Origin of the sequence: Mycobacterium sp. Root135, from assembly GCF_001426545.1 — a bacterium.
Classification (GTDB): Bacteria; Actinomycetota; Actinomycetes; order Mycobacteriales; family Mycobacteriaceae; genus Mycobacterium.
In genome coordinates, this window is record NZ_LMEZ01000005.1 from 342,189 (window position 1) to 399,859 (window position 57,671).

At 64.2% G+C, this 57,671-nt stretch carries 47 protein-coding genes and 2 pseudogenes (1 of these 49 only partly in view); 15 read left to right on the plus strand and 34 right to left on the minus strand.

Translation table 11 applies throughout. From position 1 onward, the window contains the following. Positions 1-49: 49 nt before the first annotated feature. The 3 genes and pseudogenes from ASD37_RS12805 to ASD37_RS12815 form a co-directional block, all read right to left on the minus strand. Positions 50-601 (minus strand): annotated as a pseudogene (locus tag ASD37_RS12805) (NAD(P)H-dependent flavin oxidoreductase); the annotation flags it as partial. 113 nt (positions 602-714) lie between these two features. Beyond that, positions 715-1,167: pseudogene (locus tag ASD37_RS12810) on the minus strand (NAD(P)H-dependent flavin oxidoreductase); the annotation flags it as partial. Positions 1,168-1,227: 60 nt separating this feature from the next. Then, on the minus strand, positions 1,228-1,980 hold the full coding sequence (locus ASD37_RS12815) for a 3-hydroxyacyl-CoA dehydrogenase (protein ID WP_056551337.1): 753 nt from the start codon (positions 1,978-1,980) through the stop codon (positions 1,228-1,230). 138 nt (positions 1,981-2,118) lie between these two features. Here ASD37_RS12815 and ASD37_RS12820 point away from each other — a divergent pair, with 138 nt between their 5' ends. Together ASD37_RS12820 and ASD37_RS12825 are read left to right on the plus strand one after the other, a co-directional pair. Continuing rightward, positions 2,119-2,628 (plus strand): DoxX family protein, encoded by a 510-nt coding sequence (locus ASD37_RS12820; protein ID WP_056553201.1) that lies wholly within the window; start codon positions 2,119-2,121, stop codon positions 2,626-2,628. 44 nt (positions 2,629-2,672) lie between these two features. Beyond that, on the plus strand, positions 2,673-4,793 hold the full coding sequence (locus tag ASD37_RS12825; protein WP_056551338.1) for a molybdopterin-dependent oxidoreductase: 2,121 nt from the start codon (positions 2,673-2,675) through the stop codon (positions 4,791-4,793). A 60-nt stretch (positions 4,794-4,853) separates the two neighbouring features. Here the strand turns inward: ASD37_RS12825 and ASD37_RS12830 are convergent, their stop codons facing one another. Genes ASD37_RS12830 through ASD37_RS12840 form a run of 3 tightly spaced genes read right to left on the minus strand, consistent with a single transcriptional unit; the run spans position 4,854 to position 8,040 of the window. Then, positions 4,854-5,999 carry an acyl-CoA dehydrogenase family protein gene (locus ASD37_RS12830; RefSeq protein ID WP_056551339.1) on the minus strand — a complete coding sequence of 382 codons (1,146 nt, stop codon included), beginning with the start codon at positions 5,997-5,999 and terminating at the stop codon, positions 4,854-4,856. After that, positions 5,996-6,694, minus strand: a complete 699-nt coding sequence (locus ASD37_RS12835; protein ID WP_056551340.1) for a hypothetical protein — start codon at positions 6,692-6,694, stop codon at positions 5,996-5,998. The genes ASD37_RS12830 and ASD37_RS12835 overlap by 4 nt, the downstream gene beginning before the upstream one ends. Continuing rightward, positions 6,691-8,040 carry a phenylacetate--CoA ligase family protein gene (locus ASD37_RS12840; RefSeq protein ID WP_235568165.1) on the minus strand — a complete coding sequence of 450 codons (1,350 nt, stop codon included), beginning with the start codon at positions 8,038-8,040 and terminating at the stop codon, positions 6,691-6,693. Before ASD37_RS12840 ends, ASD37_RS12835 begins: the two co-directional genes overlap by 4 nt. Positions 8,041-8,286: 246 nt before the next feature. On the opposite strand from ASD37_RS12840, the gene ASD37_RS12845 reads away from it, so the two are divergent. Next, positions 8,287-9,819 (plus strand): AMP-binding protein, encoded by a 1,533-nt coding sequence (locus ASD37_RS12845; RefSeq protein WP_056551341.1) that lies wholly within the window; start codon positions 8,287-8,289, stop codon positions 9,817-9,819. A 12-nt stretch (positions 9,820-9,831) separates the two neighbouring features. Here ASD37_RS12845 and ASD37_RS12850 read toward each other — a convergent pair whose 3' ends face one another. The 12 genes from ASD37_RS12850 to ASD37_RS12905 all read right to left on the minus strand — a co-directional run bounded on the left by ASD37_RS12850 (position 9,832) and on the right by ASD37_RS12905 (position 21,815). Next, positions 9,832-10,392 (minus strand): PaaI family thioesterase, encoded by a 561-nt coding sequence (locus ASD37_RS12850; RefSeq protein ID WP_082570120.1) that lies wholly within the window; start codon positions 10,390-10,392, stop codon positions 9,832-9,834. Next, positions 10,392-11,207: a mycofactocin-coupled SDR family oxidoreductase gene (locus tag ASD37_RS12855; protein ID WP_156720868.1), complete on the minus strand. Its 816-nt coding sequence runs from the start codon at positions 11,205-11,207 to the stop codon at positions 10,392-10,394. Before ASD37_RS12855 ends, ASD37_RS12850 begins: the two co-directional genes overlap by 1 nt. 18 nt (positions 11,208-11,225) lie before the next feature. Then, a complete protein-coding gene (locus ASD37_RS12860) occupies positions 11,226-12,437 on the minus strand; it encodes an acyl-CoA dehydrogenase family protein (RefSeq protein WP_056551343.1) in 1,212 nt (403 codons plus the stop codon). 85 nt (positions 12,438-12,522) lie between these two features. Continuing rightward, positions 12,523-14,130 carry a class I adenylate-forming enzyme family protein gene (locus ASD37_RS12865; protein ID WP_056551344.1) on the minus strand — a complete coding sequence of 536 codons (1,608 nt, stop codon included), beginning with the start codon at positions 14,128-14,130 and terminating at the stop codon, positions 12,523-12,525. Between the two features lie 48 nt (positions 14,131-14,178). After that, complete coding sequence (locus tag ASD37_RS12870) at positions 14,179-15,318, minus strand: thiolase family protein (RefSeq protein WP_235568179.1); 1,140 nt, start codon at positions 15,316-15,318, stop codon at positions 14,179-14,181. Between the two features lie 29 nt (positions 15,319-15,347). Beyond that, positions 15,348-15,800, minus strand: a complete 453-nt coding sequence (locus tag ASD37_RS12875) for a Zn-ribbon domain-containing OB-fold protein (RefSeq protein WP_056551346.1) — start codon at positions 15,798-15,800, stop codon at positions 15,348-15,350. A 14-nt stretch (positions 15,801-15,814) separates the two neighbouring features. Then, on the minus strand, positions 15,815-17,023 hold the full coding sequence (locus tag ASD37_RS12880) for an amidohydrolase family protein (protein ID WP_056551347.1): 1,209 nt from the start codon (positions 17,021-17,023) through the stop codon (positions 15,815-15,817). Between the two features lie 288 nt (positions 17,024-17,311). Further along, positions 17,312-18,121: an enoyl-CoA hydratase/isomerase family protein gene (locus tag ASD37_RS12885; protein WP_056551348.1), complete on the minus strand. Its 810-nt coding sequence runs from the start codon at positions 18,119-18,121 to the stop codon at positions 17,312-17,314. Then, on the minus strand, positions 18,118-19,050 hold the full coding sequence (locus ASD37_RS12890; RefSeq protein WP_056551349.1) for an acyl-CoA dehydrogenase family protein: 933 nt from the start codon (positions 19,048-19,050) through the stop codon (positions 18,118-18,120). The genes ASD37_RS12885 and ASD37_RS12890 overlap by 4 nt, the downstream gene beginning before the upstream one ends. Continuing rightward, entirely contained in the window at positions 19,040-20,209 is a 1,170-nt protein-coding gene (locus ASD37_RS12895; protein ID WP_056551350.1) for an acyl-CoA dehydrogenase family protein, read from the minus strand. Before ASD37_RS12895 ends, ASD37_RS12890 begins: the two co-directional genes overlap by 11 nt. Beyond that, positions 20,206-21,363, minus strand: coding sequence for a thiolase family protein (locus tag ASD37_RS12900; RefSeq protein WP_056551351.1), 1,158 nt, complete (start codon positions 21,361-21,363; stop codon positions 20,206-20,208). The genes ASD37_RS12895 and ASD37_RS12900 overlap by 4 nt, the downstream gene beginning before the upstream one ends. Further along, positions 21,360-21,815, minus strand: coding sequence for a Zn-ribbon domain-containing OB-fold protein (locus ASD37_RS12905; protein WP_235568195.1), 456 nt, complete (start codon positions 21,813-21,815; stop codon positions 21,360-21,362). The genes ASD37_RS12900 and ASD37_RS12905 overlap by 4 nt, the downstream gene beginning before the upstream one ends. Positions 21,816-21,990: 175 nt before the next feature. Here ASD37_RS12905 and ASD37_RS12910 point away from each other — a divergent pair, with 175 nt between their 5' ends. Genes ASD37_RS12910 through ASD37_RS12920 form a run of 3 tightly spaced genes read left to right on the plus strand, consistent with a single transcriptional unit; the run spans position 21,991 to position 25,921 of the window. Beyond that, on the plus strand, positions 21,991-23,469 hold the full coding sequence (locus ASD37_RS12910) for an aldehyde dehydrogenase family protein (protein WP_056551353.1): 1,479 nt from the start codon (positions 21,991-21,993) through the stop codon (positions 23,467-23,469). 11 nt (positions 23,470-23,480) lie between these two features. Beyond that, on the plus strand, positions 23,481-25,082 hold the full coding sequence (locus tag ASD37_RS12915; RefSeq protein ID WP_056551354.1) for a GMC family oxidoreductase: 1,602 nt from the start codon (positions 23,481-23,483) through the stop codon (positions 25,080-25,082). Beyond that, entirely contained in the window at positions 25,079-25,921 is an 843-nt protein-coding gene (locus ASD37_RS12920) for an alpha/beta fold hydrolase (RefSeq protein WP_056551356.1), read from the plus strand. The genes ASD37_RS12915 and ASD37_RS12920 overlap by 4 nt, the downstream gene beginning before the upstream one ends. A 125-nt stretch (positions 25,922-26,046) precedes the next feature. On the opposite strand, the gene ASD37_RS12925 is transcribed toward ASD37_RS12920, so the two are convergent. Continuing rightward, positions 26,047-27,126: an amidohydrolase family protein gene (locus tag ASD37_RS12925; RefSeq protein WP_056551358.1), complete on the minus strand. Its 1,080-nt coding sequence runs from the start codon at positions 27,124-27,126 to the stop codon at positions 26,047-26,049. A 213-nt stretch (positions 27,127-27,339) separates the two neighbouring features. Between ASD37_RS12925 and ASD37_RS12930 the strand changes: the two genes are divergently transcribed. Further along, entirely contained in the window at positions 27,340-28,641 is a 1,302-nt protein-coding gene (locus tag ASD37_RS12930; protein WP_056551360.1) for an acyl-CoA dehydrogenase family protein, read from the plus strand. Further along, complete coding sequence (locus tag ASD37_RS12935) at positions 28,638-29,747, plus strand: acyl-CoA dehydrogenase family protein (protein ID WP_056551362.1); 1,110 nt, start codon at positions 28,638-28,640, stop codon at positions 29,745-29,747. The genes ASD37_RS12930 and ASD37_RS12935 overlap by 4 nt, the downstream gene beginning before the upstream one ends. Positions 29,748-29,756: 9 nt before the next feature. Here ASD37_RS12935 and ASD37_RS12940 read toward each other — a convergent pair whose 3' ends face one another. Continuing rightward, entirely contained in the window at positions 29,757-30,899 is a 1,143-nt protein-coding gene (locus ASD37_RS12940) for a serine hydrolase (RefSeq protein WP_235568197.1), read from the minus strand. Positions 30,900-30,972: 73 nt separating this feature from the next. Here ASD37_RS12940 and ASD37_RS12945 point away from each other — a divergent pair, with 73 nt between their 5' ends. The 3 genes from ASD37_RS12945 (at position 30,973) to ASD37_RS12955 (ending at position 33,188) form a co-directional block, all read left to right on the plus strand. Continuing rightward, the gene (locus ASD37_RS12945) at positions 30,973-31,647 is read left to right on the plus strand and encodes a TetR/AcrR family transcriptional regulator (protein WP_056551366.1); all 675 of its coding nucleotides are present in this window, start codon (positions 30,973-30,975) and stop codon (positions 31,645-31,647) included. Positions 31,648-31,687: 40 nt separating this feature from the next. Beyond that, positions 31,688-31,882, plus strand: a complete 195-nt coding sequence (locus tag ASD37_RS12950; RefSeq protein WP_056551369.1) for a ferredoxin — start codon at positions 31,688-31,690, stop codon at positions 31,880-31,882. A gap of 118 nt (positions 31,883-32,000) precedes the next feature. Then, complete coding sequence (locus ASD37_RS12955; protein WP_162253261.1) at positions 32,001-33,188, plus strand: cytochrome P450; 1,188 nt, start codon at positions 32,001-32,003, stop codon at positions 33,186-33,188. A 29-nt stretch (positions 33,189-33,217) separates the two neighbouring features. On the opposite strand, the gene ASD37_RS12960 is transcribed toward ASD37_RS12955, so the two are convergent. After that, positions 33,218-34,831 carry an AMP-binding protein gene (locus ASD37_RS12960; RefSeq protein WP_056551372.1) on the minus strand — a complete coding sequence of 538 codons (1,614 nt, stop codon included), beginning with the start codon at positions 34,829-34,831 and terminating at the stop codon, positions 33,218-33,220. A gap of 79 nt (positions 34,832-34,910) precedes the next feature. Between ASD37_RS12960 and ASD37_RS12965 the strand changes: the two genes are divergently transcribed. Next, on the plus strand, positions 34,911-35,714 hold the full coding sequence (locus ASD37_RS12965) for an enoyl-CoA hydratase/isomerase family protein (RefSeq protein WP_056551374.1): 804 nt from the start codon (positions 34,911-34,913) through the stop codon (positions 35,712-35,714). An 8-nt stretch (positions 35,715-35,722) separates the two neighbouring features. Here the strand turns inward: ASD37_RS12965 and ASD37_RS12970 are convergent, their stop codons facing one another. The 4 genes from ASD37_RS12970 to ASD37_RS12985 all read right to left on the minus strand — a co-directional run bounded on the left by ASD37_RS12970 (position 35,723) and on the right by ASD37_RS12985 (position 40,462). Continuing rightward, complete coding sequence (locus ASD37_RS12970) at positions 35,723-36,745, minus strand: phosphotransferase family protein (RefSeq protein ID WP_056551376.1); 1,023 nt, start codon at positions 36,743-36,745, stop codon at positions 35,723-35,725. Next, positions 36,742-38,280, minus strand: a complete 1,539-nt coding sequence (locus ASD37_RS12975) for an AMP-binding protein (protein WP_082570122.1) — start codon at positions 38,278-38,280, stop codon at positions 36,742-36,744. The genes ASD37_RS12970 and ASD37_RS12975 overlap by 4 nt, the downstream gene beginning before the upstream one ends. Before the next feature lie 190 nt (positions 38,281-38,470). Further along, positions 38,471-39,244, minus strand: a complete 774-nt coding sequence (locus ASD37_RS12980; protein ID WP_056551378.1) for an SDR family oxidoreductase — start codon at positions 39,242-39,244, stop codon at positions 38,471-38,473. Between the two features lie 45 nt (positions 39,245-39,289). After that, on the minus strand, positions 39,290-40,462 hold the full coding sequence (locus ASD37_RS12985) for a thiolase family protein (protein ID WP_056551380.1): 1,173 nt from the start codon (positions 40,460-40,462) through the stop codon (positions 39,290-39,292). 133 nt (positions 40,463-40,595) lie between these two features. On the opposite strand from ASD37_RS12985, the gene ASD37_RS12990 reads away from it, so the two are divergent. Together ASD37_RS12990 and ASD37_RS13000 are read left to right on the plus strand one after the other, a co-directional pair. After that, the gene (locus ASD37_RS12990) at positions 40,596-41,744 is read left to right on the plus strand and encodes an acyl-CoA dehydrogenase family protein (RefSeq protein ID WP_056551383.1); all 1,149 of its coding nucleotides are present in this window, start codon (positions 40,596-40,598) and stop codon (positions 41,742-41,744) included. Positions 41,745-42,261: 517 nt separating this feature from the next. Further along, the gene (locus ASD37_RS13000) at positions 42,262-43,050 is read left to right on the plus strand and encodes a crotonase/enoyl-CoA hydratase family protein (RefSeq protein ID WP_056551387.1); all 789 of its coding nucleotides are present in this window, start codon (positions 42,262-42,264) and stop codon (positions 43,048-43,050) included. 523 nt (positions 43,051-43,573) lie between these two features. Here the strand turns inward: ASD37_RS13000 and ASD37_RS13005 are convergent. The 6 genes from ASD37_RS13005 to rpsF all read right to left on the minus strand — a co-directional run bounded on the left by ASD37_RS13005 (position 43,574) and on the right by rpsF (position 52,644). After that, entirely contained in the window at positions 43,574-47,254 is a 3,681-nt protein-coding gene (locus ASD37_RS13005) for a P-loop NTPase fold protein (protein WP_056551389.1), read from the minus strand. A 585-nt stretch (positions 47,255-47,839) separates the two neighbouring features. Next, complete coding sequence (gene dnaB, locus ASD37_RS13010; RefSeq protein ID WP_056551390.1) at positions 47,840-50,500, minus strand: replicative DNA helicase; 2,661 nt, start codon at positions 50,498-50,500, stop codon at positions 47,840-47,842. Between the two features lie 458 nt (positions 50,501-50,958). After that, positions 50,959-51,411: a 50S ribosomal protein L9 gene (rplI, locus tag ASD37_RS13015; RefSeq protein WP_056551393.1), complete on the minus strand. Its 453-nt coding sequence runs from the start codon at positions 51,409-51,411 to the stop codon at positions 50,959-50,961. Between the two features lie 20 nt (positions 51,412-51,431). Beyond that, positions 51,432-51,698, minus strand: coding sequence for a 30S ribosomal protein S18 (gene rpsR / locus ASD37_RS13020; RefSeq protein ID WP_056551394.1), 267 nt, complete (start codon positions 51,696-51,698; stop codon positions 51,432-51,434). Between the two features lie 35 nt (positions 51,699-51,733). Next, positions 51,734-52,264: a single-stranded DNA-binding protein gene (locus ASD37_RS13025; RefSeq protein ID WP_056551396.1), complete on the minus strand. Its 531-nt coding sequence runs from the start codon at positions 52,262-52,264 to the stop codon at positions 51,734-51,736. Between the two features lie 89 nt (positions 52,265-52,353). Continuing rightward, positions 52,354-52,644: a 30S ribosomal protein S6 gene (rpsF, locus tag ASD37_RS13030; protein WP_056551398.1), complete on the minus strand. Its 291-nt coding sequence runs from the start codon at positions 52,642-52,644 to the stop codon at positions 52,354-52,356. Between the two features lie 192 nt (positions 52,645-52,836). Here rpsF and ASD37_RS13035 point away from each other — a divergent pair, with 192 nt between their 5' ends. After that, on the plus strand, positions 52,837-53,517 hold the full coding sequence (locus tag ASD37_RS13035) for an MPT63 family protein (RefSeq protein ID WP_235568210.1): 681 nt from the start codon (positions 52,837-52,839) through the stop codon (positions 53,515-53,517). Between the two features lies 1 nt (position 53,518). Here the strand turns inward: ASD37_RS13035 and ASD37_RS13040 are convergent, their stop codons facing one another. The 3 genes in view from ASD37_RS13040 to ASD37_RS13050 are tightly spaced (at most 26 nt apart) and all read right to left on the minus strand, a layout consistent with a single transcriptional unit that may run on beyond the window. Next, a complete protein-coding gene (locus ASD37_RS13040; RefSeq protein WP_056551400.1) occupies positions 53,519-53,983 on the minus strand; it encodes an SRPBCC family protein in 465 nt (154 codons plus the stop codon). After that, positions 53,980-55,575 (minus strand): glycosyltransferase family 87 protein, encoded by a 1,596-nt coding sequence (locus tag ASD37_RS13045; RefSeq protein WP_056553212.1) that lies wholly within the window; start codon positions 55,573-55,575, stop codon positions 53,980-53,982. Before ASD37_RS13045 ends, ASD37_RS13040 begins: the two co-directional genes overlap by 4 nt. Positions 55,576-55,601: 26 nt before the next feature. Further along, positions 55,602-57,671: the 3' portion of a transglycosylase domain-containing protein gene (locus ASD37_RS13050; protein WP_156720919.1), read on the minus strand. Its footprint extends 213 nt past the window's final position; 2,070 of the gene's 2,283 nt are visible here — the last part of the coding sequence; the start codon falls outside the window, past its right edge — the gene reads right to left on this strand; its stop codon occupies positions 55,602-55,604.

Below are 57,671 nucleotides of genomic sequence, written 5' to 3' on the forward strand. Positions count from 1 at the left end.
CGACGTCCACGCGGCACAATTCAGTGGGTCGGCAGTTACAGACCCCTGGCTAACGCACGGCGCTCATCGACACCATGCCGCCCAGTCGTGCGGTGATGATGTCCTCGGCTTCTGAGACGATGCGGGAGATCAACTCCGCGCACGTCGGGATGTCGTCGATCAACCCCATCACGGTGCCCGCAGTCCAAATGCCCGCGTCGACGTCGCCGTCCTCGAACACCTTGCGACCGCGCACCCCGGCCACCAGATCCTTGACGTCCTCGAACTGACCACCGCCCTTGAGGATCTCCACCACTTCCCGCGAGACCACGTTGCTCGCCACCCGGGCGGTGTTGTGCAGGCTGCGGAAGATCAATTCGGTGCCACGCTCGTCACCGGCGACGATCGCGTCCTTCACGTTCTGGTGAATGCACGACTCGACGGTGCACATGAACCGCGTGCCCATGTTGACCCCGTCAGCACCCAACGCCAACGCCGCCACCAGACCGCGAGCGTCACCGAAACCACCCGAGGCGATCATCGGAATCTCGATTTGCTTGGCCGCCGCCGGAATCAGCACCAGCCCGGGCACGTCGTCCTCACCGGGGTGACCGGCGCACTCGAACCCGTCGATGCTGATGCCGTCGACGCCGAGGCCTTGGGCCTTGACCGCGTGCCGCACCGAGGTGCACTTGTGCAGCACCTTGATCCCGTTGTCGTGGAACATCGGCAGGNATGACCGGCGCACTCGAACCCGTCGATGCTGATGCCGTCGACGCCGAGGCCTTGGGCCTTGACCGCGTGCCGCACCGAGGTGCACTTGTGCAGCACCTTGATCCCGTTGTCGTGGAACATCGGCAGGTGCGGCGCCGGGTTGGACCCGGCGGTCTCGACGATCTTGACGCCCTCGTCGACGATGACCTGGCGGTACTCGTCATACGGCGGTGGGGTGATCGACGGGAGAATCGTCAGGTTCACCCCGAACGGCTTGTCGGTCAACTCCCGGGTCTTGGCGATCTCACGCGCCAAGTCCGCCGGGGTGGGTTGCGTCAGCGCGGTGATGAACCCCAACCCGCCCGCATTGGCCACCGCGGCAACCAGTTCCGCGCGACCGACCCACTGCATACCACCCTGGGCGATCGGGTGCTCGACACCGAAGACCCCGGTGAACTTCGTCCGAATGCTCATCGGTGCCCTCTGCTCTTCGCGCGAGCGCTCATCGGTGCCCTCTGCTCTTCGCGCGAGCGCTCATCGCGGTGCCATCCGGATGGCACCGTCCAACCGGATCACCTCTCCGTTGAGCATCGGGTTCTCCACGATGTGCTGCGCGAGCGCGCCGTACTCGTCGGGATCACCGAGCCGCGCGGGATGCGGAACCTGCTGACCGAGCGAACGCTGAGCCTCCTCGGGCAGCGAACCCAACAGCGGGGTCTTGAACAGACCGGGGGCGATGGTGCAGACCCGAATCAGTTCGCGGGACAGGTCGCGGGCGATCGGCAGGGTCATCCCGACCACACCACCCTTGGACGCCGAGTACGCCGCCTGACCGATCTGACCGTCGAATGCCGCCACCGACGCGGTGTTGACGATGACACCGCGCTCCTCACCAAGCGGTTCGGTCTTGGCGATCCGCTCGGCGGCCAACCGGATCACGTTGAACGTGCCGATCAGGTTGACCTCGACGACCTTGCGGAATCCGTCGAGCGGGAACGGACCGTTCTTGCTCACCGTCTTGACCGCATTGCCGATGCCGGCGCAGTTGACGTTGATGCGCAGCGGACCCATCGACTCGGCGACGTCGAGCGCCTTGGCCACCGCATCCTCGTCGGTGACGTTCGCCGCGACGAACTTGGCGCGCTCCCCCAACTCGGCGACCACTTCCTCACCCTTGAGGTCGATGACCACGACACTGCCGCCGGCGTCCAACAGCCTCTTCACGGTCGCCAGGCCCAAGCCCGACGCACCACCGGTGACGACCGCCACCGAATCCCTGATCTGCATGGACCCCGCTCCCTCGTGTCGCCGTGGGGCAGCCGCAATTCACCCCGATGGAGACGAACTATACATGTACAGTTCGTGGTTCCGTCTGTGCTCGCTCGCACACCACGTGGGCACGTATTCCGAGAGGTGGCCGTCATGATGCAGACCTACGCAACTGATGCTGCACTGCTGATGCTCCGCCTGTGCCTGGGCGGGACGATGCTGGCGCACGGCTTGAACAAGTTCTTCGCCGGGGGCCGGATTGCGGGTACAGCCCGTTGGTTCGACGGGATGGGTATGCGACCCGGCCTGTTGCACGCTCGCGTGGCGGCAGGATCCGAAGTGGCCGCGGGTATTGGCTTGGCGCTGGGGGTCCTCACGCCGGTCGCGGCGGCCGGATTCGTTGCGTTGATGCTCGTGGCGGGGTGGACAGTGCACCGGGGCAACGGCTTCTTCATCGTCAAGGACGGCTGGGAGTACAACCTGGTGTTGGCCGTAGCGGCCGTTGCGGTGGCAACGCTTGGCGCTGGCCGCTTCAGTGTCGACGCACTCCTGCCTCAAGCGGAGTGGCTGTCTGGGGGGATTGGCTTCGTCGTGGCCGTCGGGCTGGGCGTCTTGGGTGGTGTGGGTCAGCTCGCGCTCTTCTACCGGCCAGCCAAGGCTAGCTAGCCCCGCGTTGGTCGGCTGCGTCTCCCATTTCGAAGGAACAACAGATGTCCACCGTGTACACCAGTTGTCGAATCTGCCAGCAACGGTGCGGGATTGCGGTGACCGTCGAGGAGGGACGGGTCACGCGAATCGGTCCTGACAAGGCCAATCCGTACAGTTGGCGGGACTTCTGCGTGAAGGGTCGAACTGCGGCCGCCCTAGTGGAACATCCCCACCGCATCACCTCGCCGCTGCGCCGCGTCGGTGACAGATACGTTCCAGCCAGTTACGACGACGCCGTCGACGACATAGCCCGCTCGATACGGTCGATCATCGAACGTGTGGGTCCTGATGGCGTCGCCGTGTACTTCGGGAACCCGGCTGGCTTCAACGCCGCGGCGATTCCGTCTCTGCACCGGTTCATGAACGCGCTCGGCAGCAGGAGTGTCTTCAATTACGGGTCAGTTGACACCAATGGCTGGGCAATCGCGTGCGGCGAAATGTACGGGACGACCTTTTTCCCGATGATTCCCGATGTTGACGACTGTGACTTCTTCTTATTGGTGGGCGCCAATCCCGCTGAGAGCAAGATGAACTGGGTCGAATCGGTCCCCAACGGCTGGGCCCGGATCATGGCTCGCGTCGGAGACGGCGCCGACCTCGTCGTCGTCGACCCGTATCGCACTAAGACGGCGGACTCGGCGACGCTGCACATAGCCCCGCGGCCGGGCCAGGATTGGGCGCTTCTGCTGGCGATTCTCAAGGTGCTGTTCGCCAACGGCCTGGTTGACGAGTCGGAGTGCGCCAGAATCGGCGATGGGTTGGACGACATTCGTGCTCTGGCGTCCGCGGCCTCGGTCGACGAGTTGGCCGACCGGGCGGGCCTAGATGTGGGCACCATCGAATCCGTCGCGCTGCAGTTCGGAAGAGCGCGAACCGCGTTGGCCGTGGGGCGGACCGGGGTGTCGCAAACGAGCCGCGGCACCATCGCGCTGTGGTTGATTGAAATCCTCAACATCGTCACCGGCCGCTGGGATACGCCAGGGGGGAGGTACTTTCAGCCTCCGACAACCCGTTTGCGATTGCCCCTCTACGACGCAGCGCCGCATGTGTCTCGGGTTGCCCGACGACCGGCAATCGAGGGCACCCACGCTGTCGCAGAGCTGCCGGACGAGATCACCACACCCGGTCCGGGACAAGTCCGAGCGTTGTTCGTCGACCACGGGAACCCCGTGATCAGTGGCCCGGAGGGAGGCGCACTGGACGCTGCACTGCAGGACCTGGAGCTACTCGTCGCCGTCGACCTGGTGCAACGAGAAAGCCATCGATCAGCTCACTGGTTGATTCCCGGCACACATTGGCTCGAGCGCGCCGAGATCGCGCCCCTGCAGTCGGTTACGCAAGAGCTGCCCTTCGTACAGTTCGCCCAACGGGCCGTGTCTCCGCCGCCGGGCGTCGTGCCCGAGTGGAAGTTCTACGAAATGCTGGGAAGCAGACTTGGCCTCCCCGGATACAGGCCTGACGACCCGCGTTCCACGCCTGAGGATGATTGGCAGCGCGTCATGACACGCGGTGGCCGCATTGATTGGGCCGAGCTGCTACAGAACCCTCATGGTGTCATGCTCGGTCCGCGCGAATACGGCCATGCCGCAGCATTTTTGCGAACCGCGGACCAAAGAGTCAGGTTGGCCCCACCCCGGTTCATAGCCGAGTGCCGGCGACAATTGAGCACGACACCGCCGTCGGCGCCCCCAGGCTTGCCGTTGCAGTTGGGCAATCGACGCCGAATGAGCTCGATGAACTCCTACCTCAACGATCTTCCCGGAAGCCAACGCCTCGTGACGACCAACCGCGTGGAAATGCACGTCGACGACGCGAGGCGAGCGGGTGTCAGCGCAGGCTCGCGCGCACGTGTTCGGTCCAGCGTCGGCCAGATCGAACTGGAAGTGGCGATATCTGACGCGCCCCGCCCTGGTGTCGTCGTCGTCGAGCACGGCTGGGGTTCCAGAGTTTTCGACCCGTCTGGTTCGAGCGACCCCAGAGCACACGGAGCAAATCGCAACGAACTGTCCGCCCGCAGCGAAGAAGATCCGTTGTCTCTGATGTCGGCCTTCAACGAGACCTGGGTGGCAGTAGAACCGATACTCGATACCACCGCCAAATCTCACGAGCCGACCGCCGAATGACATGCGCAAACGTGTGGCGAAAAGACTTAGATGCCCGGGGTGCGACTGTGGTCTAGTGAGTCACAGCTGCCGCGCCAATGAGCGACTGATCACCAAACGTTGAATCTGGTTGGTGCCCTCGAAGATCTGGGTGATCTTGGCTTCGCGCATGTACCGCTCCACGGGGTAGTCGCGGGTATAACCGGCTCCGCCGAAGACCTGAACGGCGTCGGTCGTCACCTTCATGGCGGCATCGGTGGCCACGAGTTTGGCGATCGACGCCGCCCGGGTGTAGGCCATGCCAAGATCGCGGCGCCGTGCGGCCTCGATATAGGTGGCCCGGGCGGAACCGACGGCGGCGGCCATGTCGGCGAGGACGAATCCCAAGCCCTGATGGTCGATGATCCTGCGGCCGAATGTGCTTCGCTGATGCGCGTACTCGGTGGCAGCGTCGAGAGCTGCCTGAGCGATACCCACAGCGACGGCTGCGATGCCGAGTCGCCCTGAATCGAGCGCAGAGAATGCGATCTGCAGACCTTGGCCCTCGCGGCCGATTCGCCGCCCAGACGGTATGAAGGCGTCGTCATAGAACGCTGCGGTGGTCGGCACGGCATGCAGGCCCATCTTGTCCTCGGGCTTGCCGAAACTCAGGCCCTGCTGCTCGCCTGGCACCAAAAGGCAGCTGATGCCGTTGGAACCCTCACCCGTGCGCACGAACAACGCGTAGAAATCGGCGATACCACCATGGGTTATCCAGGCCTTCTCACCGCGCACCACATACCCTTGGCCGGTGGGGATGGCCGCACATCGCAGCGCCGCGGCGTCAGATCCTGCTTGTGACTCCGAAAGGCTGTAGGCGCCAATCGTGTTGCCGTCCAGCATTTTAGGCAACCATTCTTGCTGCTGTTCGACGGTACCGAACACTGCCAGTGGATGGCATGCCAGGCTGTGCACGCTGACCGCAACGGCCACCGCCGCCCACCGCGCGGCGATCTCCTCGAGGACTTGTAGGTACACCTCGTACGGCTGCTCTCCGCCACCCCACTTCGCGGGGTACGGCAGGCTCAACAGGCCCGCGTCGCCGAGCGCGCGAAAGGCTTCGCTCGGGTATCGACGGTGCCGTTCGGCATCGTCGACCACTGGGGCAAGAACGCCGTCGCAGACGTCTCGAGTCAGTGCGATCAGGTCGCGCGCGTCGTCGGTGGGTAGCAGTCGTTCGACGGTCACGACACCGGCTCGCCGGCCACCACGATGTCGTCGTCGACACGGGTGGCGGTGCCGCGGAATCCGGTGGTCACCTCGAGAAAATTCGTTGCCCGTTGGGCGATGTTGGAGACCACGAGGCCGCGCTCAGTGGAAGTTACGTCCCACTCACGACCGTTGACCAGCGCCTGTCGTTCTCCAGGGAGCCCCATTGCCAAGGCCGGTCCGAACCGCACGAACGGAGCTACTGCGGTTTGATGGTCCGCCAGCATGACGGCAGCTCTGGGCCGAGCCCAGATGACGTCAACTCGCGAGAGCAGCTCCGCAACCGGTGCACCGGCTTCGGTGAGTGCGTTGAGGGTCGCCCCCCCGAGACCGATGACGGCCTTGACGGGGAACCGTTGCAGGAACATCAACACCCGCCGGACGTCCCACGCGAAGACCTCGGCGGGCAGATAGGTCACGCCGAGATTGCGCAAGGCGTGGGTCACGGTACTGCCCCACGGAGATTCCCAGTTGGTCAGAGTAGTCAGGGCCATGTCGCCACGCTTCAAACCCGCTCGGCGCAGGATGGTTTCGGCCCAGGCGGTGTCACGCTCGAATTCCGCCCACCCGATCTCGAAGTCCAAGTAGTCCGCACCCACACGGCAACTCGCCAGCCCGTATATGGGCGGGCCCCCCAGTGCCTTCGCGGCGTCGGTCATCGATTGTCGGCTCATGCCTTCACCACCCGGTTGAACTTCGAGACGCTGGTGCTCTTCGCCAGCAGGGAGTCAGCGGTGCACAATTCGACGTCCACCAAGACGCCTAGACGCTGTTGCAGCGCGGCCGTGGATCGTGCAAGCAGGTCGGCTTTGTCGGTGGTTCGGTCAGGCGCGTAACCAGCCCGCACCCGTAGCCGGTGCATCTCGTCGGCGGCGCGCACGATTTGAAAGATGCCGTCGGATAGTTCGGGGATGGTTTCCACAGCAGCCCACACGTCGGAAACCAGAATAGCCTTGCCTGCCACGACGGTCTCGTCCCCCTTGCGGCCGGCCACCCAGATACGGGTGTGCGTGCGCCCATGAGGACCGGGCTGGCGGGTGTGCCGCACCAAATCTCCGGAATGAAAGCGGATGTACGGGGAGGCCCAGTTGTCGAGGTCTGTCGCCACCAGTTCGCCCACTTCGCCGTCGGCGGCCGGCTCACCAGTCACCGGGTCGTGAAACTCGGCAAGAACCGTGTCCTCCCATAGGTAATAACCGTCATGCTCCCGACCCTCCCATGCCGTCCCGGTGTCTCCGGCGCTGGTGTAGGTGTAGAGGTCGACGCCCCAGTCGTTGCGGATCTTGTCGGTCAAAACGCCACCCAGCGGCTGACCGGCAAATGCCGCGCCCTTGAGCGACGACAACATGGCCCGCATGTCGTAGCGTTCTGCGAGGCGTTCGAACTCCAGCACCATGGGTAGCAGAAATTGTACGTATGACACCTGGTAGCGCTGAATGGCTTGCAGAACGCGTTCGCCCTCTCCGACCCACGTGTCGATGAAGATTGGCACCACACCGAGCAGGTGAAAATAGTCGTCGAAATAGTTGCGCAATGTGCCGGTTTGCACGATGACCCGGTCCCCCGGGCGCACGCCGATTTCCCAAAGGTCACGAGCCGAAATCGTCGGTAGCGGTGGGGCAGTCGTCCAGATCTCGGGGAGGGGTTCGGGCAACGACGTAGTCCCCGAGGTTGAGGTGATTGAGGTCAACGCCGACGGGTCGACGCAGAGCAGACCGCCATATGGGTCTCCGGTGCGGTCACGGTAGGCCTGGATATCCGACTTCGTCATGGTCGGGATGCGGGCAAGGAAGTCCTCCGTGGAGGCGATGTCTTGCGGCGAGACGCCTGCCGTCGACCAGTGCTCACGATAGAACGGTGAATTGCTCCATGCGTACTGGACCAGATCAAGTACGCGCTGCTGCTGCAAGGCGGCGATCTCTGCCCGCGTTGCGGTTTCGATCTGCGGTTCCAGAAACCGCCGGTCCGAATTGGACGCCGTCTCGGCAACCGAGCCAGTATCGATATTCGTTGTCATCATCCTCCAGTCCCGCCGCCTACGCATTGGTCGCGAAGGGGCCGAGGGGCACGCAGTGATGCGCATTGGGGTCTGATTCTTACATGTAAAGGTGAGTTCGGGCAATGGCGTTCTCGGCCCAAACACAACAACGGCCCATCCGGTCATCGCCTCGGTTGACGAACGCCTTACGCGTAAAGTTAGGTGGTGTCCTACCGTCTGCGCACCACGCACAGAACTACGGACACGGGAGCTTACGGAAGGACGCCGATGGCGAACACGAACCTCTCCGACGTGTGCCGAGCACACGCCCGACGCTTCCCACTTGGCACGGCCGCAATCGACGGCGAAGTGCGCTATAGCTGGCCACAATTCGACGTCCGGGTAGACCACGTAGCCGCGATGTTGGCTGACCACGGGGTCACGAGGGGCGACCGGGTGCTGTGGTTGGCGCAAACCTCGGTCCGGTTCTTGGAGCTGATGATGGCCTGCGCACGCATCGGTGCAATCATCTGCCCGGCCAACTGGCGACAGTCTGGCGAGGAAATGGCATTCGTGATCGATGACTTCGATCCCGCGGTCATCATCTGGCAGCACGAGGAGATCGGCGGCGCGGTAAGCGCCGCCAGAGCATCCGCCGTAACCACGGCTCACTGGATCCAGCACGACACCACCGATGAGCTTGGCTATGACGCGCTCGTCGAAAAGTCCTGCCCCGCAGGCTTTGAGGCTACTGATCCAGATACCGCACTGTTGGTCATCTACACCGCAGCAAGCTCGGGTCGCCCGGCAGGCTCCATGTTGAGCCACCGCAACCTCATGACGATGGCAACGATGACGGGGGCGGTGACCGAAGTCGACCACGACAGCGTGTTCGTCAACACCGGGCCACTGTTCCACATCGGCAACTTCCAATTCGACTCACTGCCGGTTTTCCTTCGCGGCGGCACCAACGTGTACGTGCGCCGTGTCGAGGAGGAGCAATTGCTGCGACTGATCGCCCACGAGAGGATCACGTCGGCCTTCCTGATGCCGCCAACCATCATGAAGATGATGGAGTTGAATGCCACTATGGACCTGGATATCTCGTCACTACGAGCCGGTCCATTCGGACCGATGTGGGGTGCGGCATTACCGGCGGACAACAGCGCGTGGGCCAGGTTCCCAGGCGGCTTCGGCCAAACGGAACTCAGTGGCCTATGCGTTCTCAATGCCTACGGCGGCAAAGGAATCGGAAATTCTGGGCGGCCGACACCCCTGTGCCAAATACGCATCGTCGATGCCGACGGTCAGGAAGTTCCTGCAGGGCAGTGCGGCGAGATCACCGTGCGTGGCGACAATGTGCACCTCGGGTACTGGAACCGGCCTGATCGCAACGCCGAGCGATTCGCCGACGGATGGTGGCGCACAACTGATCTGGGACGGATCGAGCCAGACGGATCGCTGGAATTTCTCGGGACGATGACCCGAATGATCAAGTCCGCAGCGGAGAACGTATATCCACCGGAGGTCGAGCGCTGCCTGACCGCGCACCCGGCGGTCAAGGCGGCGGCGGTGATCGGCGTACCAGACCCGCACTATACTCAGTCGGTGAAAGCCGTCGTCGTCGTCGAAACCGACCAGTCGGTCACCGCTTCGGACCTCATCGAGCACTGCCGTAACCACATCGCCTCGTACAAGAAGCCGAGGTTCGTCGAGTTCGTCGACGAACTTCCGCTCGCGGGGGGACGGCCTGACTACGACGTGCTCGATGCCCGGTTTGGCGGGGGAGGTTATCCAGGTGGCGGTAATGTCGCGACGTAGGGCGCGAAGCAGTCAGTCGTCAATTCCGCCGCCACCGTCGTCATCGCGCAGAGACGCGAGCCAACGTTGGTGACGATCGAAATGATCTGCCGGACGGCGGATCATGACGGCGCGGCTGGTTGCGACCACCACGTCGGCGTCGGCCAACCGCAGCTCGCATTCGACGAAGACTTTGCGCCCCTGCCGGTCGCTGATGTGGGCCAGCCCGGTCAGGGGGCGTTCGATGGGAACGGGTTTCACGAATTTCACGGTCAGCTCCCCGGTGACGGCAAACTCGTTGTGGAGTAGTACCGCATGCCCCGACATCTCGTCGAGCACACTGGCCGTCCAACCGCCGTGCGCAACGTTGGGACCGCCCTCCTGGTCGGACGGGCAGCTCACGTCGCTGCGGACCGAGCCATCCACCGTCAATTCTTCGTGGCGGATGCCCAGCCTGCAGCGGCGCTGGACGCGACAGGATCGACACAACACCACCCCGGTCGGGGAGGTGTCGGCGAACAAAGCTGAGTCTCGGTCATCGTGATCGAGGGGCGCCCACAGGGCGGACGTATCCGGTTCGGGTGTGTCCGGCATCAGACCTTGGTGGCACCCATGTCGAGGGTCAGCTGGGTACCAGTCACCGCGCGGGAGGCCTCGCTGGCCAGCCAAAGCACACCCTCGGTGATGTCGGCCGACTCGGCAATCGGCAAGTGGGGCAAGGCCGCGGCGAAGGACGAGAGGTATTGGGGATGGGCGGCGAGCATGGCCTCGGTGCTGGGGTCTTGCAACATGGCGGTGCTTACTCCCCATGGGTGTACTGAGTTGACGCGAATGCCGTACTCGCCCAACTCCAATGCCGCAGACTTCGTCAGTCCCACCACCCCGTGTTTGGCCGCGCTGTAGTGCGCCTGCCCGGGTAGCGACTTGATGCCGGCGACCGAGCTGACTGTGATGATCGACCCGCCGTTACCCGCAGCGATCATGTGCGGGACTGATGCGCGCAGCGTTCGCCACACACCGGTGAGGTTGACGTCGAGCATGGTGAGCCACTGCTCCTCCGACATTTCCCAGAATCGGTTCCAGTTGTTGATTCCAGCGTTGGCGACCACGATGTCGAGGCGGCCGCCCACCGTGGGCAATGCCTCTGCCAGCAGTAGGTCCATTGCATGGCTGTCTCGCACGTCGACCGTGGCCACGACATGCTCGGACCCGCGGTTTGCGAGTAGTTTCCGCGTCTCGTCGAGGTCGTCCCCGGTGGCCGCGGGGTAACCGTTGTATTCACTGACCGGACCGGCGACGTCAATTGCGATGACCGTCGCCCCCTCGTCAGCGAGCCGCAGGGCATGGCTGCGGCCCTGACCTCGTGCGGCTCCGGTAACGAAAGCCACCTTGCCTTCCAACATTGCCACGATGAACTCCTTCTTGAACTAGGGCGTCGAGCCTGCGCCTGAGGTGACGAAGGCGGCTAGGGGTCCGGGGTCGGCTTTGAGCTCCGCGCTGGCGATGGTGCGGATGTGCACTTCGTCCGGTCCGTCAAACAGGCGCATGGCGCGGTGCCAGCCGTACATTCGTGCCAACGGAACGTCATCACTGACCCCAGCGCCACCGTGAACTTGGATGGCGCGGTCGATTACCGCGCACGCCACCGTCGGTGCCACAGCCTTGACTTGAGAGACCAGGACGTGCGCTGCCTTGTTGCCGTGCTTGTCGATCGTCCAAGCGGCTCTCTCGCACAGCAGTCGAGCCTGGTCGATCTCGTTGCGGGAGCGAGCGATTGCTTCCCGGACGACACCCTGCTCGGCCAACGGCTTGCCGAAGGCAACCCGCTGCTGGACGCGAGCGCGCATCATGGCCAGCGCGCGTTCGGCGGCACCGAGTGCGCGCATGCAGTGGTGGATGCGGCCGGGGCCGAGGCGAGCTTGTGCGATTGCGAAGCCCGAGCCTTCCTCGCCGAGCAGGTTGGCTGCGGGTACCCGGACGTCGTCGTAGACGACCTCCGAGTGACCGTGCTGGTCCTGCCATCCGAAGACAGGGGTGGAACGCACGATGCTTACACCGGGGGTGTCGACGGGCACCAACACCATGGACTGCTGGCGGTGCGGCGGCGCCTCCGGGTTGGTGCGGCCCATGACGATCAGTAACTGGCAGCGCGGATCTGATGCTCCCGTGGTCCACCACTTGCGCCCGTTGATGACGTAGTCGTCGCCGTCACGGGTGATGCGGGTTTCGATGTTGCGGGCGTCGCTGGATGCCACTGCAGGCTCCGTCATGGAGAATGCGCTGCGAATACGTCCGTCCAACAACGGGTTCAGCCACCGTGCGCGTTGCTCATCAGTACCGAAGAGGTGCAGCGTCTCCATGTTGCCGGTGTCGGGGGCGGCGCAGTTGATTGCCTCTGGAGCGATGTCCATACTCCAGCCGGTGAGCTCGGCCAGGGGCGCGTACTCCGAATTGGTGAGGTCCGAGACGGCAGGCAGGAACAGGTTCCACAATCCCTGCTCGCGTGCGATCACCTTGAGCGTTTCGACCACCGGCGGCACAGTGTGATCGTCGGTTCCGGCGGCCACTCGGTAGGCGTGGTAGTCAGCCTCGGCGGGGAGGACGTGGTCGACCATGAACTCGGTGAGTCGCTGATGCATGTCAGCAGCCTTCGGCGTCTGTGCGAAGTCCACATCTTCTCCTTGAAATGGCTGAAATTGGTGGTGGTGCCGACACGCCCGGCGCTCATGGTTCGTCGCGCAGGGCGCGGCGAAGGACCTTGCCTGTGGCGGTCTTGGGAACGTCCGAGACGATCTCGATCTCGCGGGGATACTTGTATGCGGCCAACCGTTCTCGGCAGTAGGCAATGAGTTGTTCGGGGGTGGCTGTGTGGCCGTCTCGCAACGAGACGAAGCCTTTCACTGTCTCCCCACGGTAGGGGTCGGGTCGGCCGACGACGGCGGCTTCCATCACCGCCTCGTGGGTATAGAGCACGTCTTCGACTTCGCGCGGCCACACCTTGTATCCACTGGCGACGATCATGTCCTTCTTACGGTCGACGAGATAGAACCAGCCGTCCGCGTCGACGTAACCAACGTCTCCGGTGAGAAGCCACGGTCCGCGGAAAGCCGCGGCACTCTGTTCGGGCTGGTTCCAATAGCCTGCGACGTTCTGTGGGCCCCTCACGGCCAGCTCGCCGACCGTGCCCGCCGGCACCTGCTGCCCGCCGTCGTCGAGGACGACGACGTGGCCCTCGAACACCGGCATGCCCACGGACACCGCGCCCGTCTGTGTGTCAACGGGCGCGCGCGTCCCGCGAGGCACGGCCAGGACTGGTGAGGTGGTCTCGGTCATTCCGTAGACATTGTGCAGATAGGACCCGAAGCGTTGTTGGAAGCGGGTCAGGACTCCGGCAGCGACCGGCGCTCCCCCAGAGGCGATCCTGGTCAAACTTGCCAGGTCACCTGCAGTTGCCGATGACTCGGCCAGGGCGATGAACACCGTCAGCGCCCCAACGGTGAAGGTGGGCCGATGCCAGCGGATCATGTCGAGGACCACCTCGGGATGGAACCGGTAGAACAGCAGCAGAGGCGCACCCGCGGTGAGAGCTGCCGCAATGTGTCCGCTGAGGCCGGTTACGTGGAACAACGGGGCGACGCCGAGCACGACGTCGTCAGCATCTAGGCCGAACCAGCGGCAATACCACTGGCCGGCAACTTCCACATTGGCATGAGTGTTGAGTGCGCCCTTGGGTTTACCTGTCGTTCCGGAGGTGTACGTGATGACCGCGACGTCGTCTCCTGCCGGCGTGTACGACGTGGGACGCCGGCCCAGGTTGGCTTCCACGAGCCCCCGTAGATCCTCGCCACCGACAACGTCGGCACGCCGGGCAGGCAGCACCCGTGGATCGCCGCGGTGTTGCCAGTCCAATGCACTGGTGGTGATGGTGCGACCGACCGAGCTGTCGCGCAGGACGTCGGACAGGGCCGGGGTGTGCAGTTCGTCGAGGGCGACCAAGACCGTGGGGGTGGCATCGACAAGCAGTTTGCCGACTTCAGGGGCGGTCAGCATCGGGTTGACCGGCACGACGACACCCCCGAGCTTCCACGTCGCCAACAGCGCGATGACGTACTGCGGCATGTTCTGGGTGTAGACGGCCAACCGGTCACGCGCTACGAAACCGCCGTCTGCCAGAGTGGCTGCGAGCGCATCGCTTTCAGCGTCGAGCTGCGACGCAGTGATCACCGTGTCGAAATAGACCAGTGCGGGTGCATTTGGGGTGGCGGCTGCGCGGGCACGGAGGATCTGCACGAGTGACGTTGAACGTTCAGAGGATTCAGCGTCGGTGGACATCGTGATCTCCTGCCCTTGTCGGCGTGCCACTCTCGGCGGGATTTGGGTTCACGGGGTCCGCAACAGAAGGCCCTGGGCGTTGAAGAAGAACCCGCCGGCGGTAATCAACGCGCGTGCCGCACCAGGGACCTGGCGCTCGCCCGCTGAACCCTGAAGTTGGTGCACGGCCTCGCGAATATGGCCCGAACCTTGGGTGGCACCCTCGCTCAGAGACCCTCCGTGAGGGTTCACCGGGATACGTCCGTTGATGAGTACCCGGTCGGTACCGGGTTGACGGTGGCTCCGCAAGAATGCCGGCGCACCGCCGGGATCACACCAGCCGGCGTTCTCGACCCAGTTACAGGTAATGGGAGTGAAACCGTCGTAGGGGAAGTACACATCGATGTCGTCGATCCAGAAGTCACCTTTGGCTTTCAAGGCGTCGACGACGACTTGCTGGCCGTGGTGGCGCAGATCTGCGGTCTGGTCCTCCTCGGTAGGGCTGGCCTGCCCGAGCACTGCGGCGTTGATGAGCACCGGCGCCAAGGGGAGGTCGCGCGCCCGCTCAGCGGTGGTGACGATGAATGCGTCCGCGCCGTCCACGGCGACATCCATGTCGTACAGATTTAGCGGCCAGCGCACCATCCGCGCGTTGCGGTACTCCTCCAAGGTCATGGGGTCCCGTTTGGCTGCAGCGGGATTGGTGGCAGCCCAGGCGCGGGCGTTGAGTGCAACCACTGCGAAATCGTCTCTATCCAAACCGAATTCATAGAGGTATCGAGCCGCCCAGCCAGCGTATCCGACGCTTGATGCCATCGTCTCCGGGCGTGGCGGTGGGTCGTTCAGTCCAGCTGTCGCGATGCGGCGGAACGGGTCCTTGAGCGCGGAGCCGGTGTTCCACACAGCGCGGTAGGCGGCGTGATAGACCAGCACGGTGGTGCACAGCCCTGCATGCACGGCAGCGGCGGCGGTGGCGATGTGGTCGACCATCGGGATGAGAGGATTTCCCGACCACGTGAGTCGAGGCAGTCCCAAGGCGGACTGTAACACCGCTGAGCTGGGCCAGCTTCCGCACAGCCCGTCGATGTCGTCGGGCCTCAGACCAGCTGCTCGGATGGCCTTGATGCACGCGCGAGCCGCCAGAGCGGTCTGGGTGACGTTGGTGTTGGCAGCGATGAACCCAGTGGTGGCCGCCGCGGCGATGGCCACCTTGTCCCTCATCGGGTTACGCGGGTCGGTCATCGAGGCTCATCAGAAAGGGCGAAGACCGGCATCGGTGCCTTGTCCGGAGTGATCCACGTCAGATGCACCCTCGAACCGATAAGCTTTGCTCCGTCCTCGACCCCGGTGACGGTGGAGGTGAACCGCAAGCCTGCTTGCTCGTCGAGTTCGACGGTCACCACTGGATAGGGATAGGTCACGCCAAGCGCTGGCGGACCCTGGTACAACCACGTCAGCAGATAGATGGTCCCCGTCCCGCGAACGGGACTGGGCACCAGCTCATCCGACCAGCATCTGGGGCATACGGGCTTGGGAGGCGAATGCCAGTGCTGGCATTCGGCACACCGGTTCATCAGAAGTTGGCGGCGCAGCCGACCCCGGTAGTGTGCGGCGTTGTCGTGAGTGAGCACTTCGCCGGGAAACACCGCAATCAGTGCCTCGTCGTCGATGTCGCCGGCATCAGAAGTCACGGCAACGCCGGCGCTCAGTTGATGCCCTCGGTGAGCTTGATTCCATTCTCACGCAGGAAGTTCCGTCTCTTGGTATCCCCCAGGCCCTCGACTCTCGCGTAGAAGTCGGCCGGCTCGCGCAACCCTTCAGCGTGGGGCCAATCCGACCCCATCAGCAGAGTCTCGTCGCTGCCCAGCTTCTCGATCATCCCGACGGTGTCGTCCTCGGGGTACGGAACAACGCGCACGTGCTTCTTGAAGACGGTGCTGGGTCGTTCATCGAGTTGGCCGCCCAACCATCGGCCGTTGCGAGCCATGCCACGGCTCTTGTCCATGTGTCGGATGAAGTGCGGGACCCATTCGGCACCGAATTCGCTCACCAGAACCTTGATGTTCGGGTAGCGCCCGAAGATGTTGTCGAAGATCAAGGCCGAGATGGTGTCGGTGATCGGTCGCTCGCCGTAGGTGTTCTGCCACTGCCAGGCCGAGAACTGGAACGGTGGCACCAGGCCCCATCCCCATCCCGACGCGACGTTGTCCTGGTAGTAGAACTCGGCGATGTGATAGCACACGACCGCCCGCGCTTCGTTGATGCGCGCCCAAAAGGGGTCGAAGTACGGGTCACCCGGCGAGCGGCCGTAGGCCGGGCCCGCCGGCAGCACGATGAAACGAGCCCCGGCATCAAGCACGCGGTCGAGCTCCTCGCAGGCCCTGTCCAGGTCGCGCATCGACAGTAGTGCCGGCGCATAGATACGGTTCTTGTAGTTGAATCCCCAGTCCTCGTTGATCCACTTGTTGAAGGACTCGATGTTGTCGTACAGCGGTTCGATGCCCTGTAGGTACTGTTCGGCCATCAAGGCCCAACCACCGGGGTACATGATGGCGCGTTCGATTTGCTGCTCGGTGAGTTGCGCAAGCCGGGCGTCGCGGTTCAAATACTCGACCTGCATGGGCTCATAGAACCGGTCGGCATCGGTGGCGTTGCCGGACGCGCGTTGCTTGAGCATCTCGACGAGCGACCCGGGAACGTACGCCTGGTCCAGGTCGTTCTCTAGCGCAGTGACGATGCGGTCGTTGGCCAGCAGGATCTTGCGGCCGGACGGCGCAATGATGGGTCGGACTGCCGTGTCGAGCTTCGCCTTTGGCATGAAGCGCGTGAAGCAGTCCTCCGCTTCGTAGGAATGCTGGTCGAAGTCGGTGAGCTGGTATGGGAGTACGCCGACCGAGTTTTCGATGACCGCCATGGCATGTGATCCTTTCGCCAGTTTGCCGCCCATGAACGCGCGACGGAACCAAAGTGCCGCGCTGCAGGCGATGTGGACGACTATACATGTAAAGGCAGCGGCGTGAAGTGCCTCCCTCGCGAAAGGTCAACGGCCACCGATGGGGCCCATCTGCCTGATCGCTGTCGAGACACCAAACCGCGCAACGACATTCGTCGTCACGGAATGAGGCATGCATTGCTTCACTGCGAAGAGAAACCGTGCCGGTTGGACACCGCTGTGCGCTCTCCAGGTAGCCTCCGGGCGGGCTCAACGCCCGGTGAAGTTTGGCTTCCTGCGTTGCAGGAATGCTGACTTTCCTTCAACGGCGTCGGCGCTGGGGCCGACCCACAGAACGGCATGCTGAGCGTCGCCGAGCGAGCTGGGCAACGTGCTGTCCATCGCTCGGCGCATCATGAACTTCACGGCCCGCAGCGCCAAGGGGGCGCCGGTCGCGAATTGCCGCGCCAGTTCCATCGTCCGCGGCCACAGCTGGTCGTCGGGAACCACCTCGGTGGCCAGACCGAGACGCGCAGCCTCTGGTGCGTCGTAGATCTCCGACAACGCGACCATGCGGAAGGCTTTGTCGTAGCCCATCATTCGGGGAAACAGCCAGGCTCCACCCTCGTCGGGCAGCAATCCAGATCGTGCACTCGTGTCACCCATACGGGCGCTGGCTGCCATGATCCGCAGATCACACGCCAACGCAAACGCCAATCCGCCATTTACTGCAATCCCGTTGACCGCGCACAAGACGGGCTTGTCCAGCTGGTGCAGCGCCAAGATCACCGCGTGCGCATCCTCACGCAGTTCGCGTGCCCGCCCAAGCTGGTGGCTCAGTGCGTCATCGAACCCCGCGTCGGGTGAGAGGTCGCCGCCGGAACAGAACCCTCGCCCGGTCCCGGTGAGCACCAGCGCCCGTAGATCGTCGTCGAGGCGGTAGCGACGAATCGCTTCGAGAAGGTCAGCACACATCGTTGGGGTGTAGGCGCCGAGTCGCTCTGGGCGGTTGATCCGCACCACGGCAATGCCCGTTTCGGGCGAACTGAACTCGGCGTGTGCGCCGGCCGCCCCACTCATAGCCGATGGCCCACCGGGACCGCCGCCGCAGCAAGCAGCTCGGCGCCGATTTCTTCCGCCGCCGCCGCCCAGCCTCCGTAGAGCGCATCCAGTATCCGTGCTCGTTTCACGTAGCCGGGAAGCACGTGCTCCGTGGTCAGTCCGATTGCACCGCACACTTGCAGACAGCTGCGACTCGTGGTGTCCACGGCAAACCCCGCATACGCCTTTGCGGTGCGCGCATCGAGATCAGAGCCGGAATGCCAAGCCGCACCAACCAATTCAGCAGCACCGCCCAGCAGTGCGTAGCTTTCAGCCAGCCGGTGGCGCGGACTTTGGTTGGCCCCAATGGGCCGCCCGAACTGGTGCCGGTCACTGATCTGGGCCGTAGCCAGTTGCAACATGGCATTTCCATTGCCGACCAGTTCGGCGGCGAGGGCACGACGTGCCACGGCCACGACATGCGACCAGTCCACGTCGACGACGGTGGTCGCGGCGGGATCGAGATCGATTTTCACGCGATACAGACGCGATGCGGGATCGAACCCCCCGACCGCACTGGCGTGAGCGGTCACGTCGTTTTCGTCGATCAGGTAGGCCCGGCCGTCATCGGCTCTCACGACGGCCGCTGCACTGGGCTTCGCCAGCAGAACGGCATCCACCTCAAGGCATCCCGCTTGTACCTTCGCTCCAGTTGCCGAGCCAAGGGGGTGCAGCACCGGGTGCGTGGTGCCACCGTTGTCGGTCACGTATGTCACGGTGTCCAACGCCGACGAGGCTTTTCCGGCCGCACCCTGCTCGGTGAACAGCAGATCGACCGCGGCGTCGGGATCCTCGGCGACTACGTCGTCCCAGCCGAGGCTTCGCAGGCCGTCGACGATGTCGCCCTCTTCGGTGGCGAACATCTCGCGGATGGAACTGCGCAGCAGATCCTGGGTGTCAGCGTCCATGGGTGTTCTCCCTCGGCAGTTTGAGGATGCGGTCGGCCACGATGCTGTACTGCACTTCGCGGGCGCCTCCGTAGATGGACGCTGCCCGCGAGTACCACCACCGGTCGCGCCAGCTCGCGGCGGTCACGCTGTCAGACAGCAATGCCTCGGCGTCCAGCTGCACCATCGCCGTGTCGAGGACGTCTTGTTCCGCGGTGGAAAGCAACAGCTTGTCGACGCTGGTTTCGGGGCCCACGGTCTTGTGGTCGGCGAGTTGGCGCAGCGTGCTCGCAGTGCGGGCACGCAGCGCAGCCAGGTTGAGGTAGGTGCGCCCGATCGCCGCAGCGGAGCGCGGAGTCGTCTCGCGCGGACCCTCGGCGAGGATACGAAGCAGCTGCTGCAGGTAGGCCGTGGCCGTGGCCATGCGCATCCACGCATAGGTCCCGCGTTCGTACTGCAGCAGGTCCATTGCCACAGCCCATCCGCCGCCGTCAACGCCGATGAGGCGGTCGGCACCGACTACGACGTCAGTGAAGAACACCTCCGCCAATTCTTCGCGACCGCTGGCCAAGGCGATGGGACGGCGCTCGACACCAGGAGCGTTCAAGTCGACCAGGAGCATCACCAGGCCGCGGTGACGATCGGCAAGGGCTCCGCTGCGGGCCAGTAGCACGATGCGGTCTGCGCAGGCCCCGTAGGAGGTCCAGATCTTCTGCCCGTTGACGAGGTAGGTGCCGTCACCGCGGTCGACAGCCTTCGTGCGCAATGCCGCCAGGTCGCTACCCGCCTCGGGTTCGGAAAAGCCCTGTGACCACAGCTCATCCCCGCGCAACGCTGCTGGCAGATACTCGGCCGCCAGCACAGGTGCATGCTGAACTACCGCCGGTCCGACGACTTCGAGCACCAGCAGATGGTCAGGAATGTGGTACCCCGCCAGCGCCAGGTGCTCCAGGATCTGGCAGCGGATGAGTGGTGAACCACCCACTCCCCCCACCTCTTCCGGCCAGCCCCAGCGCGTCCAGCCGCCGTCGTAGAGCCAATTCATCAACGCCTGGGAATGGGCCAATTCGGTGGCGGCATCGGGTGCGGGGGCGCGCAGTGGCGCCAGTTCCTCGGATGCAGCCGACAGGGCGAAGGCGAACTGGTCCAGGATTTCCCCGGTGTCGACGGCGGCGGTCACGAGGCAGCGTCCTTGGACAAGATGGTGCACGCACTGATACCTGGAGCGCCGTACACATGGGTGAAACCGTTGCGCGGGTCGGCAACCTGGCGTCCAACGGCAGCACCACGCAATTGGGCGCAAACTTCGTAGACCATCCGCAACCCCGACGCCCCCACCGGTTCGCCGTTGGCCAGCAGTCCACCGTCGGTGTTCACCGGGTGCGTGCCGCCGATCGTCGTCGCCCCGGCGGCCAGAAGGTCGGGTTGAGCGCCATGCTCGCACAGCCCAACTTCGGCCATGTGCATCACCTCGGCACCACTCTCGGTGTCCTGAAGCTGCCACACGTCAATATCCGACGCAGTCAATCCTGCTGCGGCATAGGCCTTCTTGGAGGCCAGTTCGCTCGGTGTCGGCGGCAGCTCGAGCGGAAGTGAGGTCTGGAACAGCTCGAAGGAGCCGTCGCGCCGACTGGAGAGTTCGGCAGCGCGGACGTAGATCGGGTTGTCGGTATAGCGGTCGGCGACCTCAGCGGGACACACCACCAACGCAACCGCGCCTTCGCTCGGGGAGCACACCATGTACTGGCGCAGTGGGTCGTTGATCAATCGGGAGTTCAGGATGTCGTCACGCGAAAGCGGTTTACGACGCCAGGCGTTGGGATTCAATTCGCCGTTCTGAAAGGCCTTTTCAGCTACCGCGGCCAAGGTCTCCACGGGAATGCGATGATCGTGCAGGTAGCGCTGAGCCTTCAGGCCGAAGAACTGGGGGTTGATGAACATCCCGATCTCGCCGTACCAGCGACCCACGCCCCAGGTCGTGACGTCGGGCGCGGCGAACGCCCCACGGGGATGCTTGTCGAAACCGACCACGAGCCCCAGATCACCGGTGCCGGAACCAATCATGTTGCGCGCGGTGATGAGACTCGCGGTGCCGGTAGCGCACCCGTTGAGCACGTTGACGAACGGAATACCGGTCGGACCGAGCTCACCGACCATCACGTCGGCCTGACCGCCGTCGAGGCTGCCGCCGACGGCCAGTTGCACGTCGGGCCAGGTTACCCCGGCATCGCTCAGCGCCTCGGCGATGGCCGACAGAGCCATCTGCTGGGCCGTGGCTTCGAATCGGCCAAACGGATGGATGCCGATGCCGACGATCGCCATGGTGGTGCTCATTGGTGGACCTCCTGCGCCAAGGCGCTCACGGGGCGAAATGCAAAGACGTGCACCGGCTTGCCGTCGGCATCGGTGGTGAATTCCACTGCGACGGACTCCATTTCGGTTCCGATCGCCACCAGTTCAGCAGCCTTGTCCGCTGGGACGTCGAACCGGGACTGTACGCGGCACGCTCCCGGAAGCTCTACGTAGCCCACGACGAAGCCGGTGAAGTCATCGTCGGTCTCTGGGCCGACATAGGGCGCCTTGGGGAGGAAGGACTGCGTGGTCCACGTCCATACGGTGCCGCGACGCGGTAGCAACTCGCGTTCGATGGCCGTGCCGTAGCAGCGACCGCACCGGGTGCGGACCGGAAAGGTCACGCGCTGACAATCTGCGCAGCGGCCACCGATCAGGTGCACTCCGTCATCGGTTTCGCAGAACAGATCTGCGGCGATGGGATTCAACCCCACTATGGACTCCTCGAACATTGGCGGCGCCAACGGGTTCCGGCCAGGCGTCGCACTCGGACAAGTCATTCTGTGAGGCCGTTCACATCCAGTGACTATACATGTATAGTTCGGCTGCGATAGAGGCCGCGGCGACTTCGCAGTGGCTCGACGACTCAGCTCATGACGGGAACCGACCATGACGTTCAACGACGAATACGAAGGCCGGCTGTTCATCGACGGCAAGTTCACCGACGGGGTAAACCGGCGGCGCTACGACGTCATCAATCCCGCCGACGAATCTGTCGTCGGCTGGGCGGCCGACGCGGACCCGGAAGACGTCGCACGGGCCGTCGCCGCGGCCGACAACGCTGCGCGCCACACCGACTGGGCCACCAACCACGAATTCCGGCTGCACTGCCTCGAGCAGCTACAGACAGCCCTGAGCGACGAGGCCGAGGCGTTCCGCGACCTTGCGGTGGCAGAAGCCGGGACTCCCTACTCTGCCACGCTGACCCACGTGACAGCTCAGATCGAGGACATGAGCTACTTCAACGGGCTGATCGGCTCCTGGCCATGGGAGCGGGATTTGCCCGTCTATGAATTACTCGGCATGCGTAGCAAGCGTCGCATTCGGTACGAACCCTACGGAGTGGTTGGGGCGATCTCACCGTGGAACGCGCCGTTCATGACGAACATCTGGAAAATCGGCCACGCACTGGCCACGGGCAACACGGTGGTGCTCAAGAGCGCTCCCGACACCCCGCTGACTGCTGCCATGATGGCCAGGGTCGCCGCCGAGAGGACCGATCTTCCCCCCGGCGTTCTCAACATCGTCAGCTCTGCTGACAAGGCAATTGCCGGCGAGGCGTTGACGACCGACCAGCGCGTGGGTCTGCTGCACTTCACCGGCTCACCCGCCGTCGGTCAACGGATCGCGCAGAACGCCGCGGTGGGCATCCGCCACACCGTGCTCGAACTGGGCGGAAAGTCCGCCAACGTGCTCTTGCCGGACGCGAATCTCGACATGGCTTGCGCAGTGGGAATCGGGATGTGCATGGCCAATAGCGGCCAGGGTTGTGCGTTGGCCACCCGCATGGTGGTGCACGCCGACATCTACGACGAGGTGATCGGCCGCCTGGAGGCTGCCGTCGCCGCGGTTCCGTGGGGCGACCCGCGCGACGGAAATGTCGTCGTCGGACCGATCATCCGAGCTGAGCAGTTGGAGCGTATCGAAGGCCTGGTCGACCGAGCCACCTCCGACGGTGCCCGTCTGATCACCGGTGGTCGCCGAGGCGACCGCGACGGCAAAGGGTTCTGGTATCTGCCCACCGTGATTGCCGACGCCAACGAGAACTCCGAGATTGCCCAGACGGAGGTCTTCGGACCAGTGTTGACCGTCGTGCGTTACGACGGCGACGATCAGGAGGCCATCCGGGTCGCCAACAACAGCCGCTACGGCCTCTCGGGCTACGTGCAGTCCCAGGACGAAACGCGGGCGTGGCGCGTGGCCAACCAATTGGCGGCCGGCACCGTCAACATCAACAACTCCTTCTATCTGTCCCCAGATGCTCCGTTCGGGGGCTACGGAATCAGCGGCGACAACGTCGAGCACGGTGAAGACGGATTCCGCAATTATCTGCAGGTGAAAACAATCGCCAGCCCGGCTACCGACTAGGACGAATCACTTTGACGACGTTCGACTACATCGTGGCCGGAGCCGGGTCAGCAGGCTGCGTACTGGCCAACCGGCTCAGCGCTGACTCGCGAACCAGTGTGTTGCTACTGGAGGCGGGCGGCAATGACACCAGCCCATTGATCCGGATTCCCAAGGGGTTCGGGAAGATCCTGGGCAATCCGAAGCTTGCCTGGCACCACGAAGTGCGCCCGATCGGACCCAACGACAAGGTCGAACAGTGGGTGCGAGGCAAGACACTCGGTGGCTCCAGTGCGGTCAACGGGATGGTGTACAACCGCGGACACCGCGCCGACTACGACGAGCTCGTCACGCGCGGGAATCCCGAATGGGGTTGGCAGGACATGCTTCCCATCTTCCGCTCCATTGAGGATCACGAGTTGGGATCCAGTGCAACACGCGGCGCTGGCGGGCCGTTGGCGGTGTCTCTGGCTCCCGACTTTCCCGATATCTGCGATGACGTGGTGCAAGCCGGTCAGAAGATGGGGTGGAATCGCACCGACGACATAAACGACAGTGACGCCGAGCGAATTGGGCCGTCGGCTCGCACCATCAAGGACGGCCGACGAGTCAGCGCGGCCCACGCCTTCCTGCACCCCGTGCGATCGCGCCCCAACCTAACCGTGATCACCGGGGCCGAGGTGCAGCGCGTCGTCATCGAGTCCGGTCGAGCCGTTGGGGTCGAGGTCTCCACCAAGGACGGTTCAGCTGAGTTCCGCGCGCAGGCCGAAGTCATCCTGGCGCTCGGCAGCCTGGCCACCCCGCGAGTCTTGCAACTGTCTGGCATAGGTGAGCGCAAGATGCTCGAACGTCTAGGCATCGCGGTCACCTCAGACAGTCCTCACGTCGGCCAGCGGATGCTCGAACATCGCTGTGTGGCATTGCAATACCGTCTCAACCAAGACGTTGGCTACAACCGCCAACTCTCCAATCCCGCGCGACAGGCATTGACCGGTATCCGGTATCTGGCCACCAAGAAGGGCCCCCTCGCCGGAGGTGCCTACGATGTCGTCGGGTTCATCAAGACCCAGCCCGATCGGCATCGGCCCGACGCACAGATCTTGGCCGCCCCCTTCACTGCGGCACCGCTGCAGGCTGGCAAGGAACTTGGCGTGGAGCGGGCACCGGGCATCCAGGCCATCGGTTACGTCCTGCGACCGACCAGCGAGGGGACCGTGACCATCACCTCCGCCGATCCCAAGAGCCCGTCGGACATCGACCCGAACTTCTTCGACACCGATTACGACCGAAGCGTGACCATTGCGCTGTTCTCGAAGATGCGTCAGTTGTTTGCGCAGGACCCAATCGCGTCACTCATCTCTCACGAGACGACGCCCGGCGCCGATGTCGTAAGCGATGACGGCATCATCGATGCCGCGCTCGACAAGGGATACTGCGGGTATCACGCCGTCGGTACTGCGGCAATGGGACCGCGCGACGACGACGTGGTCGACTCTCGCTTGCGGGTACGCGGTGTCGAGCATCTGCGGATCGTGGACTGTTCGGTGATGCCCACGATGGTGTCGGGCAATCTGAACGGACCGATGATGGCGATGGCTTGGCGTGCCGCTGAGCTGATGACCGAGGACAGATGACCGTTGGCGGTTTGATTTGCACTCGCGTCGTCGAGGAAGCGCCCATTCAGTTCCGTGACACCGGGTTTGGTCGTCCGGTGGTGTTCGTCCACGGCGTGTATGTCACCGGTGCGCTATGGGACGACGTGGTTGCAGTCGTGCAGGACCACATGCGGTGCATCGTGCCAACGTGGCCATTGGGCGCTCATGACCCGCTGCCGGAAGGTGTGGACCTCTCCGTGGCAGCGACAGCGCGGCGTGTCATCGGATTGCTCGACCAACTCGACCTGAACGACGTCACCCTCGTCGCCAACGACACCGGCGGCGGTCTCGTGCTTGGAGCACTTGGCGATCCCTCATTGGACCTAACACGCGTAGGCAGACTGGTGCTTACCAATTGCGACAGCTACGAACATTTTCCGCCACGAAGCTTCCGTCCCCTGGTGTGGCTGTGCCGTGTCGCGCCATGGGCGGGACGCACAGCCCTACGCGCTCTGGCAACCGTTGTCGGCCAACGGTTCTTCCTCAAGCAAGTGTCCCGAAAGGGTGTGAGCAATACCCGGCGCGTGGCGCTGTTTGGGCCATTTTCCAGCAATGCCGACACCCGTCGGCAGGCCGCGAGAATCACCGCGACGCTGAATTCGTCCTTGACGCTGGGCGCGGCCGAGGCAATTGGGCGGTTTCACCGGCCGGTCACACTCGTGTGGGGACTTGACGACCGGCTGTTTCCGGTGGCTCACGCCCACCGGCTGGCAGGCGATTTCCCCAGTGCCCGGTTGGTTGAAGTTGCGGGCAGCTCTACCTATGTCATGCTCGACGCACCCGATCAGGTCGCGACAGCGATTCTCTCGGGTGAATGAACGTCGTCGCTTCCCGCCAGACCTCGCCACGACCAGCTACTTCCGTTGAACTACTCGGCGTGGCCAGGCCCACCTCGACCCAGGCATCGATGCCTGGGTCGAGCCGGTAACCACTGCCGTCCGGGTCAGCGCGCCTCGTCAGCGGCGGTCCGGTCCGGGATGCGGAACAACTCTGCAAATGCACCCCTCAACACCCGGTCCTGGATCTCGGGATCGACGCCGTCAAAGATGGTGTGCAAGGTCTGCTGCGTGTGACCATAGGTGCCCTCGAGGTGTGGGTAGTCATCGCCCCAACACACGTTCCGGTAGTTGGTCCCTTCGATGATCTGTACGCCACTGATGTCGTGTTGGAACGAGGCGTACACCTGATGGCGGACGATCTCGCTGGGCAGTCGAGACAGCTTGGGTCGCACGAACATTCCATGCTGCCGATAGGCCTCGTCCATGCGGTCACCGATAGCCGGAACCCATGCCGCGCCGCCCTCGGCGATCAGGATCTTCAGATCGGGGTGGCGGTCCAGCGCTCCGCCGGCGACCATGTGCGAGACCACCCGCATTCCGGGGTACGTGGTTTCCATGTAGTTGACCACAGCGCCACCAGGCCCTCGGTAGACGATGTTCTCGCCGCCGGTGCCGATGTGGAATGACAGCACGATGCCGTTGCGTTCGGCTGCGGTCCACAGCGGCTCCCACTTGTCCAGACCCCACTCTTCGCCGGGCTTGGTTCCGCAGGGCAGGAAAATCGTCTGAAAGTCCATTTCCACAACGCGTTCCAGTTCGGCAATGGCGTCGCCGACATCGACGAGTGAGACGATCGCGGGTGTGAATATGCGTTCGTTGCGCTGAAGGATGTCCTCGTAGGCCCAGTCATTCCAGGCGCGCGTCACCTCTCGCGCCAGTTCCGCGTCACCGATCTCTACGGTCCAGAATCCCATCGAGGGAAATGCCAGCTGAGCCCAAACACCTTCCTGGTCAAGGTCTTTGAGCCGGATGTCGAGATCGCGGGCACCGGGCGGGCGAATGGCGTCCATGAAGTCGTTGAGTTGCCGGTTGATCTGTTTGCCGTCGATGTAGAGGATTTCGTACTTGTCGCCGCGCTCGCTGCGCGGCGCACGGTCGGCCAATCGCTTTGGCAGTCGCTGCAGCCACAGATCGTCTGGTTCCAACACGTGCGAGTCGGCCGAGTTGGCCCAGATCTTCGTCATGGTTCCTCCGTTTGACGTGCAATGGCTCCGACAGCTCGGCGAGATATACACGTATAGTAGCGGCATCGGTCACACGCATCAACGAGAACCGTCCTCCGAATTGCCCGTCCGGCCCGCACCCCGGGAGCCCGACTGGCTATACATGTATAGTCAGTCCTGGCGTCCCCGCTACCGAAGGCGCTCCGGCTGGCTCGATTGCAAAGGACGGTTCACATGTCCGACCCGGATACCCATCTCCGCCCCGACACCACTGACCGCGAAGCGTTCGTGCAGTCGGCTCATCGCTTCCTCGCCATGCACGCTGAGACGAAGCGCGCCAACGGGTCCGCTTGGGGCACGGGCAGCGACAGCGTGTCCTACTTCGCCGCGGGATCCGCCGAGGAAGAACACGACGTGGTGCAAGCGGCCCGCCGGTGGCAAGCGCTGCGGTACGCACATGGATGGGGTTGGCTCACCGGTCCTCGCCAGTACGGCGGGCAAGAACTGTCGGTCGCGTTCCAGTTGCTCTACCAGCAGGCCGAGGACCAGTACGACGTCCCCGACACCAGCCAAGTGTCGGTCGTCGGCTTGGGCATGGTGGGACCCACGGTGCTCGCACATGGGCAAGCCATCCTCAAGGACCGTCTGCTGCCCGCCATGTACGGCGGTGAGTCAGTCGCATGCCAATTGTTCAGCGAACCGGCGGCAGGTTCGGATCTGGCTGGCGTACAGGCTCGCGCAGTGCGCGACGGTGACGGTTGGCTGTTGAATGGTCAAAAGGTCTGGACGTCGGCGGCCCAACACGCAGACGTCGGCGAGGTGTTGTGCCGCACCGACCTCAGCGCGCCAAAGCACAAGGGGCTCACGGTCTTCATGGTCGATATGAAGGCCGAAGGCGTCGAGATCCGTCCCCTGCGGCAAATGACAGGCGGATGCGAATTCAACGAGGTCTTTCTCACCGACGTACGGGTTCCGGATTCAGCTCGGCTGGGCGAGGTCAACGGTGGCTGGAAGGTCGCCTTGACGACGCTGACGGCCGAACGCGACGTGGTCGCCGGCGTCGACTCGCCCGAAGTTGCGCGGGCACTTACCCCTGAGCACCTCTCCGCACTGATGCGCGCGACCTACACCTGGGACGACCGCGCGTTGCGTCGGCAACTTGCCGCACTGCTGGCCGAGGCGAGAGCTGTCGAAAGCCTCAACTCGATGGCCGCGCGCAAGATCGAGGCAGGCCAATCCGTCGGTGCGGAACGCTCAGTGGCAAAGCTGATCCATGCTCGCAACATCACTCGCGCGTCGCATTTCGTTGCCGAGGTACTCGGCCCGCGCATCATTGCCGACAACGGCCAGTGGGGAACCTACGCGTGGTCTGAGTTGCTTCTTGCCTCACCTGCGCTACGAATCCTCGGCGGCACGGAGGAAATCATGAAGAACATCCTCGGCGAGCAAGTTCTCGGCTTGCCGAAGGAACCCTTGGCTTCCGCGTCCACCACCGCACCATCGGCCTCCGCCACGACCGAATTGGCCCACTCGTGAACGCCTCCCAGACCGAGTTGGACGAACTGCGTTCAGCGATCCGCAAGTTCCTGCAGACGCGCCTGCCCGAGGCCGCGTTACCCGGCATCGCCGACGGCAAGCCGCTCGAGAACGACCTGTGGTCTGATTTGAACACGTCGTTGGGCCTTCACAGCCTGGCCATCCCGGAACGATTCGGAGGCGACGGCGCCGATCTTGTCGTCATGTCGGTCGTCTTCGAGGAGCTCGGCCGCGCGGTAGCTCCGGTGCCGTACTTCTCCAGCTTCGTCGCCATCCATGCACTGCTGCTGTCCGGCGACGAGGAACACAGTCAGCGGTTGCTAACGCGAGTCGCCGCTGGCGAGGGCCGGCCCACCATCGCCATCGCAGAACGCGACGGATCTTGGGACGCGGCGACCATCAGCACTCGGGCCACTTCAGCCGACGATGGAACGTGGACGTTAACCGGGAAGAAGACCTGGGTTCTCGACGCCAGCGGTGCTGACGTCATCCTCGTACTGGCTCGCACCACGGCTGGCCCCACGCTGTTCAACGTCAGACCAGATGCCTCTGGCACCGCGGTCGAACCCATGCGCGTGATCGATGAGACCCGGCCGCTGTTCACACTCGAGCTGCAGGACACCCCGGCCGAGTTGGTGGGGCGCGAGGGAGGGGGCGGGCACTTACTGGCGCGGTTGCTTGACGTCACCGTGTTGGCGCTGTGCGCCGAGCAAGTCGGCATCGCGCAGCGATGCCTGGACATCAGCGTGGAATATGCGAAGACACGCACCCAGTTCGGCCGGCCCATCGGCAGCTTCCAAGCCGTCAAGCACCTCTGCGCTGAGATGCTCGCCCACGTCGAGATGGCGCGCGCGGCAACCGAAGACGCCATCCACGAAGCGGAGAGCGGACAGGATACTGCGGCGGTAGCTGCGGCGGCCGCCCACGTGACGTGCTCGGCAGCGGCGATGTTCGCCGCCAAGGAGATGATCCAGGTCCTCGGCGGAATTGGGTTCACCTGGGACCATCCAGCACACGTGTACTTCCGCCGAGCAGCATCATCGCAGCTGCTGCTCGGCGGACCCGCCGTCAGCCACGAACGCTTGTTGGAACGGATGGGTATCTAGGCAAACGCCTCAGCTAAAGCAGTCGGCTGCCAGGTTGGCGATGTTGATGATTCGATTCATGCCGGCACGGGACTGTTCGTAACCCGAGGCCGGGTAGCCGTTGGTGAGGAAGGCGAACGACAGGCCCGTTTCCGGATCGGCGAACCCGATCTGGCAGGGAGCGCCTCCGTGGCCAAACGTCGCCGGGCTACACGCGGTGGGCAGAAAGCCTCGCGAGAGTCCATCGTCGCCTGCCACCAATACGAACAGTGCGACATTGCCGGGCACGCTGCGGGTGCCGCCACGCTCCCCGGTCACGGGCTTGTCCACCCGAACGCGAAGTGCGTCCTCGACGACCTCTCGCCTCCACAGCGGCGAGCTCATGAGGGCCTGGTACCAGCCCGCGAGATCTGCAGCTGTCGCGACCATGGAGTGACTGGGCTCGCCGGCTGCCAAGATCTCTGGCTGCGCGAGATACCACGGACCCCACGGGTTGATCTCGTCGCTCCCACCACCGCCAACGCGGACAAACGGTGCTACGTCGGTCTGGCGATCTACCGGCGGTCCGATCTCGATGCTTGGCAACCCGAGAGGACCGGCCAGCTCCTCGGCTAGGTACTGGGAGATTGGCCGGCCCGTAAGCCGATGACACAGCTCGCCGATGACCCACGCCGCGGACGTCAAGTGAAACTGAAGCTCCGTGCCCGGCGGAGATGTCAGCCGCCACTTGCCAAAGGCTGCCAACCGCTCCTCGCGGTGCAGCATGGCCGGATACTTGAGAGGCGCCAGAGGAAAGCCCCCGACGTGCGTGACCACTTGCTCCACGGTCACCGCGTCCTTGCCGTTGCTGGCGAACTCAGGAATGTAGGACGCCACTGTTCGACTGATGTCGAGAGCACCGTCGGACATGAGCTTCCACAGCACGCCGGCCACGATCGGCCGACCGGCAGACTGCAGGACGTAACGCGTTGAAGGGGTGGCGTCCCCGAAGGTCTCGAACGCATGGAGTCGCCCGCCCACCTGCAACGCCAGTTGAGCTGAGGGCAGCGTCCCTGATTCGACTTCGAGACGTACCCGTTCGACTACCAATGCCACTCGTCGCGGGTCCGGGACGAACGGGGGGTGCTCTGTCACATAAGCCCTTTCATAGAATTTCCTGTCACAGACCGCCAACGCGGGAGCGCATAAGCCTGCCCTTACGCGTATGGTCGTTTCACAAGCTGATCTGCGATATTTCGGAGGAAGAGTGGCCAAGCAACGCCCCGCCGTGGAACGTGCGCCCTTGACGCGGGAACTCATCGCGGGTGTGGCCGCCGACCTGATCCAGGCAGAAGGCATCGAAGCACTCACCATGCGGACGGTCGCCAAGACCCTTGGGGTATCTGCGATGGCGCTCTACCACCACGTCGACGACAAGGACGAGATCATTCGACTCGTCGGCGACGACATCCTGGCCCACATCGAGTTGCCCGACCCAGAGTCCGGGGATTGGCGAGAACTGCTCACTTCCGTCGTCTACGAATCCCATGAGGCGTTTCTGAGCGTGCCGGGGATGGCGGCGATCATGCTTACCCGAACGTTGCTGCCGAACGCGCGCGAGTTGCTCTTCTTCTGCATTCGCCAGTTCGAACGTGCCGGTCTCAGTCCCCAGGACGCGAAGCTCGCTTACGCCGGGCTGCATCAACTGAGTATCGGGCGGCTGATGGTCGAAACCAGCTCCAACTTCGACGTTCACACTCATGTCAGTGCCGACGACGCACTCGTCAAGTACATGAACGTTCTGCACGCTCGAAAGTCCTTCGACGAGGCCCTTGCCGGGCTGCTTGACCATTACGACCCTTCCGTGGCACCTCGCCTTCGGGCCAAGACCCGACGCACACCCGCCGCGCCACGCAAGGCCGCCGCGAAGCGCTCCCGATAAGAAACTATACACGTATAGTTCCTCCTGTTAGCATGGTCACATGCGCATGGTGATCGACCTCGAATTGTGTGTGGGACATGGCCGCTGCTACGCGGAGGCGCCCGACGCAATCGACGCCGACGACGAAGGTCGAGCCGTCGCGTTGCTCGTCGACATCCCTGATTCCTTGCGCGGCGCCGTGCACATGGCGGCCGAATGCTGCCCTGAACAAGCCATTCGGGTAGACGAGCACTAAACCCCGCCCCGGCGCGTCATGGTCCACACCGGACGGCGCGCGATAGGTCCACGCCAAATGAAAGGCCAACATGCGCACCGACGTGCACGAAATCGGCATGGCTGAGATGGATTCAGCGATGCGTGCTGCGATTCTCTACGAGGCCAATCCAGCCTTCGGCGTCGACGATCCTCGCGAGATTTGGAGCAGGCTGCTGCACGAGCATCCGGTCATTCGTTGGGAGATGGGGGTTGGCTTCTTTCGCGCCGACGACATCACCGCGGCGGGTCGCCACCCCGAGGTGATCTCCGTGAACCCCTACACCGGGTTGTCCATGGGAATGGGCTCGCGAGACCAGTTGATCCCGCTGCATCTGACCGGCGACACCCACGTGCGCTACCGCAAACTGATCACGCCCCTGCTGACCGCGAAACGGATGGAACCGGGCGCAGACGCGGTACGCGAACTCACTGACGAACTGATCGACGGATTCATCGCCGAGGGCCGTGTCGACCTCTTCGAAGAGGTGTGCAACCCGCTGCCCACCAAGGTATTCCTCCGAATCTTTGGCCTTCCGCAGGAGGATCGCGAGGCCCTGATCGGGTTCAAGGACGACATCCTCGGCGCCACGGGCGACACCCTGGAAGCACGCGAAGCGGCAGGAATGGCAGCCGGAGACCGGTTGCGTGAGCACCTGTCGAAGCGGCTGGCGGAACGTAAGAATGGTCCACTCGGCGACGATTTGATCAGCCAGTTCCTGACTTTCGAGCTCGACGGTCACAAGCTCACCGACGACGAAATCGTGAACCTGATGCACATGTTCACGATTGCCGGGCTCGATACTGTCACCTCATCACTCTCGGTTCAGTTCGCGTGGTTGGCTGCCCACCCGGAAGAGCGCGACCGCCTGGTGGCCAATCCGGCCTCGTGGCCGACGGCCGTCGAGGAACTGATGCGAACCGAATCGCCTGTTCCCCAAGGTGGCTTGCGCTGGGCTGCTGAGGATTTGGAGATCAACGGCGTGGAGGTCAAGAAGGGCCACATGATCTTCTTGGGATGGGCGAGTGCCAACGTCGACCCCTCCGTCTTCGCCGATCCGATGACCGTGGATCTGACGCGTAAACCGAACCGTCACATGTCCTTCGCCGTTGGACTGCATCGATGCCTCGGTTCGCACCTTGCTCGGATGGAGATGGTTGCCGTACTCCAGCGTTTCCACGAACGCATCCCTCAGTACTCCATCGCCGACGGGGAGCGCGTCATCTACCGCACCCTTCCTGGCATTCGACAGGCTGGATCCATACCCATCACCTTCCCCGCCGGGTAGTCGCCGTTCGGGCAGGGCGCGGTGCCACCTCACTGCGCTTGCCGGGCGGCCTCCCGCAGCTTTGACTTGAGCACCTTTCCGGCCGCGGTCCGCGGAAATTCGCCGAGGTATGCCCGAACCTCCTCGGGCCACTTGTACTTCGCCAACCCCAGCATCGCAAGGTGTTCACGCACCTGGGTCAAGTGGGGAGTGTCGAATCCTGGGGCAGGTCGCACGAAGGCACACCCGTGTTCCCCCGTGCGAACGTTCGGGGCGGCCACGACCACCACCTCGTCCACCTCCGGCATCGCGGCCAACGCGAGCTCCACCTCAGCGGCACTCACATTGAGACCCGACCGAATGATGATGTCCTTGAGGCGGTCAGAGACAGTGATATACCCACCGTCGTCGAGCGTGCCGAGATCTCCTGTGCGATACCAGCCGTCGTCAAAGGCCTCGACGTTCAGCATTGGATCGAGGTACCCACTGAACAGGTCGGGACCTCGGGTGAGGATCTCGCCGGTGCCCTCACTGTGATGCCGACCGTTCTGATCACGGATCCGGACCTGCACGCCGGAGCACAGGCGACCATCGGTGCTCGCACGCAAGGACACTGGGTCCGACGGAACGCCCAGACTGATGCTGGGGTGTTCGGTGCAGCCGTATCCCTTCAACGCCGTCACCCCTACGGCATCGGCGCGTTCGATGAGGTCTGACGGCACGCTCGCACCACCCAGCGCGGCCACCCCGATCAGCCGATGGTGCTCTGCCCCGCATCGACCGTTGTCGAGCAAGTCGCGGAGGAACAGCGGCGCTCCGGTACCCGCAGACACGGCGTGGGTCTGCATGAGTGTCAGCACATCATGGGGATCCCAGTAGTCCATCAGGTGCACGTCCTCGCCGATGAGCGGTGGCACCAGGAGCGACGTCAACATCCCGGTGACGTGGCTGACCGGCGACGTGCTCAGGACCGGCCGCCGCCTCGCAGCCATCAACGGCGCCATGTGCAATCGAACTTCGGCGCACAGGGCCCGGTGGCTAAGCAGCACTCCCTTGGGTTCCGCCGTGCTACCAGACGTCCAGCCGATGACCGCCGGCATCGCAGAATCTTGCCGTGCGGGCGGCCTTTCGTCGTCATAGTCGGCGAGATTCTCGAGGGTAGTGGCCCGTGCCGTCGCGGCGCCGCCCCCCACACTGACGACGCGTTCGAGCGTCGTCGATCCAGCGAGGAGATCGTCAACCAGTCCCCCGTTGACGACCTTGGCGGGCATGAAGAGCACTCGGGCTCTCGAGGTCTGGACGACGTAGCGCAACTCTGATCGACCCATCGCGTGACCGATGGGCACCAGGATCGCGCCCAGGTGCACCAATCCATAGAACACCGCGGCGGCTGGTAGCCCATTCGCAAGCTGAAACGCCACGGGGTCACCAGCTTTGACGCCAAGGCGGCTCAGTCCGGCGGCCACTCGCCTGCCCCACGCTGCCACGTGTCCCATAGGCATCGCTAGGTCGCCGGAGCGAGTATGTGCGACGAAGGTTCGACGGCGCGATTCGTGAAGAGCGTTGCCAAGGAGTTCAGCCAGCCCCTCGTCGGTCCACCACCCTGCGCCGCGATAGCGAAGGCGCAGATCGTCGTTGGGCTCGACAGTATGGAACGACGTCATTCAACACTCCAGCCGAAAGGTGGTATACACGTAAAGTCACGCACCAGCCTACTGGCCCGATGCTTCAGGAGCTCGCCTCATGTCTTCTTTCGACGTTGCCCGCTATGACCTGCCCGCCGAAATCAAAGTCGAGGCAGACGGACCCATTCGGCTGGTAACCCTGAACCGCCCCGCAGACTTGAACGGCGCGAATCGGGCAATGCACCAGGGCCTCGCACGGCTCTGGCCACTCCTCGGAGAGGATGACGGCGCCCGGGTCGTCATCCTGACCGGCAGTGGCAAGGCCTTTTGTGCCGGTGGCGATTTCGACTACATGCAGGAGAACCTCGACGACGAGGTGCTGCGAACCGAGACGATGAGAGAAGGCCAGTCCATCATCGAGGGCATGCTGGGTTGTCCGCTGCCCATCATTGCAGCCGTCAACGGGCCAGCGGTCGGTCTCGGGTGCAGCCTGGCGGTGCTGTCGGACATCGTGCTCATCGCCGAAGACGCCTTTCTCGCCGACCCCCACTTGCGGATGGGCCTGGTCCCCGGAGATGGCGGCATGGCGTGGCCGATGCTGACAGGCCTCTCGCGCGCCAAGGAGCACTTGTTCCTGGGTTCGCGAATCTCCGCGGAAGCGGCGGTAGGAATGGGGCTGGCCAGCCGCACGGTACCGACGGGGAGCTTGAGTGACGAGGCATATGCCCTTGCAGCGCGTCTCGCCCAAATCCCCGCCGCGGCACTGCAGTCAACCAAGTTGGCGCTCAATTCCTACCTGAGTCAGCAACTCGACCATGCCTTCACGACAGCACTGTCGGGTGAATTGGCGAGCATGCACTCAGCTGAGCACCGCGCAGCAGTCACGGCAGTTCGATCGAAGGCAGCGGCGAACACCCGCTGACTCTCGCGCTATCCCAGCAGCCGCAAACCGGAGGCGATCAACGGGGCGACCGCGTCGTCGGCGACGTCGATTGCCCCGTCGTCGCTTCGCCGACGGTGAGCGATTCCGGCGGCGATGATGGCGATCTTGAAATACGCCAACGCCATGTAGAAGTCCCACTCGCCCAGATCCCGGCCAGAGGCAGTTGCGTACCTTTGAGCCATGTCTCGTGCGTCAGGCAGCCGCGTCGAGGTCCACGCAGCGTCGACACCGATCACCAGATCGAAGATCGGATCGCGGTAGGCGCACATCAAGGCGACGTCAGCCAGGGGATCACCGAGGGTCGACATCTCCCAGTCCACCACGGCCAACACGCGGTGTGGCGCAGAGGATTCGAGGATGGTGTTGTCAATGCGGTAGTCACCGTGAACGATCGACGTCGCCCCTTGCGCGGGAACGGCATCGCCGAGCCTGGTCAGCAGACGTTGCACGTCATCGCGACGAGAGTCGTCGGCGCGGCACACCAGATCCCACTGATCGCCCCACCGCTTCACCTGGCGCTGCAGGTAGCCCTGTGGACGACCCCAATCGGCAAGCCCGATGCCACCTGGATCCACTGCATGCAAGTCGGCCAGTACGTCGATCAGCGCGTTCACACAGTCGACGACCGCCTGGTCGTCGCCAAGAAGCGCGAGATCTGTCTCTGTCCTGACGACTTGGCCCATCACGTAGTCGACCAACGTGAAGGGCGCACCCAGCACCGTGTCGTCGTTGCACATGACTACCGGGCGCGCCACCGGAATGTCGGTTGCCGCCAATGCCGACACCACGCGAAACTCGCGGGTCATGTCGTGAGCTGACGGCGTGACCCCATGTATCGGTGGCCGCCGCAGCACCCAAGTCGACCGGTCGTCGTAGATCAGGAAGGTCAGGTTGGATCGACCGCCCGATATGAGGTCCGCGCGAAGGGCGCCCTTCCGTTCCACGCCGACGTCGTCGAGGTGCCGAGTAAGCGCTGAGATGTCGAGCGCTGCTGCTGTTGTCGACGTCATGTGATTGCCTTTCGCAGTTCGGTTTTGCGGACCTTGCCCGACGCGGTACGGGGCAGGTGGTCGACGAGTTCGAGTTGTTCGGGCCATTTCGGTCTGGCCACGCCGAGCTTCGCCAAGTGATCAGTCAGCACTGAAAGACTCACCGAGTCGTGGTGACAAGGCACGACGACCGCCACCGCACGTTCGCCGGTGCGGGCATGCGGCACGCCAACGACGGCCACCTCGGCTACCGCGGAGCACGTCATCAGCGCGTTCTCGACCTCCGCGGGGGCTATGTTGACGCCGTTGCGGATGATCAGGTCCTTGCTGCGATCGGTGACCGCGAGATAGCCCTGAGCATCGAGCACGCCGATGTCGCCGGTATCCAACCAACCCCCCGCGTCGAATGCCTCCGCGGTGACGTCGGGCTGGAGATAGCCAGCGCAACGGTCTGGTCCCCTGGTGAAGATTCCGCCTTCGGCGTCAGCAGGCAGCACGGTGCCGTCGACGTCACGAATCTGCACTTCCACGCCGGTAAGCAAGCGGCCGTCAGTGCGCGCCAAGGCCGTGCGGTCGTCGGCCATACAGCCGGCGCTCACGGTCGGATGTTCGGTCAGGCCATAACACCTCAAGACCGTTACGCCACGCTCGGCGGCCTTCGTGACCAGAGACTCGGGGACCGTGGATCCACCCAGGATGACGTAGCCCATCCGTCGTGCGAGTTCGTCGGTGAACTTGGGATGGTCGATCAACGCCGACAGAAAGACCGAAGCGCCGCCGCCGGGAGCCACGCCCTCGGCCAGTGCAGTATCGAGGAGGAAGTCGACGTCGAATGTGTCGATCAGCTCGATTGGTTCGCCGCGGTGAATCGGAGCCAGCATGCCCAACGTCATCCCCGCCGCATGGGCGATCGGCGAGGCTGTGATCTGAGGGGTGGAGGCTGCGGGCACGATCGCCGTCAAGTGGAGTCGCACCTCGGCAGCCAACGTTTGATGAGTGTGCACGACGGCTTTGGGTGCCCCACTCGTTCCTGACGTGAACGCGAGCAGACACGCATCTTCGGCAAAGCGGGGCCAGGGATCTGCCAGAGGACCGTCGAGCAGATCCTCGAAGGCCACGATGCCGCGCGACGATGGGCCGTCGGCGTCACCCTGGCATCCCACGACGATACGTAGCGTCGGCATGTCGGCGCGGGAGTCGCACACCTCGGTGAGATGGTCGCGGCGGTTGCGATTCCCGCAGGTGATGATCGCAGACGCAGCCGAGGCGTTGACGACCTCGACTACGTCCTTGCGGCCGTAGAATGACGCTACCGGCACGACGACGGCGCCGGCGACGGCAGCACCGACGAATGCGACCAGCGCCTCCCAGCCGTTGGGCAACCACAGAACGACGCGTTCTCCACCACCGACACCGTGTGACAGCAGCCCGGAAGCAAACCGACGTGCTGCGGACTCCAGCGATGAGAACGTCTCGTCGCGCCGAGTACGGTTGGTCCATAACGCGATTCGCTGCGAGGGCCGGCGGCGAAGGCCGGCCAATAGAAGTTCGGGCATGGTGGTGTGGTCCCACCACCCGTTGTGGAGGTACGACTGCCTGACTTCGAGAGGAAGGGGCGCGGGCGTGAAGGAGCGAAGGCCTGATGGGCTCGACACGACACTCCCCTCCACTGCTTTACACGTATAGTACAGCTACCGTCCGCCGAGTAAACCCCTTCAGAATGTCGAGGTCCGCGCATTTCGATGCCTATCGAGGGGCGAAGCGCTGAGCTCCGTCCAAGCGAAGCACCTCTCCGTTGACGTACTGGTTTCCCAAAAGGAATGCCGCGGCGTCGGCGTACTCCTCAGGCGCGCCTAGACGTTTGGGGAATGGAACACTCGCCGCGAACTTGGAGATCGCCTCCACGCCCAACGATTCCATGATGGGCGTCTTCATAGTGCCCGGCGCGATCGAGTTCACCCGCACCCCAACCGCACTCAAGTCACGCGCCGCAGCCAACGTCATGCCCACCACCCCGGCCTTGGCCACGGCGTACGCCGCCTGACCAATCTGGCCCTCATAGGCCGCTATCGACGAGGTGAGAACGATCGACCCTCGCTCCCCTCCGAGACCGGGCTCCTCCGCCGAGATCGCTGCGGCCGTCAAACGCAGCAGATTGAAGGTTCCGTTCAGATAGACGTCGATGGTCGACCGGTAGGCGTCGAAGTCGGCAGGCATGCCGTCACGCCCCACGATGCGCTGCGCAACACCGGGTCCACCGTGCGCCATGACGCCATAGCGCAACGGAGCCATTCCCTTGGCAAGCGCCAGTGCGGCGTTCACGCTGTCGGAGTCGGTGACGTCGGTGCGCGTGAACAGCGCGCGCGAGCCGAGTTCGGCCGCCAACGCCTGCCCCGGCCCCTCCGCCAGATCGCAGATCACGACCGCAAGCCCGTCGGCGTGCAGACGACGTACCGTGGCTGCGCCCAGCCCGCCTACGCCGCCGCTCACCACGACCGAGGCGTCGATGTTCAAAGCCATTGGGGTAGCCCTTCTTCGATGGAATCCAGATCGCCAAACGGAGGGTCAGGGCAGGCGTTCGAAGATGGTCGCGTTGGCAGTGCCGCCGCCTTCGCACATCGTCTGCAAACCGAAGCGCCCTCCGGTGCGGCGCAAGTGATGAATGAGGGTCGTGGCAAGACGAGTTCCCGAGCAGCCCAGGGGATGGCCGAGCGCGATCGCCCCGCCGAGCGGATTCAACCGATCGATGGAGGCTCCGACGGCGGCCTGCCACGCAAGCGGCACCGATGCGAACGCCTCGTTCACCTCGAAGGCGTCGATGTCCTGTAGCGACAGGCCTGAACGCTTCAACGCCAGTGCCGTAGCGGGAATCGGACCAGTCAGCATCTTCACCGGGTCGTCGCCAGTCACCACTGCTGTGTGCACACGCGCCATCGGGGTGATGCCCATACTGCCCGCACGTTCCGAGGTCATGACGAGCACCGCGGACGCCCCGTCGGAGATCTGTGACGAGTTGCCGGCAGTGATCTTCCCGTTCTCCAGGAACGGCGTCTTCAACTGTGCGAGCGCTTCGACGGTTGAGCCGCGACGTACCCCTTCGTCGGACACTATGTGCGAGTCGGCGGTGGGTACAGCCACGATCTCCTCGTCGAAGGCGCCCGTGTCTTGCGCTTCGGCGGCACGCTCGTGCGACATCAGCGCGTACTCGTCGAGCTGGGCGCGAGAAAGGCCGTATTCCGAGGCGATGAGTTCGGCCCCGGCGCCCTGGTTGAAGCGGCCGTTGAAACCTGGGCCGGTCAAAGCGTCCGCGTATCGGGCAACGGCGCTCCCACCCATGTCACCGGTGCCCTCGACGTAGGCGGCCGACATCGGTACACCCGACATCATCTCCACGCCTCCGGCGACGACCACATCCGCCTGCCCGGAAATGACGGCGGCGGCCGCGGTCGAGATTGCCTGCTGAGCAGAGCCGCACTGGCGATCGATGGTGAATCCTGGAATGGACTCCGGCCAGCCCGCGGCTAGCACGGCCATTCGCCCGACGTTGCCCGACTGCTGACCGATGCTGATCACATTGCCCCAGTGGACGTCGTCGACTACCGAGGCGTCGACCTCAGCGCGACGGATGAGTTCCTGAAGTATCAACGCCGAAATGTCCACGGCATGAACATTTTTCAGCCCACCGTTCCGTCTGCCGATTGGCGTTCGCACGGCCGCAACGATTACTGCATCGCGCATGTGTCCTCCTCGGTTTCGACCACCCCGCCCCGCCGAATCGGCGATTGCGCATGGCCGAACTATACACGTATAGTTTGCGTCATCCGTCGAGGTTCGGTCGAAGTCGGCGACCTCACGACACATAAGGAACCGAGTGCGACGCGACATCTTCGAGCCCGAGCACGATCAGTTCCGCGGCACCGCGCGCTCGTTCTACGAGACCGTCTGCGTACCCCACACCGACGAGTGGGAACAGCGAGGCTACGTCGACCGCGACGCGTGGCTGGAAGCCGGCAAGCTTGGACTGATCGGGTGGGAACTCCCCACTGAGTTCGGCGGAGCCAGCATCAAGGACTTCCGCTTCAACGCCATCATGACCGAGGAGTTCCACGCGACCGGCGCGGTAGGCATCGGCCTCGGCGTCCAGAACGACATCGTGGCCGGCTACATGGACAACCTGACGACCGACGAGCAGAAGTCACGGTGGCTACCCGGCTACGTCGCCGGCGAACTGATCAGCGCCATCGCCATGAGCGAACCCGGTGCCGGTTCGGACCTGGCCAAGATCACTACCTCGGCACGTCGGGACGGCACCGACTTCATCCTCAACGGCTCAAAGACGTTCATCTCCAACGGAATGCTCGCCGATCTGATCATCGTCGTATGCCGCACCGACCCCGACGCCGCATCTCCCCACAAGGGCATCAGCTTGCTGATGGTCGAAGCGGGCATGGCCGGCTTCACGCGCGGCCGCAAATTGGACAAGATCGGTCAGAAGTCGGCAGACACCGCCGAACTCATCTTCGATGACGTCCGCGTCCCGGACAAAAATCTGATCGGTCAACTCAACCGCGGTTTCTACCATCTCATGACAAACTTGCCTGCCGAACGCCTCGGCATCGCCATCCACGCCGCTGCACAGGCGCGGCGCGCACTTGACCTAAGCACCGGATACGCGAAAGACCGCAAGGCTTTTGGCCAATCCATCGGGACGTTCCAGGTGAACCGCCACGCGCTGGCCCAGATGAGCACCGAGATGCAGGTAATGCAGATCTTCGTCGACAAGGCGATCATGGCGGTAAACGCTGGCGAGCTCACCGCCGACGAGGCCGCCGGCGCCAAGTGGTGGGCCACCGAAACCCAATGGCGCATCATCGATCGGTGCCTCCAACTTCACGGCGGCTACGGATACGTCAACGAATACGAGATCGCCCGTCTCTGGCGCGATGCCCGCGTTCAGCGAATCTATGGCGGTACCAACGAAATCATGCTCGACATCGTCGGTCGCGGCATGGGGTTCTAGGTCCTTAGTGGGATGAACGTCGTCGACCGCACGCACCGGCCAGCCCCCGGGGAAGAATGTCGGCGCGAGTGCCGAATCCGTTTAACGGCAGTCCTGGTGAATCCCCAGCCATGACCACTTACCTCGATGCCCAACTCGCCTGGGCGACGGTAGAGCACTGCCGGCCCTCCATGCGTAGGCGTGAGCTCAACATCGTATTCGTGGCGTTGGGCGCGGGCGACTACTACACCGCCATCGCGGCATCCATCGCGGCGATGAATCACGCACAGAACTCGCTCCCGGAAGAACTGCGCGACGGGCTCACCGCATGGGCAGATCTGATAATGGATCCTCTGTCTCGCAACCGAATTGACGATCTGATTGCGCGTGCTTCGGTTACTCCCGCCCCGATTCCCCTGACGCGATGCGACGTACCCCTCGACCGTCCGCCCGAGCGACCCAGGCGAATGCGATAGCGCTAGGAATCGTTCTGCCGCTCGACGCCGACTGCACCCAGTGACCAAACCCAGGAGATTTCATGGCCGTAGAAGCTGCACCGACTGACGACTCTCCGACAGTCCTCGTCGATCAACGCGACCGCATCCTCGTCGTCACGATCAACAGACCCGATGCAAAGAACGCCGTCAACAGCCCCGTAAGCAAGGGCCTGGCCGAGGCGATGGACCGGCTGGACGACGACCCCAGGCTATCCGTCGCCATCTTGACCGGTGCGGGTAAAAGTTTCTGCGCAGGAATGGATCTCAAGGCGTTCGCGCGAGGCGAAGAGATTGCCATACCTGGTCGCGGGATGGGCTTCACCCAACAGCCACCCAAGAAGCCCGTCATTGCCGCAGTGGAGGGTTACGCCCTCGCTGGCGGTATGGAGATGGCGTTGGCCACCGACCTCATCGTCGCCGCCTCCGACGCGACATTTGGCATTCCAGAAGTGAAGCGCGGACTGGTGGCTGGCGGTGGAGCTCTGCTGCGACTACCGGGGCGCATCCCCTATCAAATTGCGGTGGAACTCGCCCTGACGGGTCGAAACCTGACCGCCGTGCGCGCTCACGAGCTTGGTCTGGTCAACAGTCTCACCGAGCCCGGGGGCGCACTGGCCGGGGCACTGATCCTCGCCGAAGAGATCACTGCCAACGGCCCCCTCGCCATCGCAGCGACGAAACAGATCATCACAGACGCCGCCGGCTGGTCCCCGGAAGAAGCCTGGCTCCGCCAGGAGGAAATCTGCATCCCGGTCTTCGCGTCAGATGACGCACGTGAAGGGGCCCGAGCATTCGCAGAGAAGCGGCCACCAGCCTGGACCGGCGCCTGAGCAGGGACGCCCATCGCCGATTTTCTACTGGCGCATAGTCACCGACACATACGCTTCGAGAGTTGTACAGCAACAGCTCTGGCAATCGGCTAGCGGGCGGGAGATGTCACTCCCGTTGGTCGCGTGGTGACCGTACGCGCTGCATTCCGCCAGCGCGGCGTCAAATATTGCAGCGTCATGAGAGCGGTTACGACGATCCTCGGTGCTCGTGAGCGGTCGCGGGTTGGCCAGTGGTCATCCGCTGGAGTACTGCCGCCGGGTGGCCAACGTGATCTACGGCGATCCCGTCATGCTGGAGTTGATCGAGAGCAATTCCTCGCTGCAGCAGGCCGTCGATGGCTTCTTTGGCCTATTGCTCAGCCCGGATGCGACCCACACCGAGCTCGTATCCATGACACTGCTCACCTCAGGAATCTACGGGTGCGGGCCTGGCGGAGCCAGCAGATGGACCATCGGCGCCGTTCTGCCGCCCGAGCACCGCGGCACTCGGGCCGCCCGTGACGGGATGTTCGGTATTAGCCCGTCACGCCGATTCGTAGTCGATGCCTTTCTTGCGGCCGAAAAGGCCACGACGCTCGGTCGCGTACCCAAGGTTTTCCATGACTTTCACGGCTTTCGCTTCGAGCTTGTCCCTACCAGTCACCCCGCGTTTGACCGCCGATCCCAGTGCGGTCTTCACACCCCAAGGCAGGGGCCTGCCGAGGCGCTCGAGGGCGTCAAGGGCTATTTCGACCTGTCCTTGGCCGGGAGCAGAGCCGTCGGCGGGTTGAAGTAAACCGATGATCACTGCGGTGATCAACTGCCGCCGTGCTGGTTCGGCGGTCAACTCGGCGACCCGCCACACATCGATGAGTGCTCGGCGTTGGGGATTGTTATGGCACTGAGTGAAACGCTCGACCAGCAAGTCGGCGATCGCATCATCGTCCAGTTCGTTGAGCCCGACGATTGATGAGCCTAGGGCGGTTACTCGGCCCGCATCTGGATCAACGATCTGGGAGCGGACGAACTGCACCCGCTGCTCTGCCGTCCACCCGCGGCGAAGCTTGCGTAACTCGTCGGCTATGTCCTGGGTGACCACGCCGCGTGCGCGCAACGTCGAAACAAATTGGGAAAGCTGCTCAACAGTGAATGATCCAACCTGCAACCACAACTCGGCGACTGTGGATGCACCGATGGTGAATCGCTCCACAGTCGCCACCATGTAGGCGTGATCTAGGCCGCCGGGCAAATCTGTCAGTGCAATATCCGAGCTGGTGATGAGCTTTAGCTGCAACTCAAGACTGAACGGCTCCTCGAACCACTGCGACTCGGCGATATCGGAAAGTAATTGCAACAACGAGCTTTTGGGATCGCTGAGCGCGGACGCGCCAAGGGCGAAGATCGTTGTTGCGTCGTTGTACAGGTAGCTGGCAAGCGGTCCATCGCGGTCCACTACAGCACCGAAGTTGGCGCTGAAGTTGTCGTGCAGGGCCGGCGTGACTGCACCGAACACCTGATCGCGCCGTGCGAATCCCGCATCGTAAATGGGTTGCAGTTTGCGCAGGACATCGGATCGAGACTGTGCTTGGGCCGGTTCTGTGAGAGGGGCCGCGAGGGCGGCGGAGATCGAATCGGACACGTCGGGCCTGGCATCAGGGGGCAGGTGATCTGATAGCCGCTGAATGGATGCGACGGAGCGGTCGACTACCTTCAGGCCGGGAGAGTCGTCCTCGTTGATGCGCGTCCACAGCGTGTCCGCGGCTGTTTGCAGCAGTGGTCCGTGACGCCGTTCAACAGTCTCGGCGGCGACGGCGTCGTACCACTGCGGCCAGGTGAAGGTCGGGCGCCGGGGAGCGGACGTGAGAATGGCCTCGACGAGAACATCCGACGAAACAGGGGCAACCCCAGCCAACAACGGCGCCGCGGCCTCCCGCGCGGACATGTGGTTAATGTCCAATAGCAGGAGCACGATCTGTTGGGCCACCTCAGTGCTCTTGATGCGGTCACGCGCGAGCGCGGCGATGGCCACGACAATAGGGAGCGGGTTCAATGCGTCAGAATTCGGCGACGCGGATGGGGCGGACGGGGCGGCGGCTAATTGTTGTCCAGGCTCCGGCTTGACGTAGGCCTTGAATGCCGCTGCGAGGGCGGCCGAAATGTCGCTTCGACACGCGTCAAGGAAGTCGAAGAGTGTGGCATCGGACAGGTCCTCAAGCTGACTGACGCATCGTTGGCCCTCGTCCTGCGCAATGGCGGTCGCGGCGATGCGCGCAAGGACGCCACGGTTGTCGCTTAGCGCGGGCTCCGGATTGCGCAGCAGGAAGTGCGCGCTGGCAGTACCTACCGTGTCGACGTAGTCGAGCACGGCCCCGCGCAGTCTCTGCGCTCCGTTGGAGGTTCCGATAGCTGCGAGATTCCATGCGGCTTCGACTGTGGTGTCGTCAAGGATCTCCCGAAAGACGTCGATCAGCAGAGCTATGGATTCACTGGCGGAATCGGCAACATGAGCCACTGGCAGGGTAGGGGTGGCTACGTAGAGATGGAGCAGTGTCGAGGCGACGTTGCGAGCTCCCAGTCCGACGCTGGTCCTCATCAAGTGGTTCAACAGATTGACAACGCCGCGTTGGGTGGCGTCGTCGCAACCGCGCAGGCGTTCGGCAACTGTCGTTACGTCGGCGGTTTCGGCAGCATCCTCTATCGCTGCGGCGAGCTGACCGTCGAGTCCGTAAGCAGCGCCGCTGCTGTGCATGAACACTAAGTCGCGTGTGGGCCCCGGAACAGTACGGGTGCGCCGCAGATAGTCGAGAAGCTGCTGGTTGCTGGCTAGTGCCGTTCGTTGAACGTCAACGGCCGTGGCTTGGTCGGTCAACAGGTTTGCAGGTGCGGCTCGACTCAACGCATAGGCGCGAGCTCGCTCTATCGCCCGGTCAGGCCACGATGCGTCGAGGTTCACATCATCGGGATGAGCGAGCATGTGCAGGACCATCTCGGGCAGGCGCGCATCAATTTGGAGATCTCGAGCGAAAAGCGGAAATTCGACGCGGAGACATACGAGCTTGGCAAGCTCCGCGGCAGCATCTCGCGGATCTGTTGCCAGCAGACGCTGAGCGTGCCGATCCTCGGCGAGGCGATAGCTCAACGCGAAAGCGTTCAGAAGGTGTTTGACCCGACGTGGGCTTGTGACATGGGTAGGAACGAGTACCGAGACCACGTAATCGCTGCTGATGTCAGCCCACAGCCCGTCTCTATCCTTCACGAGGTCGGCGGCGAAGGCGGTGATGCGCTGGGAAAGCAGCGGCGGCAAGCTGACCTGATACTGAAACACTTTGTCTAGGTACGCGCTGCCGGTGCTGTAGTACGGGTTGACTTCGTCGGTAGGGGTCTCCTGTTTAGCCGCCCGCGTGAGGCTCTCTTCAAGCACCTGCTGATCCGCAGCCACCAGGAAGACACACCTGTCGGTACCGAGAAAGGTTCGGATCGCGTCGAGGGTTGCCACTACATCGTCGGCCGAGCATCGATCGACCTCGTCGACGAACACCACCAACCGACGAGCACCGGAGTCGCGAACCAAGTCGGCGAAAATGGACTCGAATTGTTCGTCACTCTCTGGCTTGCCCAGAGTGCGATCGACCTGCAAGGTCCTGCTCGACAGGGTGATCAGAGCCGAGAGCAACGCCGCGGGGACCAGGGCCGCGTTGGCGACTTGGCCCGCAAGCTTGGCGAAGGCCTCGCCGTAGGGTTCGGGCTGTGGCCAGGCGATTAGCGCGATGATGACGGCGAGCAATGCTGCAAGAGCGAACAACAGGCCAGCAAATGTCGCAACGATCCGAACCCAGCGCGACACCGGAATCGCGATGTCTGTCCTGGTGCGGCCGGTGTACAGGTCACTGTGATATTTCGGCTTACTAATTCCGAGTTGGGTGGCAACGGCGGAAATTAGATTGCGGCGGAGAGGGGTTTCGGCGTACTTATAGGCGTCGAAACGCGCAAATTTGGTGCCAGGACGGCGAGCAACAGCGTCACGAACGAGGTTGCCGATGCCGCTTTTCCCCGATCCCCACGGGCCATATAGCGCGACGTTGGATCGGGCTGGAACCGTGACCACCAGCGCGGCGAGCTGGTCCGCGATACGCAGGTGAGCCAGCTTGTCGGCCCCGGCTGTAGATACCTCTTGGTCGTCAAAAAGATCGCCAGATTTAAGCAGCGGCGGAGCAGATTCGACCATAGTCAGCTTTCGTCGTTGCGCCGGGGCGTATGCGGCGTCTGAATGCAGTGCAGGAAGAAATTCATTTTGGCCTGGGGGTACGACAACAAGCCAGGGCACGGCGCGCCCGGCGTTGCGTCGACCCCAGAGCGAACCGTATGCCTATTGCGTTGGCGCACATCGGCATGCACCTCCCAGCCTCAAGGTGCAAAGTCGGTTCGGCATGCCAAGGCACCCCGGTGGTGGACCTTGTCTTTAACCTCATCGTCGGTTCCGGCAACTCGGCAGTCGCGATCGATCAGGCTCTTCGCTTGGGTGATGGTCGGTCCCATCACGCCACACTTCTCCACGAACGTTCGGCGGGGCCCAACATCGGGGCTTCACACCCAGTACCTGGATGGGCTGTACCGCGTAGGCGCAGAAGTGCAGGGAGATCGGCTGTGATCACCAGTCTCAATAGGGGATCCAAGCGCTGAACCTCTGCATGGCAACCATCGAACTGCCTCCTTGCGGCACCCGTGTCTCACATTTGATGTCCAATTGGCCATCGAGTGGCCATCGGATATGAGAATTGGACATCGAATCTGAGAACGTACAAATCAATCATCAGACTCCAGAACGCGCCATGTCCACGAATCGCGACAGGTGCAGCTGGTGGGCCACTGTGATCGTCTTCGTCGGTCCCGCACGGTGTTTGGCGATGATGAGGTCCGCCTCGCCGCCGCGAGGATCGTCGCGCTCGAAGGCATCGGGGCGATGCAAGAGGATCACCATGTCCGCGTCCTGCTCGATCGATCCCGACTCTCGAAGATCGGAGAGCATCGGCTTCTTGTCGGTGCGCTGCTCCGGCCCACGGTTCAGCTGGCTCATCGCCACCACCGGGACTTCGAGCTCCTTGGCCAAAAGCTTGATCTGCCTTGAGAATTCGGAGACTTCCTGCTGGCGTGACTCGACCTTCTTGCCGGAGGTCATCAGCTGCAGGTAGTCGATCACGATCAGCCGGAGATCCGCCTTCTGGTGCAACCGGCGCGCCTTCGCGCGGATCTCCATCATCGTCAGGTTCGGCGAGTCGTCGATGTAGAGCGGCGCCTCGCTGATCTCACTCATCCGCCGCGCCAGCCGCGTCCAGTCGTCGTCACTCATACGGCCGGAGCGCATGTCCGCGAGCTTGATCTTCGCCTCGGCCGACAGCAGTCGCATGACGATCTCGGACTTGCTCATTTCCAGGGAGAAGATGACGCTGGAGTGCCGGTTCTTGATGGAGCACGACCGCAGGAAGTCCAGCCCGAGCGTCGAGTTGTGCGTGGGAACCATCGATCGGCTGGCCAAGTACATGTGGGTCGAGTTGTCGACCTCCACACAGCGCACGGGAACGCTCTCCACGCGACGCGCGCCGACGATGAATCTGGATCCGGAGCGAGCCAGGTTGACTGCGGCGCGACGCTCCTTGTGCAGCACCGACTTTCGGTGCAGGCCGAAGACATCGTCCTCGGTAGCGAATGTGAGCGTATATGCCACTGACGACGCTTCGCTGCGGCCCCTGACCCTCTTGGTCGACGTTTGGCAGCGATAGCCCAGGCTGACGACGAGCTCGGCGACGTCCGCCGCAAGCCGGGGGTCTGTTACAGCGAATTGCACGGACCCGCCGTGCGTAACGGTCCCGTCGGTATCCAGCAAGCCCGCCAGCAGTGCGCGGCGCTGCGTCTCGGCTGCGCGGAGATACCCGACGGGAATGTGCTTGTTGCCCAACACACCAAGCGTCCGCAACCTGGCCTGCAGCGTGCCGACCGCGTTGCGGCACGACTGGCATAGTCGCATCCCGCTCGACGAACCGCCGCACCGCGCACAACTCGGTGCTGGGACGGCGTCCGACATGAACCGTGCGCGTCCACCACAACTGCGTCCACACGTCCTGACCTGGCTGGTCTGCGGCAGGAACTCGTTGCCGCACACCACACACCTGCGGACGGGAGTAGGTGGCGCCTCGGGGAGGAGCAGTTGGTATCGATAGATGGCGGACGGAGACTTGCGCGCTACCAGCCCCTCCGACTCGATGCGCATGATGATCTCCGGATCAGCGCTCGTGATCTGAGCCGCAGCCGTCGTGCCATCACTGAGCCAGGCGCCCAACGTATATGGCGGAACGAGTAATTCGCGCTCTCGGCCTCGAATCGGCGCCGTATTCGTGACCGAGTGGTTCACGCGCTGGTCGACCGTCGGGCAGCGCAGCGTTTCCGCAATCTCGCGGGTGGTCCGCACAGCGGCGAACGTGCGTTGGTTCTTGTATCGGTTGTAGCCGACAGCTGCCGCTTGAGCTGACTTGCGAGATGCGCGAGTGTCGGTCAACCACTGATGTTCCTCGTCCGCCACGATGACCGTGCCGTCCGAGAACTCGACTTCGTAGCACGGACGCCCGACCATCACCTCAGTCGCAGCGACCACGCGCGTCGGCTCGCCGTCGGGCCCGATCAACTCGTCGCCGACCGCGACGTCGCCCATCGTGGTCCAGCCGGTGGGCGTCGGCAGTGGCGTGTCCAAGGCGAGGGCCTTGCCAACGCCAGGTCTGGCCGCCACCACGATCATCTGGCCGGCGTGCAGACCGTTGGTCACCTCGTCGAGCTCGGTGAAGCCCGTGGGCACACCACGCGAGACGCCGCCCTGGGAGGCGATGGCGTCGATCTCGTCCATCGTCGGCTGCAGCAGGTGCTCGAGGACGACGAAGTCCTCGGTGGTGCGCCGTTCGGTGACCTCGTAGATCTCGGCCTGGGCGCGGTCCACCACGTCGGCCACGTCCGCGCCGTCGGCGCCGGCGTACCCGTACTGCACCACCCGCGTTCCGGCCTCCACCAGACGCCGCAGGAGCGACTTCTCCGACACGATGCCGGCGTAGTAACCCGCGTTGGCCGCAGTCGGCACGGTGGAAATCAGGGTGTGCAGATATGGGGCGCCACCGATGCGCTTGAGCAGTCCGCGGCGGTCCAGCTCGGCGGAGACGGTGATCGCGTCGGCGGGCTCACCGCGGCCGTACAGATCGAGGATCGCGTCGTACACGCTCTGGTGCGCGGGGCGGTAGAAGTCGCCGGGCCGCAGCCGCTCCAGGACGTCGGCGATGGCGTCCTTCGACAGCAGCATGCCGCCGAGCACCGATTGTTCGGCAGCCATGTCCTGTGGAGGTTGGCGGCCGTACTCCTCGGCTGGGGGAGCTTCCTGCTCCGCGCGACCCCCGGACTGACCGCCCTGCCAGCCCCGATCGTCGACGACAGCCACGAAGCGTCCACCTCCCCCTTCATGTCAGATCGATGTCGAACACGTATTCGACGTACTCCCCCGCGAGAGTAAACCCAGATACCGACGGCTCACGTTAGAGACGTTGCTGGAACGGTTGCAAGCGAGACCTGTGCATAGACCTGTGGACGCAGTGTGCATAGATCCGGTGGGCCATGTTGAGCCCTTGGGGACAACCTGTGCACAACCATCGAGTTTTTCGACATCACCGCAGATGGGGGCGCTACGAGCCATGTGGGAACTTGTGGATGCGATTTGCCCCGGCGTGTCGTCCGTGGTTGCCGTCCCGGGCGTGTTGTGTTGCATGCACGGGCCCAAAAGGTTAACGGGTGGTTATGTTCGCTGGGTCACGAGGGGCCCGTGATGTTCGCCAGCGCGCACAGCAACGCCCGGGTGAAGATCGATCAAGCCCTCACCCGGGCGTATTGACGCTGTGGGTATTACTCGGCGACGACGTTCACAGAAACGCCGACGGTGACCTCGGGGTGCAGCTGCACCACGACGGCATACGCGCCGGTGGCCTTGATGTGGGCCTTGGGCAGGTTGACGGTCCGGCGGTCCAGGTTCGGGCCGCCCGCCTTCTTGATCGCGCCGACGATGTCACCGGTGGTGACGGAGCCGAACAGCTTGCCCGCACCGGCGGTGCGCACCGGCAAGGACACCGGGCCGAGCTCTTCGAGAGCGGCCTTGATCTCCTTGGCGTGATCCAGGTCGCGGACGACCTTCGTCTCGCGAGCACGGCGGATTTCCTCGGCCTGGCGCTCGGCGCCACGCGACGCGACGATCGCCATGCCACGGGGCAGCAGGTAGTTACGGCCGTAGCCGTCCTTGACCTCGACGGCGTCGCCGGCGGAGCCCAGGTGGTCGACCTCAGCGGTCAGAATCAGTTTCATGTCAGTTCTCTTCGTTCGGCTTAGCGCGACGTCGCACTGAACGGCAGCAGGGCTACCTCGCGGGCGTTCTTGACTGCGATCGCAATGTCGCGCTGGTGCTGCACGCAGTTACCGGTGACCCGGCGGGCACGAATCTTGCCGCGCTCGCTGATGTAGGTCCGCAGCAACGCGGTGTCCTTGTAATCGATGATCTGGTTCTTGCCCTTCTTCGAGCAGAACGAGCACTTCCGGGCCTTGACCGGCTTCTCAGGAGCCGGGCGCCTCTTCGTGGAGGAGGACTTCGCCATGTCTATCTCTTTCTCAGTACTTGGAAATCAGTTGATCAGAAGGGAGGTTCTTCGTCGGCGCCGTTGAACGATCCGGACGCGGGAGCACTGCCCCACGGGTCGTCTCTCGGGCCATCGTTACCACCACTGCTGGCCGCGGGGCGTGAACCGCCGCCACCACCGCCACCGCCGCCAAAGCCGCCTCCGCCCCCGCCGCTACGGCTGGCCTTGTTGACCTTGGCCGTCGCGTACTTCAAGGAAGGACCGATCTCGTCGACCTCGAGCTCCACGACGGTGCGCTTCTCACCCTCACGAGTCTCGTACGAACGCTGCTTGAGGCGACCGGTCACGATCACCCGCGAACCGCGGGTAAGGCTCTCGGCCACGTTCTCGGCAGCTTCGCGCCAGATGCTGCACCGCATGAAGAGCGGGTCGCCGTCTTTCCACTCGTTGGTCTGACGGTCCATCATCCGAGGCGTCGACGCCACCGTGAAGTTGGCGACGGCGGCCCCGGACGGCGTGAACCGCAACTCGGGATCGGCGGTCAGGTTTCCGACGATGGTGAGATTGGTGTCACCAGCAGCCACGGGTCCTCCATGTGATTGGGAAGCAGGTCGCTAAGAACGGATCGCAAGCGAGCCTACGGATGCGCTCTGACGGGCACGGGCCATTGGGCCTAGTGCTTGTCGGTCCGCATCACCTTGGTCCGCAGAACGGACTCGTTGAGGCTGAGCTGACGGTCCAGCTCGGACACGGTGGCCGGCTCGGCCTTCACGTCGATGACGGCGTAGATGCCCTCGGGGTGCTTGAGGATCTCGTACGCCATGCGGCGCCGGCCCCAGATGTCGATCTTCTCGACCGTGCCGCCGTCCTTGCGGATGACGTTCAGGAACGTCTCCAATGACGGTGCAACAGTTCGCTCGTCGAGCGTGGGGTCGAGGATGACCATGATTTCGTATGGACGCATGTGGAACCCATCACCTCCTATGGTCGTTTGCGGCCACGGCTTGTCCGTGACAGGAGGGTCGCCTGCGTCGGCAACTCGGCAAGGTTACAGCAGGACCCTCTGAGCTGCGAAATCGTGCTGTTGTTTCGACGTCGACGGCCCGGGTATCGCCCGCTGCGTAAGGAACCGTCAACGCAGAGGGGACCAGCCACCGTGACCGCCAAGACTCGCATCGCAGGATCCATCGCGGCCGCCGTACTGTACGGCGCCGCGACCGTCGCACCTGCTTGGGCCATCGACGACATCAAGCCGTTCGGGCAGCAGGAGACCGTCCGAGACGCCGCCGGAATCGACATCGGCTACACCGTCCGCGGCCTCTCCCCCAGCGCCGACGTCATCCCCTACCCCGTCGCCGGGCGCCTGTACGAGGCGATGGTGACCGCCGACGCCGTTCAGGGACCTGCGACGCCGGTGATCCCGTTCTTCAACGCCCGCAGCGAGAACGGCGACAACTACCGCGTGCTCGCCAACGTCTTCACGCCGCAGGGACTCAGCGGTGCGACGCTCCCGCCGGGCGGGAGCACAACGGGCAAGCTCTACTTCGACGTCGTCGGCCCCGTGCCCAACAGCGTGGTCTACAACGACGGCACCCACGACGTGCTCGGCTGGGTCGACACCGGCGGTCAGCCGGCCACCGGCGGCGGCGCGACCGGGTCAACCGGCGCGGCGGAAGTCGGCGGCGGCGCGGAGTCCCGAGGAGTGACCGGGTCGACCGGGCCGAACTTCACCGGGCCGAGCACCACGGCCGGCGACCAGAACGGTGCGGGCGGTGGCGGCGGCCAAAGCACCGCCGGGAGTGACGTCGAAGGCGGGGACGGCTCCGGGGTCGGATAGCTCAGCCGCCCTCCGCGGTCCGCTTGATCGCCGCCAAGGTCACCGGAATGCCTTCCTTGGCGGCCTTCGTCCGGATCGCGACCTGCTCGTCGGCCTTCTCGCCGAAGCGGCCGCGGAAGCCTTCGATGCCCGCGGGTTCGAAGGACCAGTGCTCGGTGAGGCGCGTTCCGCCCTCGGCCGGCTCCAGGCTGAAGCCCCAGCGCACCCAGCCGTCGTTGACCACCCAAGAGAACTCGCGGCCCGGGTCTGCGGCCACGACCCGGCTACGGGTCTCCCACGTGCGCTTGCCGTCGTCGTTTCGTCCGGTGAAGTACGAGCCGACGGTCGGACCGCCGCCCTCGTCCCACCAGCAGGCCCGGCACTGCGGGCTCCACTCGCCGATCCGGGTCACGTCGGACACCAATGCGTAGAGGGTGTCCGCGTCGGCGTTCACCACCACGGAATCACTGAACGTCAGATCGCTCATGTCAGCGTCAACTCCTTCTCGGGTTCGACCGTCGGCGCGGGCGGCGTGGGCCGCAGCCGCGAGGGCAACCATCTGGGCGGGGCGTCCAGCGCGTGTTCGAACACCCCACCCGACGGGTCGTCGACTCCGCCGCGGCGGACGACGTCCAACTCGGGACGGTAGATCTGGCGGATTACCAAGGCGCACAACGCAACCACTGCGATGTCCCGCAGCAGGACCGTGGCCGTGAACCACTCCTGCGGCAAGCCCATCTTCGCCTCGCCGAACAGGTACAGCATCCGGGGCACCCAGACCAAGGCGTCGACCGTCATCCACGCCAACAGGATTCGTCGTTGCGGCAGCGCGAGCACCGCCAGCGGCACCAACCACAACGAGTACTGCGGACTCCACACCTTGTTGGTCAGCAGGAAGGCCGCGATCACCAGGAAGGCCAACTGCGCCAACCGGGGACGACGCTGGGCCGTCAACCCGACATAGGCGATGCCGCACAGGCACACCGCGAACAACACGGCCGTCACCGCGTTGGTCACCGACGGCGGCTCCCAGAACCCCAGGTTCGGATCGAAGCCCCGCCACCCCGTGAACGACTTCACGACGTTGTAGATCGAATCCATGTCGTCGCCGCGACGGGTGTTGAGCCGGAAGAATTCCGACCATCCGCGCGGGTACAGCACCATGATCGGCAGGTTGACCACCAGCCACGTCACCACCGCGACGCCGGCGGTCTTGCCCACCTCGCGCATGCGGCCCGTGCGCAACCCCAGGATCACCAACGGCACGATCAGCAGCAGCGGGTACAGCTTGAGCGCCACCCCGATGCCGATCAGCGCGCCCGCTACGGCCGGTCGGCGACGCGACCACGCCAGCATCGCGCCCGCCGCACACGCCGTCGCCAACGCGTCGAAGTTGGTGAAGATCTGGAAGATCACCAACGGTGACCCGGCGACCAGCGCCGCGTCCCAGATCCGGCGCCCCGCCAACAGCGTCGTCGCCCATACCGTGGCCAACCACGCCAACGCCAACCCGAACGCGGAGATGTTGAAGAACATCACCACCTCGGCGACCACCGGAATCGACACCAGCTTCGTCAACGCCGTGTACGTCTTGGCCAACGCCATCGACACGTACTGGTACAGCCCGGTGAGCACCGGATACTCCATGTACCGCACGGCGGGTGTGCCGTCGTACTGGATCTGCTGCGCGCCGGTGGAGTCCTTCTCCGTCCACGACGACTTGTACGGAAACTTGCCCTGGCTCAACAACTCCGCGGTGTACAGCGGCACGGTGTCCGAGTAGCAGAGCTCGTAGTACGCCCGCTGGTTCTCCCAGATGGCGACCCGCTGGTCGGCGGTCCCGGTGCCGGTCGACTGCAGGCACGCCGCCTTGGTCGAGTAGCCCAGCGCCAAGAACAGCAGCGCGATGATCAGCATGACGCGCAGCGGCGTCATGAACCGGGCCCGGCCGATCAGCGCGTGCTTGCCCACCGGCCCGCCGATGGCACCGGCCAGCGCCGCACCGATGGTGTCGGTCCGGCTGGGGAAGTCGCGGGCGTCGTCGCTGCGCAAGTCTTCGGCCAAAGGTGCCGGAGACACCGTCGACCGATCTGGGTCCTGGCCGATCACGGCGGAGGCGGCGGCGCAGTGATCGTCGGAGTGGCAGCCGGATCACCGGGAGGCGGCGGCGCCCCCGGCGGCGGCAGCTGAATCGTCGTCGGCGGGCCGAACGGAATCGTGATGCCGGGACCCAACTCGATCGTCGGCTGAATCACCGTCTCCGACGGCGGCGGCGGGGGTGGTGGCGGAGGCGGCGGCGCGGCCGGTGGACCCGCATAGCCGCCGATCTCCGTCGGCTTCGGGAACGACTCGTTGTCGGTGCCCTCGAGGGCGCCGTCCATCGTGGCCTTCCAGATGTCGGACGGAATGCCCGACCCGTAGACCGACCCGCCCGACTTGTTCTCCAGCGGCTTGGTGCCCTCGGTGGTACCCACCCAGACCGCGGTCGACAGCGACGGCGTGTAGCCGACCATCCACGCGTCGCGGTTGGCGTCGGTGTCACCCAGTTGGTTGGTTCCGGTCTTGGCCGCGGACGGACGGCCGCCGGCCAGGTTGTGACCCCTGGAGTAGCCGGCGATCGGCTGCATCGCGGAGGTGACGTTGTCGGCGACGGCCTTGTCGATCCGCTGCTCGCCTGGATCGTCCTGCGTCGCCGCGTCGAACAACGTCTGCCCGTCGGATCGGACGACCTTCTGGATGAAGTGCGGCCGGTGGTAGACGCCTGAGTTGGCCAGGGTGGCGTAGGCCGAGGCCATGTCGATCACCCGCGACTGGTACTGACCGAGCACGACGCCGTTGTTCGGCGGTCCGCCCTTGCCGTCCTCGGACAGCGTGTGCTCGACGCCGGGGAAGCTCTCGGCGACACCAGCGGCATGGGCGGCGTCTGCGACGTCCTGCGGGCCGTTCTTCAGCTTCAGCATCAGCCGGTAGTAGCTGGTGTTGAGCGACATCTTCAGCGCCTGGGCGATGTTGCAGGTTCCGCAACCCTCGCCTTCCACGTTGCCGATCTTGATGCCGTTGACCTCTACCGGCGAGCTGTCCACCTGGTACCCGAGCCCGATGCCCTGCTGCAGCGCAGCCACCAGTGCGAAGACCTTGAACGACGACCCCGTCGGCAATCCGGCCTGCGCGAAGTCGAAGCCGTTGGCGTCGGACCCTCCGTAGTAGGCCTTGACCCCGCCCGTCTTCGGGTCGACCGAGGCGACGGCCGTCCGCATGTCCGGATCCTGGCCCTCCATGTACTCGGCTACCGCGTCCTCGGCGGACTTCTGCGCCTTCGGGTCGATCGTCGTCGTGATCTGGAGACCCTCGGTGTTCAACGTCTGCTCGTCGATGTTGAACAGATCCATCAGTTCCTTGGTGACCTGACGTTCGATCAGGCCGTTCGGTCCACTGGTCTGGTTCTGCGCGCGCGCCTGGTCCGGCGGGACGGTCGGGGGGAACACCTGCGCGGAGCGGTCGTTGGGCGACAGCGCACCCATCGTGACCATGCCGTCGAGCACCCAGTTCCACCGCTCGGCCGAACCCTCTGGGTCGACGGCGGGGTCGAGCCCCGACGGCTGCTGGATCAACGCCGCGAGAAGCGCGCCCTCCGCCACGTTGAGCTGCTCGACGGGCTTGCCGAAGTACGCCTGCGAGGCCGCGCCGATGCCGTAGGCACCCCGTCCGAAGTAGATGATGTTGAGGTAGGACTGCAACACCTGGTCCTTGGACCACTCCCCCGACATCTTGGTGGAGATGACGAGTTCCTTGGCCTTGCGCACCAGCCCGCCGACGCCGGATCGGGCGTCGCCGACCAATGCGTTCTTGACGTACTGCTGGGTGATCGTGGACCCGCCCTGCAGGTCGCCACCGAAGATGTTGTTCTTGAAGGCGCGAAGGAAACCGGTGAACGAGAACCCGGGGTTGGTATAGAAGTCACGGTCCTCGGCCGCCATCACCGCGTTGCGCACCTGCACCGGGATCTGGTCGATGTCGACGTCGACGCGGTTGCCCTCGGGGGGCACGATCCTGGCGAGCTCGCTGCCGTCGCTGGCCAGGATCGTCGACACCTGGTTGGTCCGGATGTCTCCTGGCTTCGGGATGTCGACGATCATGTACGCCATCGCGAACGTCACGATCGGCAGCAGGATGCA

Bases quoted from the DNA above. Each gene is read 5' to 3' on its own strand.
- ASD37_RS12950 (WP_056551369.1), top strand. From the start codon at position 31,688: ATGCGCATGGTGATCGACCTCGAATTGTGTGTGGGACATGGCCGCTGC.
- ASD37_RS12900 (WP_056551351.1), bottom strand. From the start codon at position 21,363: ATGAGCACCACCATGGCGATCGTCGGCATCGGCATCCATCCGTTTGGC.
- ASD37_RS12965 (WP_056551374.1), top strand. From the start codon at position 34,911: ATGTCTTCTTTCGACGTTGCCCGCTATGACCTGCCCGCCGAAATCAAA.
- ASD37_RS12820 (WP_056553201.1), top strand. From the start codon at position 2,119: ATGCAGACCTACGCAACTGATGCTGCACTGCTGATGCTCCGCCTGTGC.
- ASD37_RS12925 (WP_056551358.1), bottom strand. From the start codon at position 27,126: ATGACGAAGATCTGGGCCAACTCGGCCGACTCGCACGTGTTGGAACCA.
- ASD37_RS12865 (WP_056551344.1), bottom strand. From the start codon at position 14,130: ATGTCCACCGACGCTGAATCCTCTGAACGTTCAACGTCACTCGTGCAG.
- ASD37_RS12880 (WP_056551347.1), bottom strand. From the start codon at position 17,023: ATGGCGGTCATCGAAAACTCGGTCGGCGTACTCCCATACCAGCTCACC.
- rpsF (WP_056551398.1), bottom strand. From the start codon at position 52,644: ATGCGTCCATACGAAATCATGGTCATCCTCGACCCCACGCTCGACGAG.
- ASD37_RS12890 (WP_056551349.1), bottom strand. From the start codon at position 19,050: ATGGACGCTGACACCCAGGATCTGCTGCGCAGTTCCATCCGCGAGATG.
- ASD37_RS13005 (WP_056551389.1), bottom strand. From the start codon at position 47,254: ATGGTCGAATCTGCTCCGCCGCTGCTTAAATCTGGCGATCTTTTTGAC.
- ASD37_RS13000 (WP_056551387.1), top strand. From the start codon at position 42,262: ATGGCCGTAGAAGCTGCACCGACTGACGACTCTCCGACAGTCCTCGTC.
- ASD37_RS12850 (WP_082570120.1), bottom strand. From the start codon at position 10,392: ATGCCGGACACACCCGAACCGGATACGTCCGCCCTGTGGGCGCCCCTC.
- ASD37_RS12975 (WP_082570122.1), bottom strand. From the start codon at position 38,280: ATGCCCGAACTTCTATTGGCCGGCCTTCGCCGCCGGCCCTCGCAGCGA.
- ASD37_RS12815 (WP_056551337.1), bottom strand. From the start codon at position 1,980: ATGCAGATCAGGGATTCGGTGGCGGTCGTCACCGGTGGTGCGTCGGGC.
- ASD37_RS12920 (WP_056551356.1), top strand. From the start codon at position 25,079: ATGACCGTTGGCGGTTTGATTTGCACTCGCGTCGTCGAGGAAGCGCCC.
- ASD37_RS12825 (WP_056551338.1), top strand. From the start codon at position 2,673: ATGTCCACCGTGTACACCAGTTGTCGAATCTGCCAGCAACGGTGCGGG.
- ASD37_RS12835 (WP_056551340.1), bottom strand. From the start codon at position 6,694: ATGAGCCGACAATCGATGACCGACGCCGCGAAGGCACTGGGGGGCCCG.
- ASD37_RS12845 (WP_056551341.1), top strand. From the start codon at position 8,287: ATGGCGAACACGAACCTCTCCGACGTGTGCCGAGCACACGCCCGACGC.
- ASD37_RS12970 (WP_056551376.1), bottom strand. From the start codon at position 36,745: ATGACGTCGACAACAGCAGCAGCGCTCGACATCTCAGCGCTTACTCGG.
- ASD37_RS12980 (WP_056551378.1), bottom strand. From the start codon at position 39,244: ATGGCTTTGAACATCGACGCCTCGGTCGTGGTGAGCGGCGGCGTAGGC.
- ASD37_RS12985 (WP_056551380.1), bottom strand. From the start codon at position 40,462: ATGCGCGATGCAGTAATCGTTGCGGCCGTGCGAACGCCAATCGGCAGA.
- ASD37_RS12930 (WP_056551360.1), top strand. From the start codon at position 27,340: ATGTCCGACCCGGATACCCATCTCCGCCCCGACACCACTGACCGCGAA.
- ASD37_RS12860 (WP_056551343.1), bottom strand. From the start codon at position 12,437: ATGCATCAGCGACTCACCGAGTTCATGGTCGACCACGTCCTCCCCGCC.
- ASD37_RS12955 (WP_162253261.1), top strand. From the start codon at position 32,001: ATGCGTGCTGCGATTCTCTACGAGGCCAATCCAGCCTTCGGCGTCGAC.
- rplI (WP_056551393.1), bottom strand. From the start codon at position 51,411: ATGAAACTGATTCTGACCGCTGAGGTCGACCACCTGGGCTCCGCCGGC.
- ASD37_RS12885 (WP_056551348.1), bottom strand. From the start codon at position 18,121: ATGAGTGGGGCGGCCGGCGCACACGCCGAGTTCAGTTCGCCCGAAACG.
- ASD37_RS13040 (WP_056551400.1), bottom strand. From the start codon at position 53,983: ATGAGCGATCTGACGTTCAGTGATTCCGTGGTGGTGAACGCCGACGCG.
- rpsR (WP_056551394.1), bottom strand. From the start codon at position 51,698: ATGGCGAAGTCCTCCTCCACGAAGAGGCGCCCGGCTCCTGAGAAGCCG.
- ASD37_RS12910 (WP_056551353.1), top strand. From the start codon at position 21,991: ATGACGTTCAACGACGAATACGAAGGCCGGCTGTTCATCGACGGCAAG.
- ASD37_RS12960 (WP_056551372.1), bottom strand. From the start codon at position 34,831: ATGACGTCGTTCCATACTGTCGAGCCCAACGACGATCTGCGCCTTCGC.
- ASD37_RS12840 (WP_235568165.1), bottom strand. From the start codon at position 8,040: ATGATGACAACGAATATCGATACTGGCTCGGTTGCCGAGACGGCGTCC.